Genomic DNA, 53,652 nt, shown 5'->3' with positions numbered 1-53,652 from the left:
ACTTTTAGGGGTCACTTCATTTATCGAGATGTTCTTTTTTATACCTAAATGAATTCTTTTATTATACTATTTTGCTTCATCTTCATGAATTAAAAAGCTTATATCATATTCATATAACTTCTCAATTAATACTTCTCCATCGATTTTTAATAAATTCAAATGAATATTAAATGGCATAAATCCAGCGCGCTTATTTACTCGATACAGCCTTTGTCCTTTTGAAGGTATCGAGGCGATATATCGATCTTCAACATCATCTTCCATTACAATTCCTAAGTATCTTTGTCCTTGGATTGCATAAGGTAAGACACCATATATATCCTCCAAAGCAATTTTTACAGGATATTTTGGATTGTTAATGATTGTAATAGATTCCGCTTCTAAAATAATAGCTGGTTTTCTCGTGGTCAGTTTTTTTATAACTTTCCAAAGGACGATGAGTACAACGAATGCAAGGGCTCCAAATAAACATCCAACGATGAAATTAGGCTCCTCAGATGAAAATACAGACATTACAATAAAGAGAAACAACAATTCAACAGCTAAAGTTAACAGAAATAATCCAACTACTTTTATCTTCGATTCATAAATCTCATATTTTTTCACGCGAATCCTCCCGCTCATGTAAAGTCTCTTTAATTCTCTAACATATAAGTTACCCCTATACAATTCTACTAAATTCAATCGAGTTATGAAATGAAGGGATGCAATGTAGGGGAATCTGGAGCTCTCCTCATTTTAAATAATTCACCAGCAATGTTTTCACTTGGCTTTTCATAGGTTTTTTAAAACTTATTATTCAAAAATTAGTACCTATACATCATACCATGAAAACACTCATTACTTGCTTTGCTTATCCCTAAAACAAATTTAAAATAATCGTTTTAAAGAAACGTATGTTCGTGCATAGGTTGATGTGATATACTAATAATGTAAAAATATTCCGGATTTCCATATCTGAAATTTCAGATATGTGAGAGAATGAGTATTATATAATAATAATAAGATGAGTTTATAAAAGAACTAGGGAGGCGAAGAAGATGGCAGTCAGTACATATCAGTTGTTTCAACATCTTAATATAACAGGGGAACAAGAAGAATTAGCATTACGCTACTTGCAGACGAGAGATGAAGAAGTTTTAAAACGTATAGAACAAACGACGATTCGTGACAATAAACGTAGTGATTTTGCTTGGCAGTTTATGAGTGATTTTAGGAAAACGTATAAGCAAGATGCAGGGTTTTTTCGGTTATTTTATCACTTGCTTGAAGATCAACTGCTGAATGTTCTTCTCGTGCGCTTTTCATATATGAGTTTTCCAGATATAAAAGTTTATTTTGAAAAAAGTGGTCTTTCATTTGATAGACTTGTAGCATTTGCTTGTAAGTATTTAACGAATCTTTCGCGTTCTGTAAATGAAGCGGATGTTTTTCTTAGAGCATTAATAAAGGAGAATCCGAAGTATATAGAAGAGCAGTTGCAAGTTATAGAGGGTCAGCAAAAATTACTATTACTTCTCGTTATGTTAGATGCAGATTATGAGAGATTTCTTCCTTATCATTATTTATTGGAAGAAGAATTGCAAGAGCATGCGGAGTATATATTGAGGATCAGCGGAGCAGAAGAGAAGATTGAAGCAGCCCAAAAGTACGTTCGAGGCGAGTCTGTTAATAAGGTGTTTGCTGGTGGATCTTTACCTGATTTTACTTGGCAGCAAATTTTTCGTTTGTATACGCATTCGGATGTTGCAAGAAGATATATGGAACTGTTAATGAAATGCTCTGTTAAAAATTTTATGAATTATGCAATTTCACATGTCAGCCATACTCTTGAGCAGTCTGGAAATTACAAAAAAACAAAAGGTTTTTATGCACAATTGTATGAAACAACTCGAGATTTGTGTGAGCAATTCGGTATTTCAGAGGAAAGGTTTTTCGCATATCGCCTTGCGCAGCATCAGTTAGGTATTGTTGATTTTGATCGCGTATATGAATACCAATTGTTGCTTCGTATGGTGGAAGAGAAACCGGAAGTTGTGCAGCGTACACTGCAATATGTAAGTCAAAGTCATTACCTTTTCGTATCCATGCTTTTAGCGGAAAAAGGGTACGAGTTACATAGAAACAAAGTACGTGAAGAGTTGTTAACGGTTATACTTCAAACGAAATCATCTGACATGCGTGGTACATATCGTGACTATTTATTAGGCAATGTATCATTTGAGGATATGAAGCGATGGTTCGAAAGCTCGAAGTTTAGAAATAATTACTGGAGAATGCCGGTTTTAGAAACTGCATTACTTTGGGATATAGAGGAAGTGGCGAAGAGAGAAGCTGCTCTTACGCTCCAACTTGGGAGAAACTATAGCTATCACTATAGTTTATACGAACTTCTGCAGCGGTATGCTGCGATGGAGAACTCGCCAGAACAGGTGCTAGAAGATTTGCTTTCCTACGGTTTATCGATGGAGAAGCTCGTTTCGTATTCTATTGAACAAGCTTTCGGGCATAGTGAGAAGCGAGATAAGGCGACGGAGGCACTTGTTCATTTGTTTGTAAAAGAACGTGCTTATGTGACAGCGGGATTCCCTGAGTATTCTGCAGATGAACGGATTTTTATTTTGGATGAGTTGGCAAAGGATAACGCCGTTCAGACACTTGATCTTCTTATTCAAAGCCTTGGGGATTCTTCTAAAAAAGTACGTACCGCTGCAGTTGCACTTCTTGCAAAAGATGTGGGATTTGCAGAGGATGTAGCAAAAGAATTGAATCATAGAAAGAAAGTTGTACGCGAAAATGTAATACAAACACTTTTATATTATAAAACTGACAAATATACAAAGCTTGTACAGGAAGCATTGCAAGAAAAGAAAAACGCTTCTTTGATGGAAAAGTTTGCTCCATTGCTTAATGATGGGGACTTAGAAGGAGCATCAGGTAATATTGAAGCTCTTTGCGCGCGTATTTTAACGCCGCAAAAAAGGAATGCACTTGTGCAGTGGCTCGGATTTGAACCACAAATCCGCCTTCGTGATTCTGAAGCAATTGCAGATGCAATGATTCCTCTTGCATATTTCCAGCAGTACGTATCAGATTCTGTTATTGAGAAGAAGGAAGTGGCAGAAGCAATAAGCGCTACTCTTAACGAACAAGACTTGAAGGAAAATATACAAGCAATCTATCAGCTTTGGGTTTCGCAAGGCGCGGAATCGAAGAAACGCGGTATTCTGTCGCTATATGGTATTTATAGTGATGACGAAATGGCGATGCAGCTCAAAAAGCAGATTGATGAATGGGCACTTGGTATGCGCGGAGCGATTGCCGCTGCGTCTGTTCAGGCGCTGGCGTTGTCTAAGTCACACATTGGGCTTATGTCTATCCATACGATGGCATTTAAATATAAACATAAGCAAGTGCGTAATGCTGCGAAAGAAGCGCTGAGTCTCGCTGCGAAAACGCGCGGTATAACAGAAGAAGAGTTAGAAGATCAGCTTGTGCCAGATCTTGGTTTTAATAAACGCGGTGAAAAGACAATTGATTATGGCGATAGAACGTTTACTGCTTATTTAACTCCAAATTTGAAGATTGAGTTAAAGACGGAAGAAGGAAAACGACTGAAGTCGCTTCCGAAACCAAATGCAAAAGATGATGCGGAAAAAGCAGAGAAGGAGAAAGCGGAGTTATCCTCTATAAAGAAACAGCTCCGAACTATGATTACAATGCAAACGCAGCGTCTTGAAACAGCGCTTTCTCTTAATCGTTATTGGTCACAACATACATGGCGGTCTCTGTTTGTAGAAAATCCAATTATGCAGCAATTTGCTATCTCCCTTATTTGGGGTGAGTATAAGGAAGGGAAGCTACTTGCGATGTTCCGCTATATGGAGGATGGCACGTTTAATACGATTGAAGAAGAAGAGCATGAACTTACGCCAGAAACTGTTATCGGTTTAATCCATCCGCTAGAATTGTCCGAAGAGGAACGGGAATTATGGAAGGAACAGCTAGAAGATTATGAGGTGACTCAGCCATTTCCGCAAATTGACCGTGAAGTATTTCAGGTTGAGGAAGGTGAGGAAGTTACTGTGGAGAGGTTTGCTGGTATTCAGATTAATGGCCGTTCGCTGTTTGGTAAGATGACGAAGTACGGATGGAGCCGCGGATCGGTTCAAGATGCTGGTGTATATTATACATTCTATAAAGAAGATACTCGCGCTGGAATAGGAGCGGAGCTTGCGTTTGAAGGGGCGCCGGTTGGGTATGAAGGCGAGGAGGATGTGTGCGTATTTGAAATTCAATTTTACAAAGCGGGCACGGTGAGCCGCGGCTCATATGACTACGACGAAATTGATCATGAGAGACGCATTTTACCAAAGCAAGTATCGGAACGATTTTTTAGCGAAATTTTATATGATATAAAACGGGCAACAGAATCGAACCTTGACCGTGATGAAAACTGGCGCAGTAAGCGATAAGAAAGGAAATGACATATGCAGTCTATTAAACCATTAATGGAAGAATTACATGAAATAGAATTGAATGCGTTAGAAGCGAATGACTCGTTTCCAAAACCACCTAACTGGCGATTGTCACCGCGTGCTGTTCGTACGTTTATTATCGGACAAGAAGAACCGCTTCTTTTGGAAGGAAAAGAAGTAGAAATTAGTCGTAAGTTTTATGGAAATGATGCGCTTGTGGAACGAGCGATTGTTACATTAGCAGGGAATCGTGGACTTATGTTAATCGGAGAACCAGGAACAGCAAAGACGATGCTAAGCGAGCTGCTTTCTGCTGCAATATGCAGAAATAGCCGTAACACTGTACAAGGAACTGCTGCTACGATGGAAGATACAATTAAGTATTCATGGAATTATGCGCTTCTTCTTGCGAAAGGACCTGTAAGGGAGGCACTTGTGCCAGGGCCTCTCTTCGTTGGGATGGAACAAGGAATATTAACTAGATTTGAAGAGTTAACGCGCTGCCCACAGGAAGTGCAAGATTCATTGATCAGCGTTCTAAGTGATAAGGTGCTGAATATTCCGGAGTTTGGAGAGCAAGGAATTCTTACAGCAAAGCCTGGCTTCAATATTATTGCAACGGCTAACACACGCGATCGCGGTGTGAATGAGATGAGTAGTGCATTGAAGCGTCGTTTTAATTTTGAAACCGTACATCCAATTAAGGATGTAAAGTTAGAGGCAAAAATAATAGAGTCACAAGTAATGAGTTTATTAGGAGCGTCAGGCATCACACCAGAAGTGGATGAGACGGTTGTTCAGTTGTTAGCGACTGTTTTTCATGAGTTACGAGAAGGTGTAACCGCTGAAGGGAAACGAATTGATCAGCCATCTTCTGTTATGAGTACTGCAGAAGCAGTATCTGTATATTATCAAAGTGCAATGGATGCGTACTATTATGGAAGCGGACAAGTGAAAATGGATGCGCTTGTTCGGTATTTATCGGGTACAATTGCGAAAGAAAACAAGGATGATTTAGAAAAGCTGCGCAGTTATTTTACAAGCATCGTTAAGGCGCGAGGTCAAGTAGGAGGAGAGGTATGGAAGTTGTTTTTCGAAGCTCGCAATCAGCTGAAGTAAATGCATTGTTTCAAAGAGCTTACAATTTAGATCAAAATGTTGTATATGTGCCGATTCGCCATCATAGTCCTGCGTGCTCTTTTCATGTACAAAAGATTGTTTCATTATATAAACCGGATGCAATTCTTATAGAAGGACCGATAGATTGCAACCCTCTTATTCCGCATATTGTGAGTGCAGAAAGTGAGACTCCGATTTGTATATATTGCAGTTATGACGATAAAGCGGATGTGCTTGAAAGAGGAGAAAGTGGAAAGTACCGTGCGTACTATCCCTTTCTCGACTATTCACCGGAACTCGTCGCGCTACGGGAAGGAGCTGCACAGAGCATTCCTGTTTCATTTATTGATCTTCCTTATAAAGAATATTTGTTTTTAGCAAAAAATGAGGAAGAGGATGGGGAGTATGACGAACGATACTTTCGGCATAGTCAATATGTCCGTATGCTTTCGGAAAAAACGGGGTGCCGAAGTTTCCATGAGTTTTGGGAGAAATACTTTGAGTTGCAAGGCTTTCATATGACAAGCGAGGAGTTTGTCCGTCAATTATTTCATTATTGTTATTATACGCGCGCGGACTATACGCAGGAGATGCTGGCAGAAGATGGTTGTGAAGTCAGGGAGATACATATGGCAAAAGAAATTGAAAAGGCACGTAAAGTGTATGATAAGGTGCTTGTTATTACCGGAGGCTTTCATGTGAAAGGGCTTCTTGAATTGGAAGGAACAAAGAAAAAGCTGCCGAAAAGTCCATTATCTAAAGCATATGCTAAAAACTATCTTATGCCGTATTCCTTTTTGGAAAGTGATCAGATGCGTGGTTATAAGAGCGGTATGCCTGCACCTGCTTTTTATCAACATATTTGGGAGAACAGGGATGAATCGGTAGCTGAGCAATTTATGATACGAATTGCTAGACAGCTAAAGGTAGAAGGAATATCAATGGCAGATGAGATTGAGGCTGCGCGAATGATACGTGAACTTGCACTGCTTCGTGGAAAGATGCAACCAGGATTGTATGAATTGATGGACGCAGTGCGCAGTGCATTTGTGAAAGGTGAGGTATTCTCGGCAAATAAGCCTTTAGCACTGCTTCAGACGAATTTGCAAGGGACAAAGCGCGGGATATTGTCAAAAGAAGCGGATGTGCCGCCGCTCGTGCATGATTTTCATGCTTCTGTTCGTTCGTTTCGTCTTCCAGTCCGTTCAACTGTACCGCAGGAGACGATTCTTGACATATACAAGAAAGAAAGGCATTTGCGATTAAGTCAATTTTTTCATTGCCTTGCTTTTTTAGGAGTTCCATTTTGTGAGAAAGTGCGCGGTCCAAACTTAGCTAGAAAGCAAAATATGAATCTGATGCGTGAAACTTGGAAATATCGTTTTTCAGCACAAGTAGAAAGTGCTCTGATTGATTTATCTGTGTATGGCGGAACGGTGAGAGAAGCCGCGCAGGAAATGCTAAGAGCAAAGCTGCAAAAGGCAAAGGGACGGGCTGGAGAGGTGGCCCTTTTATTGCTAGAAGCCTACTTAAGTGGTTTGTTTTCCGGTTTTTCCATATACACCCAATTTATAGATGAAGTTGTGCAAGAGGATGGGGATTTTGCTTCTATGGCAGATTGTGCTTACTACTTATCACAAATAGAAAAAGCAAACCAGCAAGCGGATCATGCTAGGCATAAAGCACTTTCGTTATTTTCTGTTTTAGATGGGGGCGAACCAGCAATTATTGCAGAAAAGCTGATCGATTTGTATACAATGCAACCTGCAGATCAGCAATTTATTGAAGCGTTGGAGCTTTATTTGCAAAAGGAAAAACGAGAAAGTCAAGTAGAGGGAGCCGTATTTGGGCTGTTAACTTCTTTAGGAAAGCGGGAAATTGATGAGGTCATGCAAGTGGCAGAAGGATATTTTTATGGAAGCGGTGATATGCAAAAGCAAGCTCCGATATTTTTGAATGGTTTGTTTGCTGGCGCCAAAGATATCTTTTTATATAACGAATCGTTGCTTAACGGAATGTCTCATGTTCTAGAAGAACTTGATGAAGAGATGTTTTTACAAGTGTTGCCACATTTGCGCCTCTTGTTCAGTCAATTCACGCCGCTTGAGGTGGATACGATTGCTAGACAGATTGCCCGGTTGTATGGTGCTACAGAAGAAGAGATAAAAGAAGAAGCAATTTCAGAAGATGTGCTGGCGTATGCAATGCAGCTAGATCGGAAGGCACGTGAGATTTTAATGAGACGGGGGCTAGAAGATGGAGAATAATATTTCTTTAAATCGCTGGCGTCTTGTTCTTGGGAAACATGCAGATGACCAAATCACATTTCAGGAAGAAGAACCTGCATACAGAGAAATGGACGAGGTGCTGGACTTTTTGTACGAGAGAGAACGCGGAGAAGAGCGCGGTGGATCCCTAGATCCCTCTCAGCTAACAGTGCCGACTTGGGTTTCGAAAGTGCGGGAGTTATTTCCGAAAGAAACCATTGAAATTATGGAAAATCATGCGTTAGAAAAGTATGAATTAACAGCTCTATTACAAGATAAGCAAACGCTTGAAAAAATGGAACCGAATATGAATTTATTAAAATGCATTTTGCAATTTAAGGATTATGTAAAACCGGATGTATTAGACACAGTTAAACGTATTGTAGCGAAAGTTGCCGAGGAGTTACGCCGTAATTTAGAGCAAGAAGTGAAGCATGCTTTAAGCGGTAGACCGGATCGAAATCGCTCTAGCCGCGTGCGCACGATGCGCAACTTTGATTTTAAGAAAACGATTCGAAAGAACTTAAAGCATTTTGATAAGGAAACGAATACGATCCATATTGAGAGACCATACTTTTATGCTGCGACAAAGCACGTTAGCACATGGCGTGTGATCCTTGCGGTAGACGAGAGTGGAAGTATGATTGATTCTGTTATTCATAGCGCAGTTATGGCGGGTATTTTTGCAAGCTTACCGACGATTAAGACAGATTTGTTCATCTTTGATACAGCTGTTGTTGATTTAACGGATCGTATTGACGACCCGGTGGAAACGCTTATGAGTGTACAGCTTGGCGGGGGAACATATATTGCTCAGGCGCTGCGTTACGCAACGAATAAAATCGAGATGCCTCATAAAACAATTGTCGTACTTGTAACGGATTTATATGAAGGTGGCAGTTACAATGAAATGTACCGAGAAGCGATGAAGATTGTAGAATCGGGGGCAAAGCTGATTGTACTTACTTCTCTTGATCCGACTGCACAGCCTTTTTATGATAAACAGGCAGCAAAAAAAATGGCGGCGCTCGGAGCTCATGTAGCAGCATTAACACCAGGGAGGTTGGCACAATGGATCGCAACGATCATTTCTTAAATGTTCTTAGCTCTATTGATGAAACATATTTAATCGCCATGTCCAACAAAGGAACGTATAAGAGAGCAATGAAGGATTTGGCTGCTGCAACAAATGTTAAAGTGGACTTAGAAGAGGGGGCAGCGCAAATACATCTTGATGATGAAACTACTGTAACGTTTACGGGAGATATACGCAGTTATTCTTGCACGTGTGAAGCCCGTTCAATTTGCAAGCATGTCATTATGGCCCTGTTAGAAGCAAAGAAAATGTACGAAGGTGAAGAGAACATAAAAGTTGATTTCTCTGCTCTTTTGAATGTGGAAGTTCGTCATATTGTTTCCGAAAAAATGTGGGCCGAAATGATGTTTCGCGAAACATTTCAGCAAAAGTTTGTTTTAGAAGAAGAAGGAGCTTTAATTGCGTCCTTCCCAGAAGAGAATACAACGGTTCGCTTTCTAACGGCTGAATCGGTAGAGGATGCGATTTGTACGTGCAAAGCAGATGGGATATGTCGGCATAAGGCGGAAGCGATATATTGGTATCAAAAAGAGAAAGGAATCTCACATGAAACGAAACAGGTGCAGCCTCTTATCATCGCACCGGATAAGCTATCTATTTTCAAAGAGATGATCGAGCAAGTTGTTCACTTTGGATTAACACGCCTTACTGAAAATACAATCTATGAAATAGAACAACTTTCTGTAAGAGCACGTTCTTTGAAACTAGCAAAGTTAGAGAATTTATTTCGTAAGCTCGGGACGGATATTGGGCTATACCGGATGAAACATGTATCCTTTCGAATGGCATCTTATCGGCAAACGCTGTCCGCGATTTATGAATACATTTTGTTGTTAGAACGCCACCGTCTGCAAGAAAGTCCGTTTCGTTCGGAATATTATGAAGTTCCACCACTTACTTTGTATGCTTTTGGCGCATCGGGCTGGCAAACGAAATCTGGTTATGTTGGTGTGACGTATTATTTCTATAATCGAGAACAGGAAAAGTGGATCACATACACACAGTCACGCCCCATGTTTTATGAAGGGAGCAACACAACTTCTGAGGACCTCCATGAAAAGCAAGTTCCATGGGGAATTGGAGGGAAAGGATACGAATTTTCTCGTTCATCTCTCAGTTTGAAGCAGGCAAAGCTTAATGCCGATTTTCAATTGTCATCTAGCTCACAGACAGTAGGGGAAGTGGAAGGCAAAACAAATGTGGCAGAGTGGCACGATCTCTTTTTAACCTCATGGGAAGAACTACTAGAAAAAGTAAAAGAGCAGAGGCTAGAGACAAATAAACAAGGCGTCTTTTGTATTGAATTTGCTGAAATGGGAGAATGGGAGTTTCAGAAGCAAGAACAAAAATGGATTATACCTCTTATTGATAAAAATGGTAAAGTATTGCAAATGCAAATAATGAAACGACCAGACAATGAGCGAATGATTCGACTTGTAAAAATATATTGGGATTCGTTGCATGTAAAGAGAATGTTCGTTCATCCTTATCAGGAAGGAACGAAGCTTGTAGTTACACCTGTCGTTTTATATACAGAAGCAGGAGAGGTTATAAATATTACACTCAATGAAGGGGAAACGTTCTATGATAGAGTTAGTACGCATAATCGATGAATTGGAACAAGTTCTAGATGAGATGCTTGTCTCAGGAGCAGGGATTGTACCTCCTTCTTTTTTTCAAGATATAAAACGAGAATGCGAAAAGTACGGTCTTTCTTATGCTGCCGCGCAGCTACTTATCATAGAGGAAGAACGAAACAAAGCTCGCTTTCTTCACAAAGAAGAAACAAGCAAACTGACGGAAGCGTTTTGTAAGTTGCAGGAATATATTCAAGTTGTAAAAGCTGAAATGCTGCATTTATAAGGGTGTAATTGGATAGGAATTTAATTTATCCCGTATTAACGGGCAATAAGATTCCCACCTCAAGATTTAGAGAGGCGCGAGGAAGATGGGGAGGAGAGGACCAGCCTGTAAAAGCCCGATTGGTTCAACTAATAATGAGTGAGGAATGAAAAATCCGCCACTCATTATTAGTTTTACTTTACCCATAAGTTGACCTTGAGTTAATGATTAACCCATAAGCTAGCCGTTAGTTTATACGGGATTTTATATATATGGAGTAAAGTAAATAAAGACAATGATTGCGTATAACCATTGATATAACGTGATGAATGAGAAACTGCATACGTAGGTGAAGAGGGTGCTTCACAGAATGCTGATAAGCAGGGGAGTGTTGGTGAGGAGAATTTCTGATAATAGGACGTTATGTTAACTTTCTATGAATATCATATACAACTAAAATTACACAGCAGATCTCTTTTTCTAAATGGTATAATTAGGAAAAGGGGGGCTCGAAATGAAGAAGTTTGCAGTATATCTTATTTTTTCATTTTTACTATCGGTACTTTTAAGTAGTTGTAGTTCAAATACAAGTTCAGAGGCAGATATATTCCAATATAAAGGCTCTTATATAGGTGATAACAGTGCAGTCAATAAAATAGTCAAGCAATTGTCACATAATAAGGAGTTAAGTCAAATTTCACTTGAAACAAAAAAAGAACCTTATGGAGTTGTTTTAGAGTATAAGGACATAGATGCTACAGAGATAGATAAAGAAATGAAAAAGACAGTTATAACTAATTCAACATACATGTTTGTTCTAATTCAAAATGTGGATTGGATTACGTTTAAGTTTACAGACCAAGAATTTTCAGTAACAAGAGAAAACCTAGAAAAGTGGTACGGTAAAGAATTATACAAATTTACAAACAAGAAAGATTTAAAAGACTTTATCCAATTACATTTGAAAGACGAAAATGAAGTGAATCAATGCTTTCAAAAATAAATCCGGTCTTACAACTTCCAATAACAATAATTATGTGAGCACGAAAGTCCTCCAGTTAAACAATCTGGAGGACTTTTAATAGTCTTCTAAATACATTGAATCCCTATAATGATGCGTTATGTTAACTGAGCATGTATGAAATATACATAAGGAAATGGATTCCAATTGGTTATACAATTAAATCATAAGATTCAGAAATAAACAAAACATAACCTAAAGAAAGGGGTATACATTAGTGATATTTGTCATTGCAGTTTTTCTCTTAATATTCTCCTATGATTTCACAAAAATAATGAAGCAAAACAAAATTATGATTGAACAAAACGATAAGATTATAAAACTACTAGAAGATATAAAAAATAAATAAAGTAAACTTCCAATAACGAATTTTACGTCAACTAGCACCTCTTGCGGGGGCTAGTTGTTTTTTTACAGTAGCAAAGATGAGATCCCACTTTTAGAAACTGTCTTAGCGTATAAAATCCTCATTTTGCCGTCAGTACCCCATGCCCATCAACTTAAGAGAGAAAACAAGATGAACTTTCGTTCATATAAACGAAAAAACTCTTAAAATATTTGGTATCTTTAAAAATGAGTACACCAAATAAACCTAGATAGGTACCGTTTTTAAAAATTATGCAGCTTTCTTTTGCTTTTTTCTGAATACGTAATTCCCTTTTTGCTTTCCGTATACACTTGTTTTTTCATACGTTCACGAAGTTGTTTTCCTGTTAATCGATACATAATCACCCTAGTGAATAGTTTTTTATCCTTTCCAATATAAGCATCTTTTATTTCATAGACCTGCCCTGGTTTTAAGGTATTCATAATGTTTTCTAAATCAACTTTGATGTACTGAGACTGTTTTTTTACTGTCCCATTTCGAAAGTATTGAGGAAATTCATTTTTTATATACACCCTATTGTTTAATTTGAGCCGTGATATATAATACACGCCACGTTGGTCCATTTGATCTAAATCATCCAGTGAATAATAGCCTAAATCCCGAATACATAGATAACCAGTACGTAATGTTGCTAAACATTTTGTTCCAAAGGTTTTATCATTATTTTTCCCTGCTTCCACTTGGAAATTTAAAAACTGGCCACTATGTAAATCATATTCTAACTGGATTTTTATACCCGCTGTTTGAGCACAACCACCTGATCCAGGATACACACTAGCTAAATGCTTTGGTACCTGGAAAATCGTTGCATCTAAAATACGAATTCGTTGAAAATAAGCAATTGAAGAGCTTGGAATCGCTGATGTTTCACAAATTTTACTTTTTAGTAATGTAGAAAAAATGTGTTTTAAAAAGCAAACAGCTTTTTTATTGAAACGTTTATTAAGTCCTTTTGGACTCATGATTGTTCCTGTAACAGCATGAAGTTGACTACATAGTCGTACTAAAGAATCACTCGCTACCCGTTGACTAATCCAAACACAGATAGTAGCTAAATCATGCCCTGAAAACTTACGCTTTCGTTGTACAAAACCTAGTTCTCTAGCAAGATTTTCTAAAAATGAAGGAGTAAGATGCTCATATAATTCTTCAGCAAATAATTGTAGTTCACTTTGAATCGAAAGATTCATAAAAAACTCCACCCTTTCTGCATATTTCTACAAAAAGAATAGCGATTTTTTCGTTTTATGGATACAAATTTTCTTTAGCTCTTGGTGGTAATGTGACTGAACCCCGATAATAGCAAATCGGTTGTATTATTACATTTTTTGTGGATTATTTTGCACTTCATGTCACAATTACTCCTTATATCCCATTTAAAAAGTGTGTGTTTGTGATAAAATTTACATATATAGGAATTACAGAGATTGATTGAGCTGAGTTTGGTACGTATATGTTATAAATGATAGGGAGGACATACATATGGATAGCATAATTTTCGATTTGGATGGAACTATTTGGGATTCTATAAACACTGTACTACTTGCATGGAATAGTATAGTTGAGGAAAATAAGCAAGTAGAAAAGAAATTAACAAGAAAAGACTTCGAAGGTACTATGGGACTTCAAATGGACGACATAAGTAGTAAGTTATTTCCAAACTTAGATTTAGACACTCGAACACAAATAATTAAACAGTGCTTTGAGATTGAAGGCGAATATATAGAGGAACACGGTGGAGTTCTTTATGCAAACGTGAAAGATGTACTATATAACCTTTCTAAGAAATATAAACTTTTTATCGTTAGTAATTGTCAACAGGGTTATATTGAGGGATTTTTCCGTTATCATCAACTTGAGAATTACTTTTTAGATTATGAAGTCCCTAGTAGAACAGGCCTTACAAAAGGAGACAATATCAAATTAATAATTGAAAGAAATAACCTTTCAAAACCTGTTTATGTTGGAGACACAGAGAGTGATCTAAATGCGTCTAGGTATGCGGGTATCCCTTTTGTTTACGCAAATTACGGTTTTGGAAATGTAGGTGAATATGATCAAGTTATAGAGAAATTTGATGATCTTTTAGACCTATTCTAAAGAATAATAACAAATGATTAAAAGAACTAACAGCAAAACAGAATAACGAGTTTTGATTTTAATATACTTCTCAGCTTGTCTGAGGGGTTTTTGTTTTTTTGAGGTAAAAGGAGCATCAGTGCTGGCAAGTAAAAAGTAGATTCGAATAAAAGGATAAAAAGTGCACGGTACAATTTTCGAAAATGTTTGTGAAAATCATTTTGATAATGATTTTTTGTAACATAATGGATTTATTTAAATCAAGCATTTTTCATAAGGAGTATCCCCAAATCACTATCAATCTAAAGTTATGAAGTACCCTCTAAACGAAAATTTTTATCTCTCTACAATTATTTGTAACCATTCAGCTTATTTTTTTCGTTTTGGGGGCGTATAAAATTCTTAAGTTGATGGGCATGCGTCAGTACCCCTACTAATGATGGCTTATTGAGCTATCTTTTTTGTTGTATGCTTCTTGTCACAGAGTCTGGTACGAAAGTGAAGTATTGAAATTTGAAGGAGACTACAAATTTCAATGCTCTTCATTATGTAGAATAGGATGATCAAGGGGAAAATTGTTCCTGTAATGTTTGAGATTTATGAAGCGCCTTACGGGACAGATCTATGCTGGCTATATGAAGCAGGAGTGCATATTGGTTTTTATGATATAGCCGCCGATAAAGAAGTGACAATTGATGAAGTTATAAAACAAAATTAATTTTAATAAGTAGTGCTATTTTATAAGTTCTTCAGCAGAAGGCAATAAAAAACCCCCTTATAAGCCCCTTGCAATCTCCTTATAAACCCCTACCAAGTAATAAATCATTAAATAAACAAAAGAAAAAACAACTACAAGAAAATAAAAAGTAACACGCTAGTAGTAGTAAAAAATTATAAAATAAATTCGCCAAATTCCTGCTTGTAATCCTATATATAGTAAGGAATGACCAATTTTTATATGTATCACTAAAAGGGCGGGAGGAAGAAATATGGGAGTATACCGGAGTGTACAGGTGAATTTTTGGCAAGATGAGTTTGTGCTTGATTTAACGCCAGAGGAGCGCTATTTTTATATGTATTTGCTAACATGTTCGAAGACGAGACAATGCGGAATTTACCCACTGCCATTACGTTTAGTAGAGATGGAAACGGGGTATAATCGTGAAACGGTTGAGAAGTTGTTACAGCGGTTTGTTGCGTATGGAAAGATATTATATGACGTGGAAACGAAAGAGTTATATGTTTTAAATTGGCTACGTTATAATCCTGTTACGAATACGAACATAGAAAAGTGTGTGTTACGTGAGTTAAAGACTGTGAAAAATAGTGAATTTGTACATATGTTTCTTCAAAGATGCCTCGAGGAAGGGTTGAATATTCCGCTATTGTTAGAACATTTCGGAATGCCTGTTGAAGCATCAGATGTGTTTTCGCAAGAAGTTGTTCAAGGTCATGAAGGGGATGAAGTAGTACAAGAAGTAGCGCTAGAAGTGGTAGAGGAAGAATTAAAAGAAGAGAATTCAGGTAGTAGTGTATTCACATTTTATGAACAAAATTTCGGTAGTGTGTCATCTTATGCAGTGGAAATATTAAGGGAATGGATGGGTAAGTTATCAGAAGGACTCGTATTAAAAGCACTTCAAATTGCGTATGAAAATAATAAGCGAACGCTTGCTTATGTGAAGGGGATTTTACGAGATTGGCATGGGAAAGGATATACGAAGCTCAGTGAAGTAGAAGAAGCGGCGGTGAAGTTTCGAAAGAAGGAGCCGTCTGGTATTTATGAGACAGAGGAATTTTTGAAAGAATGTGAAGAGTGGGAGAAGAATGTACCATCTGAAGAAGAATTGCAGAAATTTTTGCAGGAACAAGGATGGAAGCCGTGAGTGTTTAATATTTGAAATTGATGAAGTGACTTTAAGAGAAATGAATACATTTTTAGAAAGTAAAAACGATGAAGAAAAAATACTTATATAGCGGTGTAATCTTTGTAACAGTAGCATAGGAGTACGTAAAAGCTTCATAAAGAAAATCGGCTGTATCCAATGGGCGGTAGCTGATTTTTAAAAAAATAGAAAATCCAGTTGACACCCTCACTACTCAGTGTTACATTATACTTGTAATAAGTAATACTGAATAGTGTGTTTTCTCAAAAGCTGTTCAGTAAAAATTTCCCTTAGTACTCTGTTATACTGAATATAAGTCAGACAAAATAGAGGAGGTAAAGGAGGATTAGAACATGGAAAATTTAACTGAAATGCTGAAGGGCTCGCTGGAAGGTTGTGTGTTGGAAATCATTAGCCGCCGTGAAACCTATGGATACGAGATTACCCGCCACCTAAACGAGCTTGGGTTTACTGAAGTTGTGGAAGGGACGGTCTATACTATCCTCGTGCGATTAGAAAAGAAAAAACTTGTGAATATAGAAAAAAAACCGTCAGATATGGGGCCACCCCGTAAGTTTTACTCCCTTAATGAGGCTGGCCGCCAGGAACTTGAATTGTTTTGGAAAAAATGGGATTTTGTATCATCAAAAATCAATGTCTTGAAGTCAATCTAGCTTCATAAGATATTCCATCGGATATTTTTGGAGTGTCTTGTTCAGCTTTATAAAAAAAGGAGGAAAAATAACATGATGGAAATGTTCAAAAAATTGATTGGTGATAAAAAAGAGTACAAAATGATGATGGCACGGGTTGGAGTCCTGCCAGAGGACTACCAGTTTGTATTTAAGAAAATTCAAAACTACATGTGGAATTTCTCAGCGGGCAACGGGATGGATATGCTGCACATACAGTATGAATTAATCGAGTTGTTCGAAGCCGGTGCAGCAGAGGGGAGACAAGTGCTGGAAATCACTGGGGACGACGTGGCGTCTTTTGCTGACGAACTAGTGGCAAATGCTAAAACCTATGTCTCAAAGTATCGTGAAGATTTGAATCAGAGTATTATGAAACAATTGAGAAAAAAATAAATGCTATAGATATTACCGACTGATTAGCTGGTTATAAATGTGAATTGCCGCCATCGCTATTCAGTTATATTTTTAACCTAGTACTAAGTAATACAGAATATCAGTAAGACTAAATAGAGGGTATAGGTAATCTAGCTCTACAAACCACTTTTTAAAAGGAGGAAAAAAGTATGAGCAATGTAGCGATTTCTGTAAAAGGGTTAAAAAAATCTTTTAAAGATAAGGAAGTCTTAAAGGGGGTGGATTTTGAGGTGCAGCGTGGCGAAATTTTCGCGCTGCTGGGCTCAAATGGAGCGGGCAAGACGACGACGGTCAACATCCTCTCGACGCTGATGAAGCAGGATGGCGGTGAAGTAGGTATTTGCGGTTTTGACGTCCAGCGCCAACCGGATCATGTTCGCCAAAGCATCAGCCTGACAGGGCAGTTCGCAGCTTTAGATGGCATGCTCACCGGGCGAGAAAACTTAATGATGATCGCCAAGTTGCGTGGAGATTCCAATCCCGCTCAAGTCGCCGACAATCTGCTTACAAGATTCAGCCTGACTGATGCGGCTAATCGCCGAGCAGACCAGTATTCAGGCGGGATGAAGCGCCGGCTTGACATCGCAATGAGCCTAATCGGGATGCCAGCAGTCATTTTTCTCGACGAACCGACGACAGGGCTTGACCCTGAAGCGCGGATTGAAGTCTGGGATACCGTCAAGGAGCTTGCCGGCGGCGGCACAACCATCTTGCTGACAACCCAGTACCTGGAGGAAGCAGAACAACTGGCGGACCGTATCGCTATCCTGCATGACGGAAAAATCATCACGACCGGTACTCTTACCGAACTCAAAGAGATGTTCCCGCCAGCGAAAGTGGAGTACATCGAGAAGCAGCCGACATTAGAAGAAATTTTCCTCGCGATCATCGGTAAAAAGGAGGAGATGTAAATGAAAAGCAAAACAGGAGTATTACTAGGACGTTTAATGCGCAACATCATGCGCAGCCCCGATACGATTATTACGGTGGCGATTACGCCGATTATGATGCTGTTGCTGTTTGTCTACGTATTTGGCGGTGCCATAGAGACAGGAACGGACAACTACGTCAATTATTTATTGCCAGGAATCTTGCTGATGGCTATTGCATCTGGCGTTGCTTACACATCCGTGCGGCTGTTTACGGATGTAAAGAGCGGGCTGATGGCACGTTTCATTACCATGCCTATTAAGCGCTCGTCAGTATTGTGGGCTCACGTGTTGACCTCACTTGTTTCCAATGCGCTTACTATCGTGGTGGTTATCCTCGTTGCACTTTTGATGGGCTTCCGTTCCAGTGCTGATATTCTGGATTGGCTCGCGGTAGCTGGGATACTCGGGCTGTTTACGCTGGCACTGACATGGCTGGCGGTTATTCCCGGATTGACAGCGAGATCTATGGAAGGGGCGACAGCTTACTCGTACCCACTGATTTTCCTGCCATTTATTAGTTCGGCCTTTGTTCCCACTGAAACTATGCCTAAAATTGTCCGTGCGTTCGCGGAGAACCAGCCTGTGACTTCCATTGTGAATGCGATTCGTACCCTTTTGTATGGAGGGGCTGTTGGCAACGATATTTGGATCGCACTTGCTTGGTGTGTCGGTATCATGATCATCGCTTACTTCTTTGCCAGTAAAGCATTTAAACGCCAGTTAGGGTAAGTACACCATCGGTTTGGTGTCTCATGGCAACTGAATCTTCCTATATAAAAATAAAAGCACAGGGAAATTTTCCGTGCTTTTATTTTTTGTCATGTTCTTAAGGGAACGATTGTCGATGTAATACCTTCATATTATTGAACAATCGGGCGCAATTCTGGCATAAGAATTGTGCTTTTGTTTGTATATCGGGAATTGAAGAGGATCTAGTATTTTAGATCCTCTTTGTTTTTGAGTAAATGTAAATCTAAGCGTTAATTTGCATGAAAGTCACGATGTTTGCAGATACACTGCCTCACTCATTCGATAAATTTTTTGAATTATTATATAATAATGGCAACTTTAAATTGTTAAGTGTATTTCAACTGCTAGGAGTAGCGACATTGGAACTTGCTTGTTATATAAACGAGCGCATTCACGTTAAAATAGGAGGGGATTAAGTGATTACATTAAGGCCGATGAATAAAGAAGAATTTCAACTATACATTTCTGGTGCAATTGAGAGCTATGCAAAAAACAAAGTTACTTCAGGAAACTGGGGGGAAGATGAGGCAATCAATCTATCTAAGAAAGAATTTTCTAGACTGTTACCTAAAGATGAGAAATCTGAGCTGAATTACTTGTACTCTATTTTTCAAGACCAACAATTAGTCGGAATGATTTGGATTGCAAAAACATCAACGACAAATCCAGATCAAGGCTATATTTTTGATGTTATCATCTATGAGCCACACCAAGGACAAGGGTATGGTAAGCAAGCGATGAAAGAAATTGAAAGGATTGCCAAAGAATTAGGAATGAATAAAATTGCTCTTCATGTTTTTGGACATAACAAAGTTGCACGTAGGTTATATGAACAGTTGGGTTATGAAATTACAAATATAAATATGGTGAAGGTCATTTGAAAAAGAGACTGTGTAAGTGTATCAAAGTAACATTATAAAAATTTATGTCTAACTGAAATATAAAACGCTCATTTTGATTAATCTTTTTTCAAGTTGAGTGTTTCTTTTTGTTGTACGATTAATATTTGTAGCTTTTTATATGAGATTTTTATTATAGTTTTATATTTTGGAGATTTTTTATGGTGATATAGATATTTTTTGTTTATACCTTATTTTTGATAGAATGGAAAATAAATGGAAATTAAAAAGGAGATGGACATCGTGATTTATGATAAAGCAAAGTACTATTTTGATGATCTTCCAGAGGATCTGCCAATTGAACAAGCATATGTACATACCGGCATGTTTCTTGGGTGGATTATTGACAATCATTTATTTAGTAAAGCGTTTGAAGAAAGGTCTCGAGGTGATATTAATAAGTTCAATCTTAGACAAATGACTGGCACGCAAATCTATATAAAATGGGGTGGTGTGCTTGCAGATGACATGTTAAATGATGAGGGTAATCAATTTGCAATGTATTACTTTAATAGTGATAATGATTGGAAATATTTATATGATTATAGAGATGTTTTTGTAGATGCAGGCGATACACTTTATCATGCACAAGATACTTGGGAAAACTATTTTGAATTAAAAGAAGAGGTTGATTATAGCTATCTCAATTGGAACAACAACATACGGAAATCGTAATAACTTATTATCGGAAAAATGTAAAGTACTGTATGTTGTCCATGATAATAAGGTGAAGGTCCCTGCATTAAGTTCATTTGTTTTAAAAACAGAGAAACTGATTAAATAAGAATAAAAGATGTAAAAGAAGATTTTGTTTGAAATAAACAGTACCTACATCGAGATTGCAAAAGTTTTTTTGTTATAGACTATAAAGTAAAAGGTTGAAACACTCATAATCCACTCCTATTAATAAATTAACTATAATAATAGGGAATATGGAAAAAAGATGAAAAGTTGTAGAAAATATACTAAACTGAAAAAGTGAGAAAATTTTCATTAAACGGATAAAGTTTTAAGGGGAGTTTAAAATGAGTATAAAAGTAATAAGGGCAACAGGAATGATGGGCGGAGCTACAAGAGTGGCTTTAAAGGTAGATAATGAAGTTGTAATGAAATTAGAAAATAATGAAGAGTACATGCTTCCTTCTGATGTAACAGAAGCAAAGATAAAAGCAAATCAATTGTTTTTCGGAAGTAAAGAAAAGCAAGTGAAAAGTGGCGATATAGTCGAAATTAAGATTAATGGTCTAGCGATGCTGTTGTTTATCGTATCGTTAATAGCGGTGTTATTTGGTTCGACGATTGGTCCTAACGCTATTTTGTTTGGTGTAATCGGCTGTTTGGTAACGATTGTTTATTCAATCAATAATTGGTTTACGTTAGAAGTTAAATAATAGGAAGCAGCAGAGATTTTAAACTCTGCTGTTTTTTACATCATAATTATTTAAATAGTGTTTCGAATTCTAGTAATAAGTGAGTATCCATGTCTAAACTATTATTTCAAATCTATCACAGTAATTAACATATATATGGAGGGAATCTAAAGTGGAAAACTGGGAATACAATGAATTGTTTGAAGCTATTAATGAAGCCTATAATGATTTTTTGGCTTTAAATAGAGGATATAGATATGCAATAGCGAGGGCTGCTGATGAATATATAAACCTTGGAGAAATAGAAGACGTAATTGCAGATGTAGCTATAGGGGAAATCGTGTTAACTCATAACAAAGTTTTTATTGGATACATTGAAGGTATAACAAAGAGATTAAGTAAGTTTCATCCACTAGACGCAGTGGGGGAATTAACACAAGAAGAAATAAGAGATTTAACGAGTAGAATACATAAAGTGTTGGAAGGTCTTGAAAAAGTAGAGATTGATTATAATCCTTCAGCAGAATAATACGATGTATTCTCTTTCATATGGAAGAGGAGATAGTCAGTACAAGTTTAAAGGAACTCATTTATCGATTAAGCTTCCGGTGAATGTGGTAGTGTTTTGTTAGCTTTACATCTGTTAATTGATGTGTATTGTTATAGAAAGTAAAGGGGTGTATGTATATGACAATCCAATTTTGTAAGGAAGCAGTTGCATACTTAAAACCAATAGTAAAAGAGGAGGGAAATCAGTGGAAAAGTTTATGAAACAGATAGGGGATAAGACTTTCATTGCTCAGGCAGAAAAGATCTTCGCAGTGCAGGTAGAAGGATTATTTCATTTTTTAGCTGAAGTAGAAAATGATCGATTAATAGATGGGTTTTCTATACAAGTTGGATGGTCGATTTACTTTCTTGATAAAAGGGAAGATGGGTATCATATTATCGTACATGATTATACGAAGAATCCGTTTGAAGATATGACAGATGATTTGACGATTTCTTTATGGATATTATTAAACCAAGTGAGTTTTGTAAAGTCATTGACAATTGAAGGGGAGTTAATGCGCTTTTGTGATAAAATTGTTGCTGCTAAAAATGTATTGGAATTAGATGATATTTACTTGGAAAGAACAAAAGATTGTGAAGATGGTGACTCCGGTTGGTATATAGGCCCTGTTAATGACGAGCATGGTGCAGAAGAGTATGAAGCGTTTTATGCATATGAATTATTAAAATTGAAGCCTTCCCTTATTCAAGTATTAACATTGCCTTCTGGATATCTTGTAATCTTTGAAAAAGACGAATTAAAAGCAGTTGTAAATGAACGTAATGTTAACATTTTGGATAGGATTGAATTGAGGTAGAAGGTAGTGCTTTGTATTTAGTGATGAAAAAATTTTTTATTTTAGAGAAGTAGTTATAAAGCTCTCTTTGTTATTGAATTTGAAGAACAATAATCGATTATCAAATGAAAAGGTCCGCTAAGATGCGAACCTTTTTTACATATAAATTATAAAAATCTAATTGAGCAAAGGATCAATCATTACAATCGCAGTCTAAGTCTGAGCAATCACCACAGTCTAAAAGACCATCACCTGAATGTCTTTTTTGAGGCTTTCTTCTAAGATAAATACGTAATAATACTATGAATATAAAGCAAACAATAAAAGCGATTATAGCTTCTACATATTTTTTATGAATGATAAAACTGATGCCGCTGCCGCCGAATATGACAATGAGAAGGGAATAGATCCAAAACATATAAAATACCTCCAACCATTAAAATAAAACGATTCTAAGAGGCTATCCAACTAATACTTGATGAAATTAGTAGTGCCATGCCATTTCCACTTAGAAATCCAGTTGAAGCTCTTAGTGCGTTTGTGCTGCTTCTCCATCCCCATTTTTGGGTGAACCCATCGATTAACAATGGAATTTGAGCAAAGAAGGATAAAGCTAATACGAGAATAAAAGTAGGTGAGATCAAAAAATAAATCGGAAACAAAAGAAAACCTAAAAGTATGCCAGTACAACGTGAACATAAAGGTATATATTTTTGTAGTGAATGAAAGCTCCTTTCTGGTTTTCTGTGACAAGGAATTTGTGAAATATATCTATGTAACAATAAGGAACACCCTTTCTTTTGCTCCTTGTATTTTATGTATACTCAAAACAAATCACTGCTTTTCTTAATTCTTTATTGAAAAATAAGTATATATGATCCGCACCATAAGCTTGAAAAAAATAGCCTGTAGTAAATCCGATATATGTAAATAGATGACCATCTTCATCTTTCGGCACATACAGTAGATTGGTATAGGCAAAAATTTCGTCTTCGCTAGTGCAATCTTCCAATAATTCTTGGCCTTCTTCTGTCATAAAACGTATATCATCCAGAATTTCATTTACCTCGGGATAATCTAATCCCCAGCAACTTGTCTGCTTTTCGACAAACGCTGCTTCTACTGCTTCTACGGATGTAAATTCTTTTCCAAAGCTAGAATAGGGATAAATCTTGTGATTGCGTTGGAAAAATTCTTTACGGATTTGGTAGTCTTTTTCATTCTGTACATAGGCTTTCTCTACAATCTCGGAAGGGTTCTGCTCAATTTCAAAGTAATTCCAATCTGCTTCAAATTTATACTTTCCGTCTACGACATCAAAACCTAACGTATCTTCTTTCGTAAAATTCGTGTGAAACGGCCGGGTAAAATCACCAACGCACCCTTCGTGAATTTCCTTTGCTGATACAACATGTAACCATTGGTCCCATTCTGGTTCAATACATTGTAAGTTGATAGAACATATAGGCAAGAAGTGTTTTTTATGCTGTTCCAAATTATCATAAAATACTTCTTCATATGCAGGAAACGGTTTAATGAATTGTTTAGGAATGTTCATCGTTTTTCCCACCCTTATACGAGTTTTTTGTTTGATTTTATCATTTCATCTAATACTTTTGGAATTTTCTTTTTCAACTATACTGCTTCAATAGGTAAACATAAAGTATGTCTATGTAAAAAAGGGATAGGAGGATAATCCCTTTTTTTGTCGTATTCGACGAAATACGACAACTCATAAAAACTTTATTTGCTATGATATTTTTTGGAATATTATATTTTTATCATAAGTTATAGTAGCAATTCTTTCTATTGTTTTTGGAGGAATTCACGTTACAAACATCATGACAATATTAGTTAGAATCAAAGTGTTTATTCAGAGGGGAATGGATAGAAGATGAACGACATGGAGAAGTATCGTGAAAAAATTAAGGTGATTTCTTTTAATAGAGAACAAAATAGAATGGTGGAAGTAGAAGAAAGTAAAATGACTTTCGCCGATGTTGGTGGACTGGAAGAGGTTAAGAAGAAAATTAATATGGATTTTATTATGCCAATTAGAAATCCTGAGTACTTTCAAGCGTTTGGTAAGAAAACGGGTGGAAGCTTGCTATTCTATGGGCCTCCTGGTTGCGGGAAGACATTTTTAGCACGTGCGGTAGCTGGGGAAATTGATGCGAATTTTATCCATTTAGAATTGCAAGCGATACTTTCTATGTGGACGGGTGAGTCTGAGAAAAATTTACATGAGATTTTTGAGGAAGCGCGAAGAACAAAGCCATGTATTTTGTTTATTGATGAGTTAGATGCATTTGGTGGAAATAGACAAAAGATGGGTTCCCATCATCAGCGGACACTAGTAAATCAATTGTTAGTAGAAATGGATGGGAGTAATTCTTTTAATGAAGGGGTTTATATTATTGGTGCAACAAATACACCATGGTATATTGACCCTGCATTGCGCCGTCCAGGACGATTTAACTCTCTTGTTTTTGTTGCACCGCCGACTTATGAGGAACGATTAACAATACTGGATTTGAAAACGAAAGATAAGCCGAAAGCAGAATTACAGCTTGATATGGTCGCAAAGTATGCAGAGCATTTTTCAGGTGCTGATTTAACGTATTTAGTTGAAGATGCGATTAATCAAGCGATTCAGCGTTCATTTGAAACAGGACAATTACAACCTCTTTCAAATGAAGATTTGCTAGAAGCAATGAAAAAACGGCAGCCAACGACTTTAGATTGGTTTTCAACAGCGAAAAACTATGCGACATTTAGCGATGTGAATAAGGATTTTGATAAAGTGCTAGATTACATGGAAGAACATAGATTGAAATAGTAGGTAAGAAGTAGGGGATGACGGAATGGAAGACAATTTTAGAAGGATTTATTATTTGCTGAAACTTGGTGATGTTGAGCGTGCCAAGGAAGAGGCGGAACTTATGGTTAGGGAAGACCCAGAAGATGTTTATGGATATCTTAGTTTAAGCTATGTATATTTTTATGGGCTTCATGAAATTGAAATTGCAAGTGAATATATAGACGAAGCGCTTAAATTAGATCACTTAAATGAGTTTGTTCTTTTAGCGGGATTAGATATTTTTACTGCGCAAAGTAATTTGATAAGATTAAGAGAAATAGCGGAAATTGGTATAAGAAACTATCCTGAAGAGGCACCATATTATTTCTATATGAGCGAAGCTGTCAGGCATCTTGAAGGACTAAAGGATGTACTTGTTTACCTAGAAAAGGCGATAGAATTAGACCCTGAAAATGAAATGTATGTAGGTAGGTATGCTTATATTCTTTTGAAATATTTCCCAAAACAAAAAGAAAAGGGATTAATGGCTGAAAAGCGTGCTTTAGAATTAAATCCAGAAAATATAGCAAATCTTTTCTATTTCGCAAGTATAGCGAAGGAGAATGGGAATTTTAAAAAAGCAAGAATGCTAGCTGAAACAGCGATGAAGCTAGCTCCAAATGATGAAGATGTTAGAGGGATATATAAAGATACAATTGTAACAAAAAATAAATTTTGCGCTTTTACTATGGGATGTTCACAAATTTTAGGACGAGCTTTTTCTAAATTTTGCTCGTTATTTGGATTTGTATATGATCTAAATCAGTATGTGCATACGCTTTTAATCGCATTAAGTTTTATTGGATGGCTTATTCTTCCTATATATGTGATAGGGTGGTATGCAGGTATGATCTATTTTGTTGTTCTTGTGATGTGTCTTGTTTCTTCTATCGTTAAAGGGAAGATATATAAAGAAGTTGGACTAAGTATGCCTTCGGATTGGAGAAGGAATCTGCGCCAGAATCAATCTATTAGAGAGCGAGAAATCTCTAATATGACACGTGAAGTGGTGAAGGTAGAGACTGGAGATGTATCGACACAAAAGCTGTCACCAGAAGAAATTGAGTCGCAATTAGCAAGTTTTTGGGGAAAAGAAGCCGTGTTTGAAAAGCAACAAGCCGAAGAAATAGAACCTACGGTTGCTCGGTCCCGCTTATCGTCTGAAGAGCATAAACAAATTCAATCGTATTCAGATATTAAATCTCCACGTTATAATAAATGGGGTATTTTCTTAGTAATCATTTTTTCTGTCACTCTTATTTATCGTGTTGAGAAGTTGTACAACCTGTATCAGAGGGAAGCTGGAAATACGACGCCGGATATTAGCCAAGAAACAAAACAAGCGATTGTTACATATCAGGATAGAGCGCTGGAAGAGCAAAAAGAAAAATTCAATAAGTATGCGGTAGAATCTATTGTATATTCATTGAAAGAAAGTGATTTTAGCGAGGACTCTCTTCGACAATTTGTTGAAGAAGGTTATGTTCCAGTTGTGATGGAAAAGATTGGCCAACCTAACGCCCAGAAATTTAAAAATGTACATCTAGCTAAATTTTATAAAGAAGGAACAATTACATATGCATTATTGCAAGATGAGGAGAGCTCGTTTATTTTAGAAATCCGAGCAACAAAAATAAGTCGCATTTATGGTGAAAGTTGGGACAATCGTGAGCGGGAGATGCAGAGATATCATGAACTAATCGCGAAAATTGATACACAAGGTATTTCGGTAGGAACAAAATAAGACCATATAGGTTAAATCGTCTATTTTTATATAACAAGTAAGGAGGACGAATGTCCTCCTTTTCGTTTTTACTGAATGTTGAGGTAGGGATATTACTGCTCGCTAATGCTTGATAAATTTAATTAAAAAATAAGCAAGTTTTTTGATTTGTTACATATATTCTAGTGAAAGGCCTTTCACCATTTTATCACCTAGGGGGCAATCATAATGAAATTTTTGTCTTACCTTACAGTAATTCTGGTGATTCTTGGCGGTTTGAATTGGTTATTTGTGGCGCTCGATTATAATGTAGTCGAGGAATGGTTCGGATCTACGCCAGCTGTTGTAGATACGTTCTATTGGTTGTTTGGGCTTTCTGCTATTTATCAAATTTATGATCGTTTCTTTACGAACAATTAGCTATTATACATTTATGATGGGGTGTTAAGCGAAATGCTTAACACTTTTTTGCATGGTTATGAATACAAATGCATCTGCAAACGGTTCCAGTGCGTCTTACGCCTTAATAAAGTAAAACAAATTGACCCTATATTGTATATGGGGTATAATTCAGAAAGTTTAAAAATTAATAAATATAAAAACAGGGAGGTCGTACGGTTGATGGAAAGAGTGTACAATTTTTCAGCAGGACCATCTATACTCCCTTTGCCAGTGTTAGAAAAAGTGCAAAAGGAGCTTTTAAATTACAGCGGGACAGGCATGTCTATTATGGAAATGAGTCATCGTTCTTCACAGTTTCAAAGTATTATAGATGAAGCGAGTAGCTTACTTCGTGAATTGATGCATATTCCTGAGAATTATGATGTTTTATTTTTGCAAGGAGGAGCATCCCTGCAGTTTTCAATGGTTCCATTTAATCTAATGAATGCACATAAAAGGGCTGGATATATCATTACAGGTTCATGGTCTAAGAAAGCTTTGCAAGAAGCCAAAAAAATAGGTGAAGCTGAAGTGATTGCTTCATCAGAAGAAGAGCGCTTTTCAAAGATTCCGCATGTCGACGTTTTAAAAGTTCCGAAAAAATTAGATTATGTACATATCACAACGAATAACACAATTGAAGGAACGAAGTACGTCGAGTTACCACAATTAACGGATATTCCACTTATTGCTGACATGTCTTCGAATATTTTATCGGAAGAATATGATGTAGAGAAATTTGGGTTGATTTATGCAGGAGCACAAAAGAATTTAGGACCTGCGGGATTAACAATTGCAATTATGAAAAAAGATTTAATTGGTAAAGCGGATCCTTCTTGTCCGACAATGTTAAATTATGAAACTTACAGTAAAAATAATTCCTTATATAATACACCGCCATCTTTTAGTATTTATGTGACGAAGCTAGTACTAGAATGGTTGAAGGAGCAGGGCGGCGTATATGCGATGGAAGAACAAAATAGAAGAAAAGCAGCTATTCTATATGATTTCTTAGATGAATCAAAATTATTTACTTCACCGGTTGACCCAACATATCGTTCACTTATGAATATTCCATTTACAACACCATCTAATGATTTAAATGAACAATTTTTACAAAAAGCGAAAGCATTAGGTCTTGTTACGTTAAAAGGACATCGTTCTGTAGGGGGAATGAGAGCGAGTATTTATAATGCAATGCCAGTAGAAGGCGTTCAAAAATTAGTAGATTGTATGAAGAAGTTTGAGTTAGAGAATAGATAGGGAGATGGGGAAATGTTTCGCATTCAAACGTTAAATCAGATTGCAGAAAAAGGGTTGCAAATTTTTGAAAAAGCGAGATATGAAGTTGGAGAAGCGATAGAACATCCAGATGGTATTCTACTTCGCAGCTTTTCTCTACATCAAGAAGAATTTTCAATGGATGTAAAGGCAATCGCAAGAGCAGGAGCAGGTGTAAATAATATTCCTGTAGAACGTTGTACAGAAAGAGGAATTGTTGTTTTTAATACACCAGGGGCAAATGCAAATGCGGTGAAAGAACTCATTCTTGCGAGCCTTATTATGTCATCACGTAATATTATAAATGGGGTTGGCTGGACAACGAAATTAGAAGGTGAAGAAGTTCCGCAGCTTGTAGAAGCAGGAAAAAAACAATTTGTCGGTTCAGAGATAGCAGGGAAACGACTGGGTGTGATTGGACTTGGTGCAATTGGTGCGCTCGTCGCAAATGATGCATTATCTCTTGGTATGGATGTTGTTGGATACGATCCGTATATATCTGTTGAAACAGCATGGCGTTTATCAACGCACGTACAGCGCGCATTTAGTTTAGACGAAATATTTGCGACATGTGACTATATTACGTTGCATATTCCACTAACAGACCAAACGAGAGGTATTATTGGAGAACACGCTGTACAAACGATGAAAAAAGGTGTCCGTCTCTTTAACTTCTCAAGAGGAGAACTTGTGGATGAAATTGCGTTAGCGAAAGCTTTAGAAGAAGGAATTATGAATCATTACGTAACGGATTTTCCAAATGAAAATGTTATAAAAATGAAAAATGTGACGGCAACACCTCACTTGGGAGCTTCTACTTATGAGTCTGAAGAGAACTGCGCAGTGATGGCTGCCCGCCAGTTACGTGATTATTTAGAAACAGGAAACATTCGTAATTCAGTCAACTATCCTAATGTGGAACTCCCTTATGTTGGAAAGAAACGAATTACAATTATGCACCAAAACGTTCCGAACATGGTAGGGCAAATTACAGGATGTTTAGCGGAGCACCATATTAATATTGCGGATATGATAAACCGTAGTAAAGGCTCTTTTGCATATACAATGATTGATATTGATAATGGGATTGATGATATAATTAAAGAAAATGTAGTTGAAAACATAAAGGAAATTACAGGTGTCGTAGCTGTTCGAATGATTGTATAAAGGAGAGATAGATTTGGCTACAATTCGACCGTTTAGGGCAATTCGTCCAGTATCTGATAAGGCTGCACAAGTTGCAGCACTGCCGTATGATGTGTTAAATAGTGAAGAAGCAAGAGAAGTTGTAAAGGGAAATCCATATTCCTTTTTACATATTGATAAAGCTGAAATAGACTTAGACCCATCTGTTTCACCATATGATGACAGCGTATATGAAAAGGCAAGTGGGAATTTGCAACGTTTTATACAAGAGGAAGTATTCATACAAGATGAAGAACCATGTTTTTATATTTATCAATTAACGATGCAAGGAAGAACGCAGTCTGGACTTGTTGTTTGTACATCAATCGATGAGTATACCGATAATACAATTAAAAAGCATGAGCGGACCCGTCATGAAAAAGAACAAGATCGCATTCGTCATGTAGATGTATGTAATGCGAATACAGGGCCTATTTTTTTAACATATCGCACAAAAGAAGAAGTATCAAAATTTATTGCAACTTGGCAAGAAAATCACATGCCGATTTATCAATTTACTGCGGATGATGGTGTGGAACATGTCATATGGAAAATCGCAGAGGCTAGTGCGATTTCGGCATTAGTAGAATCATTTGAAGAGATTTCATCTTTATACATTGCGGACGGACATCATCGTTCAGCATCTGCGGCGAAAGTTGGACTTATGCGTAGAGAGCAGTATCCGAATTATACGGGGGAAGAAGAATTTAATTTCTTTTTATCCGTTTTATTCCCTCATGATGAACTATCGATTTGGGATTATAATCGCGTTGTGAAAGATTTAAATGGTTTATCAGAAGAGCAGTTTTTACAGCAAATTGCACAATATTTTTATGTGGAAGAAGTCGGTGCATCTTCTTATAAACCAAACGAATCAAAAACATTTGGTATGTATTTGGATCAGAAGTGGTATAAACTCACTGTGAAAGAAGAAACATATGATGCTCATGATGTTGTAAAACGTTTAGATGTTTCTATTTTACAAGATCATTTGCTGAGCCAAGTGTTACAAATTCATGATCCGCGTGCAGATAGCCGCATTGATTTTGTAGGTGGTATTAGAGGATTAGAGGAGCTAGAGCGCCTTGTAAATCGTGGTGATTACAAAGTAGCGTTTTCTTTATATCCAACATCAATGGAAGATTTATTAGCAATTGCAGATGCGGGAGAAGTTATGCCACCAAAGTCCACTTGGTTTGAACCGAAGCTTCGTAGCGGACTTATTATACATTCTTTAGAATAGAGAAAAGACAGCACATTATGTGCTGTCTTTTTCCGTGTATTGAAAAATAAGAATCAACAGACATTTGATTTTTGTCGTTGTGTCGATATATTTAAAACTCGCTGATCTTCTTTTTCTTGCAAAAAACACAATTGTTTCTTAATGTAAGGATGTAGAAGGATAAACAAGGAAGGATTTAACGACTATGATACATATTTTATTAGCGGATGATGATAAGCACATTAGAGAATTATTACATTACCACTTACAAAAAGAAGGGTATAAAGTTTTTGAGGCTGAGGATGGAAAAGTTGCGCAGTCTATATTAGAAAAGGAAAATATTCACCTTGCTCTTGTCGATATTATGATGCCGTTTGTGGATGGCTATACGTTATGCGAAGAAATTAGAAAGTATCATGATATACCTGTTATTTTATTAACTGCAAAAGATCAATTGGTGGACAAAGAAAAAGGATTTGTTTCTGGAACGGATGATTATATTGTAAAACCATTTGAGCCAGCAGAAGTGATTTTCCGTATGAAAGCTTTACTTCGCCGGTATCAAATGCTGAGTGCGGACGTCATTACACTGCACGGAACAACAATTGACCGAAAAAGCTTTGAGGTGAAATGTAACGATCAAACGATTTTACTTCCTTTAAAGGAATTTGAATTGTTATCACAACTGGCAGGTTATCCTGGTAGAACCTTTTCAAGGGAAGAACTAATCGAACTTGTTTGGGGCATTGACTTTGAAGGGGATGAACGTACGGTTGATGTTCATATTAAACGTCTTCGTGATCGTTTTTCGAAGCGAACAGATGATTTTCAAATTAAAACGGTACGTGGACTTGGTTATAAGTTGGAGTTGAAATAAAATGAAATCACTTTATTCTAGATTTGTATTGATTACGATTGGGATTATGTTACTTAGCAGTATCATTGGTTTTTTATTAACAAATGTTTATTATCAAGTGAAATTAAAACCGTATAATAGCGAAAAGATTTTACGTTATGCAGAGGAAATAAAGGATTTGTATGAAAAACAAAGTGAAGAAACGAAGGAAGAATATTTGCAGTCCATCGCAAAATTAGGGTATGAGATTTATGTAGTAGATGACCAAAAACATGGGAAACGGATTGGAAATGCTTTTCGGAAAACGAAAATTAGCGATGCAACAATTGAGGAAGTATTGCAAGGGAAAACATATAACGGTGTATCTACGTATCCAACGCGTTTATTTATAACAGGATTTTTTGATAATGAATTAATTAATAGTGTTGGTGTTCCGCTGAAGCATGGCGATAAGCAATATGCTTTATTTATTCGTCCTGATATTCAGCAGCAATTCGGTGAAATGAGGATTTTCTTAGCGGTGTTGTTAGGATTTATTGTTGTATTAAGTATCGTTTTTATCGCTATTGCAGCACGTTATATCATTCGACCGATTCAAACATTTACAAAAGCGACGCAAAAGATTGCAAGTGGCGAATATGATATTGAGTTAGAAGAAGGACGAAAAGATGAAATTGGAACATTAGCTATGAGTTTTAAAAAAATGACAAAAAGTATAAAAGAGTTAGACGAAATGAGACAAGAGTTTGTTTCCAACGTGTCTCATGAATTTCAGTCGCCGCTTTCCTCTATTCAAGGTTTTTCGAAAACATTACAGTCTGAAAACGTGACAGAAGAGGAACGAAAACATTATTTGCAAATTATTGAGGGAGAAAGTAAGCGAATGTCTAGTTTGTGTAAACAGTTACTTACACTCGCTTCTCTTGATAAAGAAGAAACGGTTCTTCAAGTGAAAGAGTTTCATTTGCAAAAACAAATAAAAGATGTCGTTTTTATGTTGGAATGGAAGTGGCGCGAGAAAGATATAGCAGTTGAATTTGACGTGCCAAACATGAATATAACAGGTGATGAGAACTTACTTCACCAAGTGTGGGCAAATCTATTTACGAATAGTATTAAGTTTACAGATCAAGGCGGAACGATTGAGTTTGCTGCTAGAGAGCTAGAAAATAGCGTAGAAATTTCTATTTCAGATAGCGGGATTGGTATGGAGCAAGAAGAGATAAATCGCATTTTTGATCGGTTTTATAAAGTGGATACAGCAAGGGCCCGCAATATAGAAGGAAGTGGCTTAGGTTTATCTATTGTACATAAAATTGTTGAACTGCACCATGGGATAATTTCAGTGGAGAGTAAGAAAGGTGAAGGTACGACGTTTCGGATTGAAATTCCGAAATGATGAGAAGGGCTGATTTAAAGAGAGAATCTTTAAATCAGCCCTTTTTTTATAGCGTAAAGTGATGCGAACGTAGGTGGAAGATTGCGTTTTTTACTCATGCTTCTTTATATATTGAAGAATAAAATGAATATATCAATAAAGTGGAAGGGGCAAATAGGATGAATACACTATTATCTGCAAAGAATGTTACGAAAATTTACAATAAGAATCAATTACCTGGACTGAATCAAGTATCTTTTGATATTGAATCAGGTGAGTTTATTGGGATTATGGGGGCTTCAGGATCTGGAAAGACAACTTTATTAAATATACTATCAACTATTGATACACCGACAGATGGAGATATTTTAATCAATGGAGTCAATCTTAAAGCACTTAATCATAACGAATCTGCGGATTTTAGGAAGGATCATTTAGGCTTTATTTTTCAAGAGTATTTTTTACTCGATAGTTTAACGGTCAAGGAAAATATTGCCGTGCCACTTACTCTGTTAAATAAATCTCCAAATGAAGTTGAATCGACTATAGAAAGCTTATCAAAGCGCTTTGGCATATTCGAACAATTATCAAAGTACCCTAGTCAACTTTCTGGAGGACAAAAGCAGAGGGTTGCGGCAGCAAGAGCAATTGCGAAACAGCCAAGTATATTATTTGCAGATGAACCAACTGGCGCATTAGATTCAAACGCTGCAACAGAGCTACTTCAAAAGTTAAGAGAGGTTAATGAGGATCTTCATACAACTATTTTGATGGTAACCCATGATGCTTATGCAGCAAGTTTCTCAAGTAGAATTCTAATATTTAAGGATGGGAGTATTTTGAAAGAATTAAAAAGAAACGACAAGGGAAAAAAAGAATTTTTTGAAGAGATATTAAAGGAAATCTCAAAAATTGATGAAAATCGATATTACTAAGAGTGTGAAAGGAAGGCATGACGATGGGCTTATTAACAATAGCAAAAAAGAATCTGAAGAATAACTTTTCCTTTTATTCATTCTATTTCATTTCAGTAGCATTTGTTTTAATGGTATTTTTCGCTTTTATTTCTTTTTCCATGAACGATATTATTATGGAGAAGATTTCATCTGATGGTAGAGTAGAAACAATGGCGAGAACGGTAGCAATCTTTGTTATGGCATTTGTACTATTCTATATGTCATACTCCAATACTTTCTTTATGAAAAAAAGAATGAAAGAGTTAGGAATTTATTCACTCTTGGGCTATCGAAAGTCAACCATGGTAAAATTACTAACCTTTGAAAATATAATAATTTGTTTTACCGCTCTAATTGTGGGTATCGTGCTGGGGGCAGTTGCTCATAAAGGAATTATAGAGGTGATAGTTAGAGTACTAAAATTAAACATTAATACTTCTGAAGTGCCATTAATGAATCTTGATTCGGTACGATTTACTTTTATTTTTATATTTGCTGTTTTGACTGTCTTGTTCTTTTCAAACTGGATCATCCTTCGAAAAAGTTCTTTACTTAATTTGGTGCGTTTAGAGAAAAAAGAAGAAAGACAGGTGAAAGTTAATATAACTTTATCGCTATTAGGATTATTCTTGATTTTGGCAGGATATTTCTTAGCTATTGATATTACAAGAGGAATCGAATCATTGTGGAAAACGATAGGATTTTCACCAATCGCACTTGTAACAATGTTAAGTGTAGTATTAGGGACAATCTTCTTTATTCACTCCTTTTTACCTTTTGCTATTCAAAAATTGAAGAAAAAGAAACACTGGTTTTATAAGGAATCGAATATTATTATCATCCCGAACTTTATATTTAAAATCCGTTCGAAGGCAAAAACTTTAATTTTGTTAACTTTATTAGCAGCAGGAACTTTGGCTATATTTGGCGCCACTATACTGACACTTTACTATCCAGTTGCTGCTACAGAACGTATTGTACCGTCAGCTATTGAGTTTCCAGTAGAAGATAAAGAATTGGTTATTAAAGCTATTAAAATTGTGCAAGATACTGTTGGAAAAGAAAACATGAATTACAAAGAAACAATCATTATTCAAGGAACATCCTCTTCCGAAAATTTGCCTAAAGAATATAGTGCAAAGAAAGAACATGGATTTGATCTTATTTCTGAGTCAGATTACAGGGAGCTAATAACTTTTCAAGGGAAAAATGTAGAATTCGAGAATTTAGCTCAATACGAAAGTATTTTAGTGAAATATAGGCCTGATAAAGAAAAGTTAGATAAAGGGAATACATACACTTTAAACGTAACATCTACAAATAGTGTGGATGTAAAAGTAAAAGAGACTACATTACTTAATCCAATTGGATTTGCCAATAGTGTAGGGACCCTTATTATTTCTGACAAACTTTATAAAGAAATAAAAGAATTAGGGCTTCCAGAAAAGACTATGATGAGTATGAACGGAATAGATATGAGAGATAACAAACAGGTCTATGAAAATCTAGCGCTACTATTTAAAGATAACAGTTATTTTACAAGTAGTTACCAAAAAAATGATTATATTATCCAGCAAAACAGCTCAACATTTCTACTCATTAGTTTTGTTACGATCATCTTTTTTATTGCAACAGGTAGCATACTTTATTTCCATAATCTTTCGAGTATGATATCAAATAAAAATGAATTTACAATTTTACAAAGAATGGGATATAGCAAGAAAAAAATCAAAAAGATAATAAAAAAAGAAATCTTTACGTTATTTAGCATCCCTTATATGTTAGGGCTAGCACATAGTATTTTCGCAGTGGTAGCATACAAAACGGCTTTAATGGACGATTTATTAGGAAAAAGCAGCGCCTTTATATTACCGATTCTTTTTGCAGTAACTATTTTTACAGTAGTTTATATCATTTATTATTTGTTAACAAAAAGAGCTTGCTATAAAATTATATTTAACGAGAAAAAGTAAAAATTTACAGATAAAGCTGATGATAATAAACAAGCATCAGCTTTATCTGTATGTAATCTAGTAAAGGTAAGTGAATCTATGAAAAAGTACTATGAGCAAAAACAAATTGTTATTTTAATGAATCAACTTTGTATGATTATTTTTTTATGTTATGAATTTTTGCGAGGGAATATTGCAGGAACAGAAAAGTTACTTCCACTAACGCTTATAACGCTAATGGTCATATATGGGGCGTATATTAGTTTTGTAAACATAAAAGAAAATAACACGTTATCAAAATTCTCCAAATTGCTCCTTTTTGCTTCATGGCAATTTTTACTTACACTTAATGGGAGTCAAATTTCTTATACATTAAGTATATTACTTAGTGTAGTCATTCTGTATAAGACAGTACAATTTTTGCTTTTGTTCTTTTTCCAAGATTCTATTTATGTTTATAAAAAAGAAACTGACTGGATTTTAAAGGTTATATGTGTATTGACGCTGGTTGCGAAAGTATTAAACGAAGAACTATTTGCCATTTTATTTTCATGTCAATGGATTTTTAGTTTTATTTGTATTATTTTTCTATTTTTGAAACATCGAAAACGAATTAAATTTATCTTTACAAGCGAAAAAAAACATTTACTTAAATCCGTTACGATTCTTATCATTCTCTTTATTGTGTATGCCCTGTTGTTTGCAAGAAACCCTGAATATTTAAGTAATGTAGGGTGGTATATCGTGATCCTATTACCTTTATTTAGTATTCATGCCATTGCTTTTAAAAGCCATCTATTTATAAAGCAATATTTTCTTTTAAAAGAAGAAAAAATGATATTCATGTTTTTATGTTGTATTGTTTTTATGAGTTCCCTTGGGATGCTGTTTAGATTTAATATGATTACCTATTTTATCATTATACATACGATCTTTTGGTTTGTTCTGCTTTATTTTACTCTATTATTTCAAGACGTAAAAAATAGGATTGTAAATGTGGATACAGAAGAACACAGAGCTGTGCCGGAAAGCTCTTATGTTCACAATTTGCTGCAGATAGCTAAAGAGGAGAAATTGAAAAGTCAGTTTTCTAATTATCTGCATGATGAAATATTGCAAGATATATTAGCAGTTAAAAATATGATGAATAAATCTAACAAAGAAGAAATTCATGAAATGATAGTAAAAACATTGGATAACTTAAACCGGTCTATACGTACACAAATGCAAGAATACCATCCAACATTATTAAAGACACACACATTAAAAAAGAATTATAGCAATTTGCTTGAGATGATACAGCAAAAATACGGAATGAAAAACATTGATATATCTTTTAATTGTAATGACAATTTATTCTTAGTTGAACCGTATAATCTTGTTATATACCGAATTTTAAAAGAATTGGTAACAAATGCATTCAAACATTCTGAATGCTCTCAGTTAGTTTTGAGTTTGGTACAAGAAAATAACAACATAGAACTTATCATAAAAGATAATGGGGTGGGTATGGGAAAGGAGAAGCATCCTATTCCAAATGAACATAGAGGATTGAATTCCATTAAAGAACAACTATTTTTGTTAAATGGTAACATGACAATTTCAGAATGTAAGCCTTCTGGTTTGTGTATTAGTATTGTTATCCCTATGAAAGGAGATGATTCCTATCAATATTTTATTAATAGATGATCACGCTTTGTTTTCAAAAAGTTTGGAGATAGCTTTAGAAGATTACCCTGAAATAGATAAATTCTATTCATTACAAAATGTTGAAAATGTTATCACAATCATGAAAGAGTTTCAGCCAGACATTATTTTAGTAGATATAAATTTAAGCAATATCAGTAGTGAAGACGGTTTAGAAATAGCAAAAAGTATTTTAGATAGTAAATATGAAACGAAAGTAGTGATATTAACAGGTTATGATTTACCTGTTTACCGATATGAAGCTCAAAAAATTGGTGTAAGTGGTTTTATTAATAAAAATGTTATGCCAGATAGGTTGCTGGAAATTTTAATTAAGATAAAGGAAGGCGGTTATTATTTTCCAATGTCCACGGACTATGTTGAAGAATTAACGGATAGTGAAAAACAAATTTTACAGCTATTATGTGGAGGATATAAGCGTAAAGAAATTGCGACTATGTTGTATGCTAGTGAGCGCACAATATCAAACCACATTCAACATATATTTAATAAGTTGGATGTTTCATCCGCATTAGAAGCTGTAACAAAAGGAATACAATTAGGGTATATTCAACCTTATTATAGAAGTTGTTAATGGAGCTCAGGACCTGTATTCAATACATTTCATTCAATGATGAATTTTTATAAAGTGGATACAGCAAGGGCTCGCAATATAGAAGGAAGTGGCTTAGGTTTATCTATTGTACATAAAATTGTTGAACTGCACCATGGGATCATTTCAGTGGAGGGTAAGAAAGGTGAAGGTACGACGTTTCGGATTGAAATTCCGAAATGATGAGAAGAGCTGATTTGAAATAGGTAGTTCCGTTTTCGGGGAGAAACATTCTAGATAATAAAAAGCATATCCATTCATATATGAGTGGATATGCTTTTTTGTTGATAATATTTAAGTAATATTTTAAAAAGAGGAAAAATTCCTGTAATTTCATGTTAAAATTTAGAAGTTATTTAGCGATGATAAAAGGGGAGAAAGAAATGTTACAAGCACTGATTTTTGATATGGATGGAACTTTATTCCAAACAGAAAAAATTTTAGAACTATCACTTGATGATACGTATAACCATTTACGATCACTCAATTTATGGGATGCAGCAACTCCTATCGATAAATACCGTGAGATAATGGGTGCACCTTTGCCAAAAGTTTGGGAAGCTTTGTTACCTAATCATTCTAGCGAAATAAGAGAACAAACGGATGCTTATTTTCTGGAAAGATTAGTTGAGAATATAAGAAGTGGGAAAGGGGCCTTATATCCTTATGTAAAGGAAGTGTTCAGTTATTTAAAAGAGAATAATTGTTCCATTTACATAGCGAGTAATGGTCTAACAGAATATTTACAAGCAATCGTGAGTTATTATAATTTGAATCATTGGGTTACTGAAACATGTAGTATTGAGCAAATCCAAACGCTTAATAAAGGTGATTTAGTTAAAACAATTATACAAAAATATGATATAAAAAAGGCAGCGGTAGTTGGAGATCGCCTATCCGATATAAATGCAGCGAAAGATAATGGTTTAATTGCAATTGGCTGTAATTTTGATTTTGCACAAGAAGATGAACTTGTACAGGCTGACTTGGTAATAAATGATTTAATGGAGCTAAAAACGATATTGCCTACATTTACGAAGCAAAAGGGAGCTTTAATTGAATAAGCGAAAATACAAAAGCGTTCAGATCGTGTATCTGAATCATTCGAATGAAAAAGTTTATCGAAATATATAAAGAATTTTAATGCAAGGAAAAATCGAAATGTTTTACAATATAGGGGTGACGCCACATCGCTATCAAGCTAAGAAATACAAATACCCCAAAACGAGAAAGTTGACATCTTCATGTGAAAATGTACATTTTTTTGTTTTGGGGTGTTATAAAATTTTTAAGTTGATGGACATGGAGAGGGCCCCCTTTTAGTAAAACCGGAGTGGAAATGATGAGTATAAATAGTTTTGTGAGATTGATAAAGAACGAATTATTAAAAGAGGTAAGCATAAGAAGTGAGGATGAATTTGAGCCTGTAGTAGTTAAAGATATTCCTAGACTTTGGAAGTGTTTAGGGACAGGTAATTATGCCGCAGTATTTATGCACAAAGAATACAAAGATTGGGTAGTGAAAGTTTATGCGCGAGAAGGAGAAGGAATTGAAAAAGAGTCAGAAGTATACCGAAGAATCGGAAATCATCCTTCTTATTCGAAGCTTATATATAAAGGAGAAAATTTCATAGTATTGAAACGTTTAAAAGAAATTACCTTATACGATGCTGTTCATAAGGGGATTAAAATTCCTAAGCAGGTAATCCTTGATATCAATGAAGCTTTAGAGTATGCAAGGGAACAAGGATTAACTCCTTATGATGTTCACGGGAAAAATGTGATGATGGAAAATGGAAGGGGATATGTAGTCGATGTATCTGATTTTTTAAAAACAAAAGAAGATAGTAAGTGGAGAGACCTAGAAAAGGCATATTTTACACTTTACTTGCCTTTCATTTATAAATTGCCTTTCCCTGTTAAAATACCGTATTTCATGTTAAACATTGTTAGACGTTCATATAGAAAATATAAGAAGCTTAAACAGAAATTCAAATTGTAAAAGGACCACATACTTATCTTTAGGTTAGATAAGTGAATCACTAGTAAATAAAAGGACCGTACATTTTAGATATGTCTAATATGTACGGTCCTAATTTTATAACTTCATGAAGGGGCATCGCGATTGTACTCATGCTACGTGTGACGGAGTTAATTCTTCCAAGTGATTTGTTTGGAATTTTTTTCTGTAATCTTTTGTTCATATTCCGTTCATATTTCTCTTTTAAGATGAGTACATAGAAAGAGATAGGAAGGAGCGAGCGAAATGTTTTTAGCTCTGCGTGAATTAAAACAATCAAAATTAAGATATGGATTAATCGGACTCATTATGGTTTTATTATCATTTTTAGTCCTTGTGATTTCTGGATTAGCAAATGGTCTGTCGTATGATAATGCATCATCGATTCAAAATATGGATGCAACAAAATTTGTATTAGCGGATGATGCGGAAAATAAATTACTCCGTTCACAAATTAAGCAAGACGATGTAGATGATGTAGTGGGGCAAGTAGATGAAAAAGATGCTGTGCCATTTCGTGTGAAAGTATCTACGTATGAGAAAAAGGATAGTTCAAAAAAAGTTGATATTGCAATTTTTGCAAGCGAGCGTGACACGTTCTTAGAACCAAAGATTGTACAAGGAAATGCATTAGGAACTGCGCAAGATGAAATGGTTGCTGACGAGTCAATTAAAGAAAAAGGGATAGACATTGGAGATACAATTATCGATCCAGTTTCTAAAAAAGAATTTAAAATCGTTGGTTTTACGAAAGATCAAATGTTTAGTCACACACCTGTTGTGTATGTGAATCAAGATGTATGGGGAGAAATCGCGCAGCCAAACCAAAAGGATTATAGCGCAATTGCACTTCGTACGGATAAGGAAGTAAAAAATGCACATGTAATCGAGAAAAAAGAAGTTCTTCAAAGCATTCCGGGTTTTAAAGAAGAACAAGGAACATTAACAATGATTATTGCATTCTTGCTTGTCATTGCAGCTTTATTAATCGGTGTATTCTTCTATGTGATTACACTACAAAAAACGCAGCAATTAGGTGTACTAAAAGCAATTGGAACGAAAAATTCGTATTTAGCAAATAGTTTAGTTGTGCAAGCGTTATTCTTATCGGTTGTTGCAATGGGGATCAGTATTGTACTTGTAGAAGGACTGCAAAAGATTTTACCGGAAGGCATGCCGTTCTTATTAACGACAGCAATGATTGGTCAATATGCAGGAATCTTTATTGTCATTAGTATATTAGGAACACTTATTTCTTTATATCAAGTATTAAAAGTTGATGCACTAGAAGCAATTGGAGGTGGCATGTAATGACTTCATTATTAAAATTAGAGGAAGTAAGTAAAGTATACGGCGAAGGAAATACAGAAGTAACAGCTCTTCATCCAATCTCACTTGATGTGAAGGCGGGAGAGTTTATCGGAATTGTTGGCCCCTCTGGATCAGGGAAAAGTACACTACTATCGATTGCGGGAGCGTTATTATCGCCATCAAAAGGAAACATTTATATTCGAGAACAAAATATTACAAGTTTATCAGAAAAGGAAATGACAGATATTCGTTTAAGAAAAATCGGATTCATTTTTCAGTTTGCAAATCTTGTTCCCTATTTAAATGTGAAAGAACAACTACTTTATATTGCAAAGTTAAAGAAAGAAGACAAAAAAGAATCTGAAAAGCGTGCGGATCATTTGTTAGCAGCTTTTGGATTATCTCAGAGAAAAAATCATTACCCAAATCAACTATCTGGCGGTGAAAAACAAAGGGTTGCAATTGCTCGTGCTTTCATGAATAATCCAGATTTAATATTAGCAGATGAACCAACAGCAAGCCTTGATTCAAAACGCGGACGCGAAGTTGTCGAAATGATGAAACGAGAAGTGAAAGAAAGTCAAAAAGCAGCGATTATGATTACGCATGATGAGAGAATGCTCGATGTATGTGATCGTATCTTAACGCTTAGAGATGGAAAGTTAGTGTAAGTATGATAGGAGAAAGCGCAGGGAGAGATTCCTGTGCTTTTTTTGTTTAGATGCTTTTTGGAATTAAATGTTATAATAATTATATTATTCTGTCACTTTAAGGGTAGGAGGAACAGTTTATGGACAGCCGTTTGTCAAAGTTAGCAGATATATTAGTCAATCATTCTACTAAAGTGCAACCTGGTGATCATGTATTGATTCAAAGTGTTACGGAAGTTGATCCTTTAGTCGTTCGGGAAATTGTGAAAACTGTTGAAAAGGCGGGTGGATATGCGCATGTATCAATGCGTGATGTATCTGTTACGCGCCAATTGATTTTATCGGGGTCTGAAGAACAATATAAAATGTTTGCAGATTGGGGGTGCTATCGTTTAAGTAAGATGCAGGTTTACATTAACCTACGTAGTCCCCGAAATGCCTATGAATTAGCTGATGTACCTCTAGATAAATTGAAAATGTATCAGAGGATATTTGGAAAAGCACAAAGTGAAGCTGTTTATAAAACAAGGTGGGTTACAACGAGAATTCCAAACGCTTCGGCAGCACAAGAAGCGAATATGAGTACAGAGTCATATGAAAAATTTTACTACGATGTTTGCACACTAGATTACAATAAAATGTCTAAAGCAATGGAACCATTGAAAGAATTAATGGAAAAAACGGATCAAGTCAAAATTATGGGGGAAGGTACGGATTTACATTTTTCAATAAAAGGAATTGGTGTCCTAAAAGGGGATGGAATAGATAATATACCTGATGGTGAAGTTTATACAGCACCTGTTAAAGAGTCTGTGAATGGTGTAATAACGTTTAATACGGTTTCTGTTCATCAAGGGTTTGCGTTTCATGATATCACTTTGAAAATTAAAAATGGGAAAATAGTAGAAGCGCGGGCAAACAGCGTGGAACGAATCAATCAAATACTTGATACGGATGAAGGTGCAAGATACATAGGTGAATTTGCATTAGCGTTTAACCCTTATATATTACACCCCATGAATAATACCCTGTTTGATGAGAAAATAAATGGTAGTTTTCATTTAGCGATTGGAGATTCATTACAAGGTGCAGATAATGGGAATAAATCAGCAATTCATTGGGATTTAGTAAATATTCAAAGACCGGATTATGGAGGCGGTGAAATTTGGTTTGATGATGTATTAATTAGAAAAGATGGTTGGTTTGTATTGCCAGAGTTATATGGACTAAATGAAGGGAATTTGAAATACAATTGATTATTATGTCAAAAACATGATGGAAAGTAGTAATAACTTGTACCTCATAGAAACTAATAGTTAGAAGGGAGGAAAAATATAGAAAAAGAAAATCATACATATGGAAGGCCTTATTGTTTTAATAGCGACAATTTATATCTATGCGTTATGTGATTTTAGCTGGTTGCTATTTTTCGTATTGCTTTTCGCACCGGACATTTCAATGTTCGCATATCTTATCAATAATCGGATTGGTGCGCAGATTTATAACCTGTTTCATACTTATATCGTATCCATATTACTTATTATGATAGGAGTGTTTTTTAAATTAGATACGATTCTTATGATTGGTCTCATATGGACAGCTCATATTGGGATGGATCGAATGTTTGGATATGGTCTTAAATATAAAACCGGTTTTAAGGATACACACATTCAAAAGTTATAAGATGAAGTTAATTCAACAATACCAAGTTGGTTAACCAGTTTTTGAACGAAAACACACAATGGTCAAGACCTAAATCGTAAAAATCCATAAAGAAAAAGGGGGATACATCATATATATGATGTATCCCCCTTTTTCTTTTGTTCTATAATCGCTGTCTGGCGATACAAAACAGGGAGACTTGAATTCCTCGGTTTATTCAAATTGATACGAATTGCCTTGATAAAAAAGTTTAACTATATCTCGAAAATTTCTTCAATTCCCTTCATTACTTCAAAGGCCCCAGAACTTTTATTTGAAAGGATTGCTGCCATGATTCCTGATTTAGGATAAAAAGCAGAATGGAAGCTTACGCCAGGGTCATATCCCATTACATGATACTTCATTATAGATTCTTCACTTTTCGTGATCCAAAGTCCATATCCATAATCTACCCCATCTTTCACATGTATTTGTGAATGTAAAAGTGTTTCTGTGCATTCTTTACTTAAAAGTTGATGATGAAACAATGCCTCCCAAAATTTGATCATATCTGATGGTGTGATAAAAGCACCTCCATCAGCTCCACCTTTTATTGGAATCGAGTAGGTATTTGTCCTCCATGTTCCATCTTTATTGTCTATGTACCCATAGGCAGTGTTTTTAGGGAGTCGATCTAAAGGGAAATATCCTGAATCATTCATTCCGCATCGCTGGAAGAGATTTGCTTCAATATAGTCGGTAAAAGACAGTCCTGATTGTTGTTCCACAATTAAACCTAAAACAATAAATCCAGCATTATTGTAGTGGAATTTTTCACCAGGTTGAAACATCATCTCTCCATTTTGAAATAAAGGAAGAAAATCCTTTGCGTCATTCAAGAGATACATAGGTGTTTGTTTCCAAAGGTCTTCAAAGTTCTCCATGACTTGTTCATTAAAATAGTCCGGTATTCCAGAACTGTGAGTCAAAAGGTGATGAATGGTTATCTCCTTGTTAAAATGCGGAAATTGTATGTTCAAACAATCTTCAAGACGAGTTTCAAATGATAGGAAACCTTTTTCAACGAGTTGGCAAATCGCAACAGCTGTAAACAACTTACAGCCAGATGCGATTCCAAAGCGTGTATGAACAGTATTCAACTTTTGATCAGCCCTGTTTGCATAACCAAATGCGGATTCAAATAGGACTCCATGGTTATCCTTGATGGAAATAGCTCCAGAAAATTGTTCATCTATTATGTTATGAATTGCCTTAGTATGGTTAAAAACTCGATTGCTCAAAATGAATCCTCCTCATGAATCGATAGTAATGTAGTATTTCTCTTTTCAAAGTGAAAGTCCTTTTATTCATTCTGCAAAAGTCCCTAAGTTTCTGTCATATTAACAGGACGTACATTCTCAAGAATAAAAAAATAGCCCCTTTCATCAAGGGGCATTTTCATTCTTGGTTATTTCGATGATTCAATGTATCCGTTCCATACAGAATTAGAGTCTGCAATAAGCTTTTTTCAGGTTGAAGAGCAATGTGTATCTTCGATGTGTTCTATTGTTTTACAACGTGAATGTAATGAATCGTTTCAAAGGCAGATAAGTAATCGTTTCGATTCTTAAAATGAAGGTCGTGAATTTGAGCCGGTGATAGGTGTTCATAAATTAATAAACCGGACTTTTCTAACATCTTCTCGATTTCAAAGTAAGAAAAACATGATTTCATTGGTTCTCCGCCTATTGAAGCTATTTTTACCATATTTTCAACTCTATTAGAGGTTCCTTTTGCTTCGAATAGTTTTTCGTCTGCATAATCAAAAACAATCGAACTTCCTCGTGGAACCTTGGTGAATACATAATCTATTAAACTTGAAACTTCCTCTTTCGTTAAATAGTATGAAACACCTAAAAGACTAAAGAACGTCTTTTTGTTATCAAATCCTTCATCTATTAGGTTTTGATAAGACAATTTTTTAGTGAAGTCCATAGAAACAAAATGAAGGTTACTTGGGATTTTTAAATTAGCCTCATCCAATCTTTTCTTTTTAAATTCCTGTGTAGCGGGATGATCAATTTCGAATATTTCTAAGCTGTTTTCCAATTCTGGATGTCGAAAACTAAAAGTATCTAACCCGGCACCAAGTATGACATATTGTTTTAACCCTAACATCACTTCATTAAGTAATACTTTTTCGCAATACGCAGCACGTGATAAGGCTATTGGAGAAAGTTGTACTTGTGTAATCCATTTTAATATTTCATCTGTATTTCCCTCGAATTTTTGTGCGATATCTTTGTTGAAGAAATGTATGCCTTGAACCATATTCTTTTTGATGTCGTTATATTCTTTTTCTGAAATTAAGTCTTTAGCTATATAATCATTAAAGATTTTAGGGGTATCAAATTGACTATGATAGGCTCTGCCAAAAGCTGATATTAACGAAGTTATACTTGACTCATCTTTCTTCATACAAACACACTCCTTCATTTTAGAACAAAAAATAGGATTCCCCTGGCCAGGAGAATCCTATTATATACACAAAAATAATAAAAGTAAATTATATCACAAATAAATTATTTTGTAAAGATATAAATGGTGGTTATAATTGTTTTTGTACAAATGGTGATATCTAATAAGTTTTAACTCCGTTTTGCATCATTAGAGTCGCTTTACGTGGATGAATCAAGTATACTGAGAAATGTTTCCTGAAAAGCACTCGTTCTGAGAACTTCCTGAAATGATTTGAAGTACATATAGTTTTCTTTCATTGAATATATAGGGGCTGTTATCAGTAAGTAGAGAGTGCTAGGATATCGTGAATAGAAAAGGAGAGTTAGTATGAATTTAGCAAAATTCCCTAGAAAGACATATACAGAATCACATACACCAATTGAAAAGTTAAACCATTTTTCGGAAGTGCTTGGCGGGCCTTCTATTTATTTTAAAAGAGATGATTTACTTGGCTTAACGGCAGGTGGAAATAAAACGAGAAAATTAGAGTTTCTTGTGGCAGATGCACAAGAAAAAGGCGCAGATACGTTAATTACGGCTGGTGGTATTCAGTCCAATCATTGCCGATTAACGTTAGCAGCGGCGGTAAAAGAGAAAATGAAATGTATTCTTGTATTAGAAGAAGGCCTTAAACCAGAAGAGAAACCAGATTTTAATGGGAATTACTTCTTATATCATTTATTAGGTGCTGAGAACGTTATTGTTGTGCCAAACGGAGCAGACCTTATGGATGAGATGCAAAAAGTGGCGAAAGAAGTAACAGAACAAGGCCATACGCCATACGTTATTCCAGTGGGCGGATCGAACCCTACTGGCGCAATGGGATATGTTGCTTGTGCACAAGAAATTATGGCGCAATCATTTGAGCAAGGAATAGATTTCAATACGGTTGTTTGTGTAAGTGGAAGCGGGGGCATGCATGCTGGTTTGATTACTGGATTTTATGGGAATCAAACTGGAATCCCGGTAATCGGAATCAATGTAAGCCGCGGAAAAGCTGAACAAGAAGAAAAGGTATTCAAACTTGTGGAAGAAACATCAGCACATGTTGGCATTCCAAACTTTATTCCGCGTGAGGCAGTAACATGCTTTGATGAATATGTTGGGCCAGGATATGCATTACCAACGCCAGAAATGGTGGAAGCTGTTCAGCTATTAGCAAAAACAGAAGGGATTTTACTAGATCCAGTCTATACAGGAAAAGCAGTAGCTGGACTCATTGATTTAATCCGTAAAGGTACATTTAAGAAAGAGGATAATATTTTATTTGTACACTCAGGTGGTTCACCGGCGTTATATGCGAATACTTCGTTATTTTCCTAATATATAAGAAGCTCAGCACCCTTTAGTTTGGTGCTGAGTTTTTCTGTAAGCTTCGCATGTCTATCTTGAACTAGTTATGAAAAAATTGCTCATCTAACCAAGTTACTACTTTTTCAATCATTGAAATGCTTATAGAGTGATTGATATTTTGGTATAGCACAAATGTGATGTTAGAGGTTGTATCTTGATCATGCGATTGTACTTTTTCATAAAGTCTTTGTTGGCCAAGAGGGAAGATAACGGTATCATTTGCCCCGTGTAGTAATAGTATAGGTCTATTATGAATACGTTCAATAGACTCAATAGGATCCATTTTTCTAATCATATGAATTTCACTTGAGGCATTTGAACCTTGCTTTTGAAAAATCTCTTCAGAAGTCATCCAAGCTCCTGAACCATTTATATTAATAAGTTCATCAATTTTTGAGTCCTTCATAAAAGCTCCTGAAGATATAAATCCACCCATTGAACTTCCGAGAACTACAATTTTATGATCTAAGCAGTATTCACTCTCATAGATACAAGTAAATAAATCATTTATATCATGTTTAACAGTATGTAAAATGGTTTTCCAGAAATATTGTTCCATTATCGGTTTAGAAAAATAATCTATCAAAGGTTCACGTGAATCATGATAGATAATCTCTGGCACAATGACTGTATATCCAAAGTTAGCTAAAATCGTACCTAAAAATGTTTGATGATACATGCTAGAACCCCATCCATGATATAAAACAATTGTTATTTTTTTATCTTGTTGCGTAGGTTGTAACAATAAACAATTCAAATGTCCTAGTTGAATTCTTGCTTGATTCATTGCATATGTTCCTTTCTATGAACAAAAAGAGGTCTAATTATCTTTCCGTCTCAAAAAATTCAATCCACTCCCCATCAGGACCAGCAAAGAAAATATAACGTGTTCCATCAGGTAATGTTTCAATTTCGTCACTTAACAAAAAAGTGACCTTTAACTTCTTCAGTCTTTCAATCTCATCTTCTAAAGAATCCACTTTGAAGCAAATATGATGTACTTTTCCTTCTGCCGGAAGAGAAGGATTATAACCTTCAATTAATTCAAGAATGGTTTCTTGTGCGCCTTCTACACCTAAAAAAGCGAGCTTTAAGTTTGGGTTTGGATGTCCCATACGTTTAATCAGTTTTAGTCCAACTATTTCTTCATAAAATGAAATCGACGTTTCTAAGTCTGCAACCATGATTCCGACGTGTTCGATTCTTCTTACTGGCATATTGATTCCTTCTTTCCATAAATTTCTTACGTATCATAATATTGAAAATTAAGAAAATAAGCAAGATATAAATCTTGCTTATTTTATCGTGTTCTATGATATAGTGAGAAAGTATGTTTGGAGAGAAGGAAGGAGATTATGATATGAATACAACTTCGCAAACTCCTTCATTAACGGAAACGATGAAAGAGTGGCATCAAGCGTTAGCATATGAAATTAAACATTGGAAAACGATAGGCGGCAGTAAGTTATCGATTATAAATGGCCGTTTTCTATATACAGATTATGAAAGTACGGTATATGTATTTCAGCTTATTTCGGAAGTAAGCTTACCTGATGGTACACCGATTCGAATTGAATTTGATGGTGAAGAAGCAACAGGGGAAGTATTGTCTGTACATGGATTAGAAATCGAACTGAAATTAAATGATTATATACAAGGTGAAATAAGAGAAGCGATTTTATATAGTGAACCGTGGCAATTGTTAGAGCAGTTGCAAGAACGGTTGAAAGAAATACGAAAAGATAAACAAAAACGTCAGCGGGTAAAACGTCTTTTAGATGGAAAGAGTACACCAAAGCATGTGGAGAAAATGAAAAATCCGAAGAATGAACTTGCGTATCGTTCTTTTTATAATCCGACGACATATGTTTGGGGACCACCTGGAACAGGAAAGTCTTATAACTTATCACGTATTATTTCCGCCCATTATCAAAAAGGAAAATCAGTACTTGTACTTGCTCATAGTAATGCGGCAGTTGATGTATTAATGAGTGAAGTGACAAAGCAAATCGAAAAGAAAGACAAATGGACACCGGGAGAAATTGTCCGGTATGGATTTAGTCAACATGAACATATACGGAATCATGATACGTTGCTAGCTTCTAGATTAGTGGAGACGACGAATGGATCATGGGGAGAAGAAAAGCTTTATTTAGAAGAAATGCGCCAAGATCTTCGTCAAAAAATCTTATCGTATAAAGCAACTTCTTCTGATAAAAAGCGTATGCAACAAATTGAAGGAGATCTTAGAAAACAAAGAGCGAAAATTAAAGAAGTAGAAAGAGAATATATTGAAAATGCACAAGTAATTGGTGCAACGTTATCGAAATGTGCAATTGATTCTCTTGTTTATGAACGAACATTTGACTTAGTCGTTGTGGATGAAGTGAGTATGGCATACGTGCCACAAATCGCATTAGCTGCTTCTCTTGGTAAGAGAGTTGTCATTTGTGGTGATTTTTTACAATTACCTCCAATTGCGATGGCAAATCATGAGCTCGTTAGAAAGTGGCTCGGAGAAGATATGTTTTACCATGCGGGGATTGTGCAATCGGTAAATAGTTATGAAGCGCATCCGAATTTATTTATGCTACAAGAACAAAGACGTATGCATGCGGATATATCTAAATTTACAAACTCATTTATTTACAAAAATAGAGTGTTTGATCATCCTTCTGTTTCGGCAAGGCAGGAATTAGCAGAATTACAGCCATTTGCAAATGAAGCGACAGCTCTGTTTGATACAAGTTTGATGGGAGCTTATTCTTTAAAAGATGCAGCTTCTGGTTCGCGTTTTAATATGATGTCTGGCTTAGTTGCCATGCAGATGATTTTAATTGGATTATTAGATGGCGTTCAATCGATTGGAGTGGTAACGCCATATCGCGCGCAGTCCCGTTTCTTATCAACATGTATACGAGAAATGCTGCAAAAAACGAAGTATCGAAATACACCGATTCTAGCGGCGACGGTGCATAAATTCCAAGGATCTGAACGAGACATGATGATTTTTGATACAGTAGACAGTTATCCGCAAGAAAGACCTGGTGTGTTATTCTTTGATCATAAAAATCATCGCCTTGTAAACGTTGCGGTAACGAGGGCAAGAGGGAAGTTCATTCAGTTGTCAGATTGTCAATATATGCGGAAAAATCTTTCTAGAAAACAAGCGTTATCACATTTAACAGCGCATTTAGAAAGGCACGGGAATGTGTATGATCGGACTACTTCGCGTCCGTTGTTAGAACGAAAAATTACAAAACGCCTGCGCTGGTTTATGCAAATGAATTTGGAAGAAACGAAAGTATTATTAAAAGACATACTGTCAGCAAAACAAAAAATTATTATTTCGCTTCCAAGTACAAGACAAGTAGATAAAAGAGTATGGCAGGCATTAATGCGGACAGAGGCGCAAGTCACAATATATAGCGATGGACCCATTCCATTAAAAAATGTGAGAGTACAAAGGCAAAATAAATCACTTCCATTTGTATGTATTGATGATGAAATCATTTGGATAGGTGCCCCGTTAACATCGCAAATGATCTTTGAAGGAAGTCCAGAATTCCCTTATATATGTGCAAGATTACAAGCGCCTGAAACAATTGGCGTTTTAAAAGGATTTTTAGATATTCGGTAAAATCGGATCGGAATTCCTTGACATTTAGTTGGAATAAAACTAGAATGGAAATAATTTAATGTAATTTTATGAAAATAAAAACAATTTTCTTATCAAGAGAGGTAGAGGGACTGGCCCTATGAAACCTCGGCAGCGGATTCAATATGAATACTGTGCCAATTCCAGCAAGTGAAAGACTTGAAAGATAAGAAAGCAGGCATTTTTGAATCTGTATTTTTCAAGCCTCTTTCTATCTTTTAGAAAGAGGCTTTTTTATGTGGAAATTTAAAGGAGGAATGGAGAAATGGGAACAGCACAAGTAACGTCACACCGAAATAGTATTACGGAAAATATAGAAAGCAATAAAGAAAAATACTTAAAAACAAGTCACGATATACATGCCAACCCTGAAATCGGCAATCAAGAATTTTTTGCATCTAGAACATTAAGCTTACTATTAGGTAGTGCAGGGTTTCAATTACAGCACAACATCGCAGGACATGAAACAGGGTTTATCGCGCGGAAAAGTTCAGGAAAACAAGGACCAGCGATTGCCTTTTTAGCAGAATATGATGCTCTGCCTGGACTCGGGCATGCGTGTGGTCATAATTTAATTGGAACAATTAGCGTTGCAGCAGCGATCGCATTAGCAGAAATCATCGAAGAAATTGGCGGTGAAATTGTTGTATTTGGAACACCAGCAGAAGAAGGTGGAGAAAATGGAAGTGCAAAGGCAAGCTATGTGAAAGCAGGTTTGTTTAACAATATCGATGCAGCACTTATGATTCATCCAAACGGAAAGACAGCAACGACAAGTCCGTCACTAGCAGTTGATCCACTTGATTTTCATTTTTACGGAAAATCGGCACATGCGGCTGCGTCACCTGAAGAAGGAATTAATGCGTTAGATGCAATCATTCAGCTTTACAATGGGATTAATGCACTTCGTCAACAACTGCCATCAGATGTGAAAATTCATGGTGTCATTACGGAAGGGGGAAAGGCACCAAATATTATTCCCGATTATGCAGCAGCACGCTTTTTCATTCGCGCAGCAACACGTAAAAGATGTATTGAAATAACTGAAAAAGTACGAAATATTGCAAAGGGAGCTGCATTAGCAACAGGAACAACAGTGAAAATTAATCAGTTCCAAAATGAAATTGATGAATTATTAGTGACGAAAACATTTAATGAAGTAATTGCTGAGGAATTAGAAAACCTTGGTGAAGAGGTAAGTCGTAAAGAGAGACTTGGGATCGGTTCAACAGATGCAGGGAATGTAAGTCAAGTTGTCCCAACGATTCATCCTTATATCAAAATTGGTCCAGATAACTTAATCGCCCATACGAATGAATTTAGAGAAGCAGCCCGTTCTGAACTTGGGGATAAAGCGTTACTTACATCGGCAAAAGCATTAGCATACACTGCTTACTGGTTAATTACAGAAGAAGGAACGCTTGATCAAATTAAGGAGGAGTTTAAGGAAGCGCAGCGAAATCAGTAATGAAATTAGTGAAAAGGTTTGGAGGGAATCTCTGAACCTTTTTACATGATTATGGTAGATTATCATCATTATTGTGGTTATCAGGTTGCTTGAATTGGAATTTTGTGAAGAAGACACTTGGAATGATAGAAGAGGGAATCGAGCTGAAATTACTGAACGAACATTTGAAAGTGTATAAAACGAGGGGAGAAGGGTTATCAACATTAATAAAGTAAGCGCCAAATATTCCCCACCTGTCATTTGTAAATAACCCATGAGAAAATCTCCTTACATATGAAGTGAACCCAAAAAGT

48 protein-coding genes, 3 pseudogenes and 1 riboswitch are annotated in these 53,652 nt (G+C 35.8%); of the genes and pseudogenes, 43 read left to right on the top strand and 8 right to left on the bottom strand.

Annotated elements, in window-relative coordinates:
• Positions 1 to 66: 66 nt before the first annotated feature.
• Positions 67 to 606: an STM3941 family protein gene (locus tag CN373_RS15970; RefSeq protein WP_000759746.1), complete on the bottom strand. Its 540-nt coding sequence runs from the start codon at positions 604 to 606 to the stop codon at positions 67 to 69.
• Between the two features lie 434 nt (positions 607 to 1,040).
• On the opposite strand from CN373_RS15970, the gene CN373_RS15965 reads away from it, so the two are divergent.
• The 7 genes from CN373_RS15965 (at position 1,041) to CN373_RS15935 (ending at position 11,805) form a co-directional block, all read left to right on the top strand.
• On the top strand, positions 1,041 to 4,475 hold the full coding sequence (locus CN373_RS15965; RefSeq protein ID WP_098359702.1) for a DUF4132 domain-containing protein: 3,435 nt from the start codon (positions 1,041 to 1,043) through the stop codon (positions 4,473 to 4,475).
• 15 nt (positions 4,476 to 4,490) lie between these two features.
• Positions 4,491 to 5,597 carry an ATP-binding protein gene (locus CN373_RS15960; RefSeq protein WP_098359701.1) on the top strand — a complete coding sequence of 369 codons (1,107 nt, stop codon included), beginning with the start codon at positions 4,491 to 4,493 and terminating at the stop codon, positions 5,595 to 5,597.
• On the top strand, positions 5,558 to 7,864 hold the full coding sequence (locus CN373_RS15955) for a DUF5682 family protein (protein WP_098359700.1): 2,307 nt from the start codon (positions 5,558 to 5,560) through the stop codon (positions 7,862 to 7,864). The genes CN373_RS15960 and CN373_RS15955 overlap by 40 nt, the downstream gene beginning before the upstream one ends.
• Positions 7,854 to 8,960, top strand: coding sequence for a VWA domain-containing protein (locus tag CN373_RS15950; protein ID WP_098359699.1), 1,107 nt, complete (start codon positions 7,854 to 7,856; stop codon positions 8,958 to 8,960). Before CN373_RS15955 ends, CN373_RS15950 begins: the two co-directional genes overlap by 11 nt.
• On the top strand, positions 8,936 to 10,573 hold the full coding sequence (locus CN373_RS15945) for an SWIM zinc finger family protein (protein WP_098359698.1): 1,638 nt from the start codon (positions 8,936 to 8,938) through the stop codon (positions 10,571 to 10,573). The genes CN373_RS15950 and CN373_RS15945 overlap by 25 nt, the downstream gene beginning before the upstream one ends.
• On the top strand, positions 10,545 to 10,823 hold the full coding sequence (locus CN373_RS15940; protein ID WP_098359697.1) for a hypothetical protein: 279 nt from the start codon (positions 10,545 to 10,547) through the stop codon (positions 10,821 to 10,823). Before CN373_RS15945 ends, CN373_RS15940 begins: the two co-directional genes overlap by 29 nt.
• 493 nt (positions 10,824 to 11,316) lie before the next feature.
• Entirely contained in the window at positions 11,317 to 11,805 is a 489-nt protein-coding gene (locus CN373_RS15935) for a DUF4825 domain-containing protein (RefSeq protein WP_098359696.1), read from the top strand.
• A 645-nt stretch (positions 11,806 to 12,450) separates the two neighbouring features.
• Here CN373_RS15935 and CN373_RS15930 read toward each other — a convergent pair.
• Positions 12,451 to 13,401: pseudogene (locus CN373_RS15930) on the bottom strand (IS4 family transposase); the annotation flags it as partial.
• Between the two features lie 292 nt (positions 13,402 to 13,693).
• On the opposite strand from CN373_RS15930, the gene CN373_RS15925 reads away from it, so the two are divergent.
• The 13 genes from CN373_RS15925 (at position 13,694) to CN373_RS15870 (ending at position 22,606) form a co-directional block, all read left to right on the top strand.
• Complete coding sequence (locus CN373_RS15925) at positions 13,694 to 14,311, top strand: HAD family hydrolase (protein ID WP_098359695.1); 618 nt, start codon at positions 13,694 to 13,696, stop codon at positions 14,309 to 14,311.
• 565 nt (positions 14,312 to 14,876) lie between these two features.
• Positions 14,877 to 15,008, top strand: a complete 132-nt coding sequence (locus tag CN373_RS26035; RefSeq protein ID WP_272952043.1) for a hypothetical protein — start codon at positions 14,877 to 14,879, stop codon at positions 15,006 to 15,008.
• A 271-nt stretch (positions 15,009 to 15,279) separates the two neighbouring features.
• Positions 15,280 to 16,176, top strand: a complete 897-nt coding sequence (locus CN373_RS15915; protein ID WP_098359694.1) for a DnaD domain-containing protein — start codon at positions 15,280 to 15,282, stop codon at positions 16,174 to 16,176.
• A 353-nt stretch (positions 16,177 to 16,529) separates the two neighbouring features.
• The gene (locus CN373_RS15910; RefSeq protein ID WP_000429490.1) at positions 16,530 to 16,850 is read left to right on the top strand and encodes a PadR family transcriptional regulator; all 321 of its coding nucleotides are present in this window, start codon (positions 16,530 to 16,532) and stop codon (positions 16,848 to 16,850) included.
• A 72-nt stretch (positions 16,851 to 16,922) separates the two neighbouring features.
• The gene (locus tag CN373_RS15905) at positions 16,923 to 17,264 is read left to right on the top strand and encodes a DUF1048 domain-containing protein (RefSeq protein ID WP_000970404.1); all 342 of its coding nucleotides are present in this window, start codon (positions 16,923 to 16,925) and stop codon (positions 17,262 to 17,264) included.
• 170 nt (positions 17,265 to 17,434) lie between these two features.
• Positions 17,435 to 18,196, top strand: a complete 762-nt coding sequence (locus CN373_RS15900) for an ABC transporter ATP-binding protein (RefSeq protein ID WP_098359693.1) — start codon at positions 17,435 to 17,437, stop codon at positions 18,194 to 18,196.
• Positions 18,197 to 18,946: an ABC transporter permease gene (locus tag CN373_RS15895; protein ID WP_000837796.1), complete on the top strand. Its 750-nt coding sequence runs from the start codon at positions 18,197 to 18,199 to the stop codon at positions 18,944 to 18,946.
• Between the two features lie 260 nt (positions 18,947 to 19,206).
• A complete protein-coding gene (locus CN373_RS25590) occupies positions 19,207 to 19,383 on the top strand; it encodes a hypothetical protein (protein WP_157632423.1) in 177 nt (58 codons plus the stop codon).
• A complete protein-coding gene (locus CN373_RS15890; protein WP_000631805.1) occupies positions 19,384 to 19,848 on the top strand; it encodes a GNAT family N-acetyltransferase in 465 nt (154 codons plus the stop codon).
• Positions 19,849 to 20,100: 252 nt separating this feature from the next.
• Positions 20,101 to 20,541, top strand: coding sequence for a hypothetical protein (locus tag CN373_RS15885; RefSeq protein WP_176540929.1), 441 nt, complete (start codon positions 20,101 to 20,103; stop codon positions 20,539 to 20,541).
• 350 nt (positions 20,542 to 20,891) lie between these two features.
• Positions 20,892 to 21,257, top strand: coding sequence for a hypothetical protein (locus CN373_RS15880; RefSeq protein ID WP_000025024.1), 366 nt, complete (start codon positions 20,892 to 20,894; stop codon positions 21,255 to 21,257).
• Positions 21,258 to 21,408: 151 nt separating this feature from the next.
• Positions 21,409 to 21,765: an Imm3 family immunity protein gene (locus tag CN373_RS15875; protein ID WP_000432842.1), complete on the top strand. Its 357-nt coding sequence runs from the start codon at positions 21,409 to 21,411 to the stop codon at positions 21,763 to 21,765.
• 226 nt (positions 21,766 to 21,991) lie between these two features.
• Positions 21,992 to 22,606, top strand: coding sequence for an immunity protein Imm33 domain-containing protein (locus CN373_RS15870; protein WP_098359691.1), 615 nt, complete (start codon positions 21,992 to 21,994; stop codon positions 22,604 to 22,606).
• Between the two features lie 431 nt (positions 22,607 to 23,037).
• On the opposite strand, the gene CN373_RS15860 is transcribed toward CN373_RS15870, so the two are convergent.
• Together CN373_RS15860 and CN373_RS15855 are read right to left on the bottom strand one after the other, a co-directional pair.
• Entirely contained in the window at positions 23,038 to 23,352 is a 315-nt protein-coding gene (locus CN373_RS15860; RefSeq protein WP_425290458.1) for a DUF2085 domain-containing protein, read from the bottom strand.
• A 47-nt stretch (positions 23,353 to 23,399) separates the two neighbouring features.
• A complete protein-coding gene (locus CN373_RS15855; RefSeq protein ID WP_098359690.1) occupies positions 23,400 to 24,143 on the bottom strand; it encodes a siderophore biosynthesis protein in 744 nt (247 codons plus the stop codon).
• Positions 24,144 to 24,479: 336 nt separating this feature from the next.
• Between CN373_RS15855 and CN373_RS15850 the strand changes: the two genes are divergently transcribed.
• From CN373_RS15850 to CN373_RS15760, 19 genes and pseudogenes are all read left to right on the top strand, one after another.
• On the top strand, positions 24,480 to 25,424 hold the full coding sequence (locus CN373_RS15850; RefSeq protein WP_000999216.1) for an ATP-binding protein: 945 nt from the start codon (positions 24,480 to 24,482) through the stop codon (positions 25,422 to 25,424).
• Between the two features lie 25 nt (positions 25,425 to 25,449).
• Complete coding sequence (locus tag CN373_RS15845; RefSeq protein WP_098359689.1) at positions 25,450 to 27,189, top strand: hypothetical protein; 1,740 nt, start codon at positions 25,450 to 25,452, stop codon at positions 27,187 to 27,189.
• Positions 27,190 to 27,396: 207 nt separating this feature from the next.
• Positions 27,397 to 27,588: a DUF378 domain-containing protein gene (locus tag CN373_RS15840; RefSeq protein WP_000670798.1), complete on the top strand. Its 192-nt coding sequence runs from the start codon at positions 27,397 to 27,399 to the stop codon at positions 27,586 to 27,588.
• A 201-nt stretch (positions 27,589 to 27,789) separates the two neighbouring features.
• The gene (gene serC, locus CN373_RS15835) at positions 27,790 to 28,872 is read left to right on the top strand and encodes a 3-phosphoserine/phosphohydroxythreonine transaminase (protein ID WP_000442925.1); all 1,083 of its coding nucleotides are present in this window, start codon (positions 27,790 to 27,792) and stop codon (positions 28,870 to 28,872) included.
• A gap of 12 nt (positions 28,873 to 28,884) precedes the next feature.
• Positions 28,885 to 30,057 carry a phosphoglycerate dehydrogenase gene (locus tag CN373_RS15830; RefSeq protein ID WP_000488488.1) on the top strand — a complete coding sequence of 391 codons (1,173 nt, stop codon included), beginning with the start codon at positions 28,885 to 28,887 and terminating at the stop codon, positions 30,055 to 30,057.
• A gap of 13 nt (positions 30,058 to 30,070) precedes the next feature.
• Positions 30,071 to 31,318: a DUF1015 domain-containing protein gene (locus tag CN373_RS15825; protein WP_098359688.1), complete on the top strand. Its 1,248-nt coding sequence runs from the start codon at positions 30,071 to 30,073 to the stop codon at positions 31,316 to 31,318.
• Positions 31,319 to 31,502: 184 nt separating this feature from the next.
• On the top strand, positions 31,503 to 32,174 hold the full coding sequence (locus CN373_RS15820; protein WP_000581349.1) for a response regulator transcription factor: 672 nt from the start codon (positions 31,503 to 31,505) through the stop codon (positions 32,172 to 32,174).
• Between the two features lies 1 nt (position 32,175).
• Complete coding sequence (locus tag CN373_RS15815; protein WP_098359687.1) at positions 32,176 to 33,552, top strand: sensor histidine kinase; 1,377 nt, start codon at positions 32,176 to 32,178, stop codon at positions 33,550 to 33,552.
• 158 nt (positions 33,553 to 33,710) lie between these two features.
• Entirely contained in the window at positions 33,711 to 34,466 is a 756-nt protein-coding gene (locus tag CN373_RS15810; RefSeq protein ID WP_098359686.1) for an ABC transporter ATP-binding protein, read from the top strand.
• 23 nt (positions 34,467 to 34,489) lie between these two features.
• On the top strand, positions 34,490 to 36,460 hold the full coding sequence (locus tag CN373_RS15805) for an FtsX-like permease family protein (protein WP_098359685.1): 1,971 nt from the start codon (positions 34,490 to 34,492) through the stop codon (positions 36,458 to 36,460).
• Between the two features lie 78 nt (positions 36,461 to 36,538).
• Positions 36,539 to 38,128, top strand: a complete 1,590-nt coding sequence (locus CN373_RS15800) for an ATP-binding protein (RefSeq protein WP_000761145.1) — start codon at positions 36,539 to 36,541, stop codon at positions 38,126 to 38,128.
• Positions 38,097 to 38,720 carry a response regulator transcription factor gene (locus CN373_RS15795; protein WP_000612315.1) on the top strand — a complete coding sequence of 208 codons (624 nt, stop codon included), beginning with the start codon at positions 38,097 to 38,099 and terminating at the stop codon, positions 38,718 to 38,720. Before CN373_RS15800 ends, CN373_RS15795 begins: the two co-directional genes overlap by 32 nt.
• A gap of 45 nt (positions 38,721 to 38,765) precedes the next feature.
• Positions 38,766 to 38,921, top strand: a pseudogene (locus CN373_RS15790) (ATP-binding protein); the annotation flags it as partial.
• A 200-nt stretch (positions 38,922 to 39,121) separates the two neighbouring features.
• On the top strand, positions 39,122 to 39,802 hold the full coding sequence (locus CN373_RS15785) for an HAD family hydrolase (RefSeq protein WP_053329721.1): 681 nt from the start codon (positions 39,122 to 39,124) through the stop codon (positions 39,800 to 39,802).
• A gap of 278 nt (positions 39,803 to 40,080) precedes the next feature.
• Positions 40,081 to 40,740: a serine/threonine protein kinase gene (locus CN373_RS15780; RefSeq protein ID WP_098359684.1), complete on the top strand. Its 660-nt coding sequence runs from the start codon at positions 40,081 to 40,083 to the stop codon at positions 40,738 to 40,740.
• 264 nt (positions 40,741 to 41,004) lie between these two features.
• Entirely contained in the window at positions 41,005 to 42,069 is a 1,065-nt protein-coding gene (locus CN373_RS15775; RefSeq protein ID WP_000477726.1) for an ABC transporter permease, read from the top strand.
• Positions 42,069 to 42,740, top strand: coding sequence for an ABC transporter ATP-binding protein (locus tag CN373_RS15770; protein ID WP_000202617.1), 672 nt, complete (start codon positions 42,069 to 42,071; stop codon positions 42,738 to 42,740). The genes CN373_RS15775 and CN373_RS15770 overlap by 1 nt, the downstream gene beginning before the upstream one ends.
• A gap of 119 nt (positions 42,741 to 42,859) precedes the next feature.
• A complete protein-coding gene (locus tag CN373_RS15765; RefSeq protein ID WP_000378345.1) occupies positions 42,860 to 43,975 on the top strand; it encodes an aminopeptidase in 1,116 nt (371 codons plus the stop codon).
• A 91-nt stretch (positions 43,976 to 44,066) separates the two neighbouring features.
• A complete protein-coding gene (locus tag CN373_RS15760) occupies positions 44,067 to 44,402 on the top strand; it encodes a DUF4260 domain-containing protein (RefSeq protein ID WP_276307609.1) in 336 nt (111 codons plus the stop codon).
• 233 nt (positions 44,403 to 44,635) lie between these two features.
• Here CN373_RS15760 and CN373_RS15755 read toward each other — a convergent pair whose 3' ends face one another.
• Both CN373_RS15755 and CN373_RS15750 read right to left on the bottom strand, forming a co-directional pair.
• A complete protein-coding gene (locus CN373_RS15755; RefSeq protein WP_000071278.1) occupies positions 44,636 to 45,661 on the bottom strand; it encodes a serine hydrolase domain-containing protein in 1,026 nt (341 codons plus the stop codon).
• A 262-nt stretch (positions 45,662 to 45,923) separates the two neighbouring features.
• The gene (locus tag CN373_RS15750) at positions 45,924 to 46,838 is read right to left on the bottom strand and encodes a class I SAM-dependent methyltransferase (protein WP_000710709.1); all 915 of its coding nucleotides are present in this window, start codon (positions 46,836 to 46,838) and stop codon (positions 45,924 to 45,926) included.
• Positions 46,839 to 47,207: 369 nt separating this feature from the next.
• On the opposite strand from CN373_RS15750, the gene CN373_RS15745 reads away from it, so the two are divergent.
• Positions 47,208 to 48,203 carry a D-cysteine desulfhydrase gene (locus tag CN373_RS15745; RefSeq protein WP_098359682.1) on the top strand — a complete coding sequence of 332 codons (996 nt, stop codon included), beginning with the start codon at positions 47,208 to 47,210 and terminating at the stop codon, positions 48,201 to 48,203.
• A gap of 70 nt (positions 48,204 to 48,273) precedes the next feature.
• Here the strand turns inward: CN373_RS15745 and CN373_RS15740 are convergent, their stop codons facing one another.
• Positions 48,274 to 49,020: an alpha/beta hydrolase family protein gene (locus CN373_RS15740; protein WP_098359681.1), complete on the bottom strand. Its 747-nt coding sequence runs from the start codon at positions 49,018 to 49,020 to the stop codon at positions 48,274 to 48,276.
• A gap of 37 nt (positions 49,021 to 49,057) precedes the next feature.
• Positions 49,058 to 49,450, bottom strand: a complete 393-nt coding sequence (locus CN373_RS15735; protein ID WP_001145262.1) for a VOC family protein — start codon at positions 49,448 to 49,450, stop codon at positions 49,058 to 49,060.
• A gap of 113 nt (positions 49,451 to 49,563) precedes the next feature.
• Between CN373_RS15735 and CN373_RS15730 the strand changes: the two genes are divergently transcribed.
• The 3 genes and pseudogenes from CN373_RS15730 to CN373_RS25865 form a co-directional block, all read left to right on the top strand.
• Entirely contained in the window at positions 49,564 to 51,873 is a 2,310-nt protein-coding gene (locus CN373_RS15730) for an AAA domain-containing protein (RefSeq protein WP_111901889.1), read from the top strand.
• An 86-nt stretch (positions 51,874 to 51,959) separates the two neighbouring features.
• Positions 51,960 to 52,064: riboswitch (SAM riboswitch) on the top strand.
• Positions 52,065 to 52,156: 92 nt separating this feature from the next.
• A complete protein-coding gene (locus CN373_RS15725; protein WP_098359679.1) occupies positions 52,157 to 53,359 on the top strand; it encodes a M20 family metallopeptidase in 1,203 nt (400 codons plus the stop codon).
• Positions 53,360 to 53,403: 44 nt separating this feature from the next.
• Positions 53,404 to 53,574, top strand: a pseudogene (locus CN373_RS25865) (aminoglycoside phosphotransferase family protein); the annotation flags it as partial.
• Positions 53,575 to 53,652: the final 78 nt, after the last annotated feature.

The sequence above is a fragment of the Bacillus cereus genome (genome assembly GCF_002561295.1).
Taxonomy (GTDB): Bacteria; Bacillota; Bacilli; order Bacillales; family Bacillaceae_G; genus Bacillus_A; species Bacillus_A cereus_S.
This window is presented reverse-complemented; position numbering and strand designations above follow the sequence as displayed.

Bases quoted from the DNA above. Each gene is read 5' to 3' on its own strand.
- CN373_RS15965 (WP_098359702.1), top strand. From the start codon at position 1,041: ATGGCAGTCAGTACATATCAGTTGTTTCAACATCTTAATATAACAGGG.
- CN373_RS15960 (WP_098359701.1), top strand. From the start codon at position 4,491: ATGCAGTCTATTAAACCATTAATGGAAGAATTACATGAAATAGAATTG.
- CN373_RS15955 (WP_098359700.1), top strand. From the start codon at position 5,558: ATGGAAGTTGTTTTTCGAAGCTCGCAATCAGCTGAAGTAAATGCATTG.
- CN373_RS15950 (WP_098359699.1), top strand. From the start codon at position 7,854: ATGGAGAATAATATTTCTTTAAATCGCTGGCGTCTTGTTCTTGGGAAA.
- CN373_RS15945 (WP_098359698.1), top strand. From the start codon at position 8,936: ATGGATCGCAACGATCATTTCTTAAATGTTCTTAGCTCTATTGATGAA.
- CN373_RS15940 (WP_098359697.1), top strand. From the start codon at position 10,545: ATGATAGAGTTAGTACGCATAATCGATGAATTGGAACAAGTTCTAGAT.
- CN373_RS15935 (WP_098359696.1), top strand. From the start codon at position 11,317: ATGAAGAAGTTTGCAGTATATCTTATTTTTTCATTTTTACTATCGGTA.
- CN373_RS15925 (WP_098359695.1), top strand. From the start codon at position 13,694: ATGGATAGCATAATTTTCGATTTGGATGGAACTATTTGGGATTCTATA.
- CN373_RS26035 (WP_272952043.1), top strand. From the start codon at position 14,877: ATGTTTGAGATTTATGAAGCGCCTTACGGGACAGATCTATGCTGGCTA.
- CN373_RS15915 (WP_098359694.1), top strand. From the start codon at position 15,280: ATGGGAGTATACCGGAGTGTACAGGTGAATTTTTGGCAAGATGAGTTT.
- CN373_RS15910 (WP_000429490.1), top strand. From the start codon at position 16,530: ATGGAAAATTTAACTGAAATGCTGAAGGGCTCGCTGGAAGGTTGTGTG.
- CN373_RS15905 (WP_000970404.1), top strand. From the start codon at position 16,923: ATGATGGAAATGTTCAAAAAATTGATTGGTGATAAAAAAGAGTACAAA.
- CN373_RS15900 (WP_098359693.1), top strand. From the start codon at position 17,435: ATGAGCAATGTAGCGATTTCTGTAAAAGGGTTAAAAAAATCTTTTAAA.
- CN373_RS15895 (WP_000837796.1), top strand. From the start codon at position 18,197: ATGAAAAGCAAAACAGGAGTATTACTAGGACGTTTAATGCGCAACATC.
- CN373_RS25590 (WP_157632423.1), top strand. From the start codon at position 19,207: ATGAAAGTCACGATGTTTGCAGATACACTGCCTCACTCATTCGATAAA.
- CN373_RS15885 (WP_176540929.1), top strand. From the start codon at position 20,101: ATGGACATCGTGATTTATGATAAAGCAAAGTACTATTTTGATGATCTT.
- CN373_RS15880 (WP_000025024.1), top strand. From the start codon at position 20,892: ATGAGTATAAAAGTAATAAGGGCAACAGGAATGATGGGCGGAGCTACA.
- CN373_RS15855 (WP_098359690.1), bottom strand. From the start codon at position 24,143: ATGAACATTCCTAAACAATTCATTAAACCGTTTCCTGCATATGAAGAA.
- CN373_RS15850 (WP_000999216.1), top strand. From the start codon at position 24,480: ATGAACGACATGGAGAAGTATCGTGAAAAAATTAAGGTGATTTCTTTT.
- CN373_RS15845 (WP_098359689.1), top strand. From the start codon at position 25,450: ATGGAAGACAATTTTAGAAGGATTTATTATTTGCTGAAACTTGGTGAT.
- CN373_RS15840 (WP_000670798.1), top strand. From the start codon at position 27,397: ATGAAATTTTTGTCTTACCTTACAGTAATTCTGGTGATTCTTGGCGGT.
- serC (WP_000442925.1), top strand. From the start codon at position 27,790: ATGGAAAGAGTGTACAATTTTTCAGCAGGACCATCTATACTCCCTTTG.
- CN373_RS15830 (WP_000488488.1), top strand. From the start codon at position 28,885: ATGTTTCGCATTCAAACGTTAAATCAGATTGCAGAAAAAGGGTTGCAA.
- CN373_RS15820 (WP_000581349.1), top strand. From the start codon at position 31,503: ATGATACATATTTTATTAGCGGATGATGATAAGCACATTAGAGAATTA.
- CN373_RS15815 (WP_098359687.1), top strand. From the start codon at position 32,176: ATGAAATCACTTTATTCTAGATTTGTATTGATTACGATTGGGATTATG.
- CN373_RS15810 (WP_098359686.1), top strand. From the start codon at position 33,711: ATGAATACACTATTATCTGCAAAGAATGTTACGAAAATTTACAATAAG.
- CN373_RS15805 (WP_098359685.1), top strand. From the start codon at position 34,490: ATGGGCTTATTAACAATAGCAAAAAAGAATCTGAAGAATAACTTTTCC.
- CN373_RS15800 (WP_000761145.1), top strand. From the start codon at position 36,539: ATGAAAAAGTACTATGAGCAAAAACAAATTGTTATTTTAATGAATCAA.
- CN373_RS15795 (WP_000612315.1), top strand. From the start codon at position 38,097: ATGATTCCTATCAATATTTTATTAATAGATGATCACGCTTTGTTTTCA.
- CN373_RS15785 (WP_053329721.1), top strand. From the start codon at position 39,122: ATGTTACAAGCACTGATTTTTGATATGGATGGAACTTTATTCCAAACA.
- CN373_RS15780 (WP_098359684.1), top strand. From the start codon at position 40,081: ATGAGTATAAATAGTTTTGTGAGATTGATAAAGAACGAATTATTAAAA.
- CN373_RS15775 (WP_000477726.1), top strand. From the start codon at position 41,005: ATGTTTTTAGCTCTGCGTGAATTAAAACAATCAAAATTAAGATATGGA.
- CN373_RS15770 (WP_000202617.1), top strand. From the start codon at position 42,069: ATGACTTCATTATTAAAATTAGAGGAAGTAAGTAAAGTATACGGCGAA.
- CN373_RS15765 (WP_000378345.1), top strand. From the start codon at position 42,860: ATGGACAGCCGTTTGTCAAAGTTAGCAGATATATTAGTCAATCATTCT.
- CN373_RS15750 (WP_000710709.1), bottom strand. From the start codon at position 46,838: ATGAAGAAAGATGAGTCAAGTATAACTTCGTTAATATCAGCTTTTGGC.
- CN373_RS15745 (WP_098359682.1), top strand. From the start codon at position 47,208: ATGAATTTAGCAAAATTCCCTAGAAAGACATATACAGAATCACATACA.
- CN373_RS15740 (WP_098359681.1), bottom strand. From the start codon at position 49,020: ATGAATCAAGCAAGAATTCAACTAGGACATTTGAATTGTTTATTGTTA.
- CN373_RS15735 (WP_001145262.1), bottom strand. From the start codon at position 49,450: ATGCCAGTAAGAAGAATCGAACACGTCGGAATCATGGTTGCAGACTTA.
- CN373_RS15730 (WP_111901889.1), top strand. From the start codon at position 49,564: ATGTTTGGAGAGAAGGAAGGAGATTATGATATGAATACAACTTCGCAA.
- CN373_RS15725 (WP_098359679.1), top strand. From the start codon at position 52,157: ATGGGAACAGCACAAGTAACGTCACACCGAAATAGTATTACGGAAAAT.